44 protein-coding genes and 2 pseudogenes (2 of these 46 only partly in view) are annotated in these 57,671 nt (G+C 46.6%); 14 read left to right on the top strand and 32 right to left on the bottom strand.

The genetic code is table 11. The features are described from left to right. From H5647_RS20220 to dinB, 3 genes are all read right to left on the bottom strand, one after another. Positions 1-2,856, bottom strand: partial view of an EAL domain-containing protein gene (locus tag H5647_RS20220; protein WP_045860805.1) — the 5' portion only. Its footprint begins 1,101 nt before the window's first position; only the first 2,856 of its 3,957 coding nucleotides appear in the window; its start codon is at positions 2,854-2,856; its stop codon lies off the left edge, out of view. A 200-nt stretch (positions 2,857-3,056) separates the two neighbouring features. Further along, entirely contained in the window at positions 3,057-3,473 is a 417-nt protein-coding gene (locus H5647_RS20225; RefSeq protein ID WP_045860806.1) for an ExbD/TolR family protein, read from the bottom strand. Positions 3,474-3,728: 255 nt separating this feature from the next. Then, positions 3,729-4,802 (bottom strand): DNA polymerase IV, encoded by a 1,074-nt coding sequence (dinB, locus tag H5647_RS20230; RefSeq protein ID WP_045861585.1) that lies wholly within the window; start codon positions 4,800-4,802, stop codon positions 3,729-3,731. A 732-nt stretch (positions 4,803-5,534) separates the two neighbouring features. Here dinB and H5647_RS20235 point away from each other — a divergent pair. Continuing rightward, entirely contained in the window at positions 5,535-6,362 is an 828-nt protein-coding gene (locus H5647_RS20235; RefSeq protein ID WP_045860807.1) for a hypothetical protein, read from the top strand. A 52-nt stretch (positions 6,363-6,414) separates the two neighbouring features. Here H5647_RS20235 and H5647_RS20240 read toward each other — a convergent pair whose 3' ends face one another. The 3 genes from H5647_RS20240 to H5647_RS20250 all read right to left on the bottom strand — a co-directional run bounded on the left by H5647_RS20240 (position 6,415) and on the right by H5647_RS20250 (position 8,544). Beyond that, positions 6,415-7,023: a hypothetical protein gene (locus H5647_RS20240; protein ID WP_045860808.1), complete on the bottom strand. Its 609-nt coding sequence runs from the start codon at positions 7,021-7,023 to the stop codon at positions 6,415-6,417. Next, positions 7,001-7,675 (bottom strand): flagellar brake protein, encoded by a 675-nt coding sequence (locus H5647_RS20245; protein ID WP_045860809.1) that lies wholly within the window; start codon positions 7,673-7,675, stop codon positions 7,001-7,003. Before H5647_RS20245 ends, H5647_RS20240 begins: the two co-directional genes overlap by 23 nt. 173 nt (positions 7,676-7,848) lie before the next feature. Continuing rightward, positions 7,849-8,544, bottom strand: a complete 696-nt coding sequence (locus tag H5647_RS20250; RefSeq protein WP_045860810.1) for a cyclic nucleotide-binding domain-containing protein — start codon at positions 8,542-8,544, stop codon at positions 7,849-7,851. Positions 8,545-8,972: 428 nt separating this feature from the next. Between H5647_RS20250 and H5647_RS20255 the strand changes: the two genes are divergently transcribed. Further along, a complete protein-coding gene (locus tag H5647_RS20255) occupies positions 8,973-10,148 on the top strand; it encodes a TonB family protein (protein ID WP_082087130.1) in 1,176 nt (391 codons plus the stop codon). A 117-nt stretch (positions 10,149-10,265) separates the two neighbouring features. On the opposite strand, the gene H5647_RS20260 is transcribed toward H5647_RS20255, so the two are convergent. Continuing rightward, entirely contained in the window at positions 10,266-10,826 is a 561-nt protein-coding gene (locus H5647_RS20260; RefSeq protein WP_045860811.1) for a hypothetical protein, read from the bottom strand. A gap of 208 nt (positions 10,827-11,034) precedes the next feature. On the opposite strand from H5647_RS20260, the gene H5647_RS20265 reads away from it, so the two are divergent. Beyond that, on the top strand, positions 11,035-12,483 hold the full coding sequence (locus H5647_RS20265; RefSeq protein WP_045860812.1) for a protein adenylyltransferase SelO: 1,449 nt from the start codon (positions 11,035-11,037) through the stop codon (positions 12,481-12,483). Between the two features lie 4 nt (positions 12,484-12,487). Here H5647_RS20265 and H5647_RS20270 read toward each other — a convergent pair whose 3' ends face one another. Then, positions 12,488-13,696, bottom strand: a complete 1,209-nt coding sequence (locus tag H5647_RS20270; protein ID WP_045860813.1) for a PleD family two-component system response regulator — start codon at positions 13,694-13,696, stop codon at positions 12,488-12,490. A 280-nt stretch (positions 13,697-13,976) separates the two neighbouring features. Between H5647_RS20270 and H5647_RS20275 the strand changes: the two genes are divergently transcribed. After that, positions 13,977-14,849, top strand: a complete 873-nt coding sequence (locus H5647_RS20275) for an HDOD domain-containing protein (RefSeq protein WP_045860814.1) — start codon at positions 13,977-13,979, stop codon at positions 14,847-14,849. Next, complete coding sequence (sthA, locus tag H5647_RS20280; protein WP_045860815.1) at positions 14,846-16,237, top strand: Si-specific NAD(P)(+) transhydrogenase; 1,392 nt, start codon at positions 14,846-14,848, stop codon at positions 16,235-16,237. The genes H5647_RS20275 and sthA overlap by 4 nt, the downstream gene beginning before the upstream one ends. A gap of 40 nt (positions 16,238-16,277) precedes the next feature. Here the strand turns inward: sthA and H5647_RS20285 are convergent, their stop codons facing one another. The 8 genes from H5647_RS20285 to H5647_RS20320 all read right to left on the bottom strand — a co-directional run bounded on the left by H5647_RS20285 (position 16,278) and on the right by H5647_RS20320 (position 24,363). Then, the gene (locus H5647_RS20285; protein WP_045860816.1) at positions 16,278-17,342 is read right to left on the bottom strand and encodes an AI-2E family transporter; all 1,065 of its coding nucleotides are present in this window, start codon (positions 17,340-17,342) and stop codon (positions 16,278-16,280) included. A 17-nt stretch (positions 17,343-17,359) separates the two neighbouring features. Next, positions 17,360-17,974, bottom strand: coding sequence for a lysophospholipid acyltransferase family protein (locus H5647_RS20290; protein ID WP_045860817.1), 615 nt, complete (start codon positions 17,972-17,974; stop codon positions 17,360-17,362). A gap of 174 nt (positions 17,975-18,148) precedes the next feature. Next, entirely contained in the window at positions 18,149-19,732 is a 1,584-nt protein-coding gene (locus H5647_RS20295; RefSeq protein WP_045860818.1) for a peptide chain release factor 3, read from the bottom strand. A gap of 252 nt (positions 19,733-19,984) precedes the next feature. Further along, positions 19,985-21,190, bottom strand: coding sequence for a conjugal transfer protein TraG N-terminal domain-containing protein (locus H5647_RS20300; RefSeq protein ID WP_200911610.1), 1,206 nt, complete (start codon positions 21,188-21,190; stop codon positions 19,985-19,987). A 3-nt stretch (positions 21,191-21,193) separates the two neighbouring features. After that, complete coding sequence (locus H5647_RS20305) at positions 21,194-21,538, bottom strand: hypothetical protein (protein WP_045860819.1); 345 nt, start codon at positions 21,536-21,538, stop codon at positions 21,194-21,196. Then, the gene (locus tag H5647_RS20310) at positions 21,538-22,893 is read right to left on the bottom strand and encodes an integrating conjugative element protein (RefSeq protein WP_082087131.1); all 1,356 of its coding nucleotides are present in this window, start codon (positions 22,891-22,893) and stop codon (positions 21,538-21,540) included. Before H5647_RS20310 ends, H5647_RS20305 begins: the two co-directional genes overlap by 1 nt. Then, positions 22,890-23,915: a TIGR03756 family integrating conjugative element protein gene (locus tag H5647_RS20315; RefSeq protein ID WP_045860820.1), complete on the bottom strand. Its 1,026-nt coding sequence runs from the start codon at positions 23,913-23,915 to the stop codon at positions 22,890-22,892. Before H5647_RS20315 ends, H5647_RS20310 begins: the two co-directional genes overlap by 4 nt. After that, positions 23,908-24,363: a TIGR03757 family integrating conjugative element protein gene (locus tag H5647_RS20320; protein ID WP_045860821.1), complete on the bottom strand. Its 456-nt coding sequence runs from the start codon at positions 24,361-24,363 to the stop codon at positions 23,908-23,910. Before H5647_RS20320 ends, H5647_RS20315 begins: the two co-directional genes overlap by 8 nt. Before the next feature lie 200 nt (positions 24,364-24,563). On the opposite strand from H5647_RS20320, the gene H5647_RS20325 reads away from it, so the two are divergent. Continuing rightward, positions 24,564-26,105 (top strand): Fic family protein, encoded by a 1,542-nt coding sequence (locus H5647_RS20325; protein WP_045860822.1) that lies wholly within the window; start codon positions 24,564-24,566, stop codon positions 26,103-26,105. Between the two features lie 929 nt (positions 26,106-27,034). Here H5647_RS20325 and H5647_RS20330 read toward each other — a convergent pair. The 16 genes and pseudogenes from H5647_RS20330 to H5647_RS22275 form a co-directional block, all read right to left on the bottom strand. Further along, positions 27,035-27,838, bottom strand: a complete 804-nt coding sequence (locus tag H5647_RS20330) for a transglutaminase domain-containing protein (RefSeq protein ID WP_045860823.1) — start codon at positions 27,836-27,838, stop codon at positions 27,035-27,037. 55 nt (positions 27,839-27,893) lie between these two features. Beyond that, positions 27,894-28,781, bottom strand: coding sequence for a transglutaminase family protein (locus H5647_RS20335; protein WP_045860824.1), 888 nt, complete (start codon positions 28,779-28,781; stop codon positions 27,894-27,896). Next, positions 28,781-31,381: a circularly permuted type 2 ATP-grasp protein gene (locus tag H5647_RS20340; RefSeq protein ID WP_236074993.1), complete on the bottom strand. Its 2,601-nt coding sequence runs from the start codon at positions 31,379-31,381 to the stop codon at positions 28,781-28,783. Before H5647_RS20340 ends, H5647_RS20335 begins: the two co-directional genes overlap by 1 nt. 95 nt (positions 31,382-31,476) lie before the next feature. Next, positions 31,477-34,836, bottom strand: a complete 3,360-nt coding sequence (locus H5647_RS20345) for a transglutaminase family protein (protein WP_045860825.1) — start codon at positions 34,834-34,836, stop codon at positions 31,477-31,479. Positions 34,837-34,918: 82 nt separating this feature from the next. Continuing rightward, positions 34,919-35,857: an alpha-E domain-containing protein gene (locus tag H5647_RS20350; protein WP_052692238.1), complete on the bottom strand. Its 939-nt coding sequence runs from the start codon at positions 35,855-35,857 to the stop codon at positions 34,919-34,921. Next, complete coding sequence (locus H5647_RS20355; protein ID WP_045860826.1) at positions 35,854-37,302, bottom strand: circularly permuted type 2 ATP-grasp protein; 1,449 nt, start codon at positions 37,300-37,302, stop codon at positions 35,854-35,856. The genes H5647_RS20350 and H5647_RS20355 overlap by 4 nt, the downstream gene beginning before the upstream one ends. A 324-nt stretch (positions 37,303-37,626) precedes the next feature. Then, positions 37,627-38,072, bottom strand: a pseudogene (locus H5647_RS20360) (transposase zinc-binding domain-containing protein); the annotation flags it as partial. Positions 38,073-38,555: 483 nt separating this feature from the next. Further along, positions 38,556-39,256, bottom strand: a pseudogene (locus H5647_RS20365) (TIGR03747 family integrating conjugative element membrane protein). Positions 39,257-39,298: 42 nt separating this feature from the next. Then, positions 39,299-41,368, bottom strand: coding sequence for a type IV conjugative transfer system coupling protein TraD (gene traD / locus H5647_RS20370; protein WP_045860828.1), 2,070 nt, complete (start codon positions 41,366-41,368; stop codon positions 39,299-39,301). Further along, positions 41,365-41,895 (bottom strand): PFL_4695 family integrating conjugative element protein, encoded by a 531-nt coding sequence (locus tag H5647_RS20375; protein WP_200911612.1) that lies wholly within the window; start codon positions 41,893-41,895, stop codon positions 41,365-41,367. Before H5647_RS20375 ends, traD begins: the two co-directional genes overlap by 4 nt. Then, positions 41,895-42,431: a transglycosylase SLT domain-containing protein gene (locus tag H5647_RS20380; RefSeq protein WP_045860829.1), complete on the bottom strand. Its 537-nt coding sequence runs from the start codon at positions 42,429-42,431 to the stop codon at positions 41,895-41,897. The genes H5647_RS20375 and H5647_RS20380 overlap by 1 nt, the downstream gene beginning before the upstream one ends. Next, entirely contained in the window at positions 42,428-43,267 is an 840-nt protein-coding gene (locus tag H5647_RS20385) for a TIGR03759 family integrating conjugative element protein (RefSeq protein ID WP_045860830.1), read from the bottom strand. The genes H5647_RS20380 and H5647_RS20385 overlap by 4 nt, the downstream gene beginning before the upstream one ends. Continuing rightward, on the bottom strand, positions 43,264-44,016 hold the full coding sequence (pilL2, locus tag H5647_RS20390; protein ID WP_052692239.1) for a PFGI-1 class ICE element type IV pilus protein PilL2: 753 nt from the start codon (positions 44,014-44,016) through the stop codon (positions 43,264-43,266). Before pilL2 ends, H5647_RS20385 begins: the two co-directional genes overlap by 4 nt. A gap of 155 nt (positions 44,017-44,171) precedes the next feature. Next, complete coding sequence (locus H5647_RS20395; RefSeq protein WP_045860831.1) at positions 44,172-44,513, bottom strand: hypothetical protein; 342 nt, start codon at positions 44,511-44,513, stop codon at positions 44,172-44,174. A gap of 201 nt (positions 44,514-44,714) precedes the next feature. Then, positions 44,715-45,347, bottom strand: coding sequence for an integrase domain-containing protein (locus tag H5647_RS20400; protein ID WP_236074995.1), 633 nt, complete (start codon positions 45,345-45,347; stop codon positions 44,715-44,717). Continuing rightward, the gene (locus H5647_RS22275) at positions 45,331-45,582 is read right to left on the bottom strand and encodes a phage integrase N-terminal domain-containing protein (protein WP_236074997.1); all 252 of its coding nucleotides are present in this window, start codon (positions 45,580-45,582) and stop codon (positions 45,331-45,333) included. The genes H5647_RS20400 and H5647_RS22275 overlap by 17 nt, the downstream gene beginning before the upstream one ends. Before the next feature lie 1,530 nt (positions 45,583-47,112). On the opposite strand from H5647_RS22275, the gene H5647_RS20405 reads away from it, so the two are divergent. From H5647_RS20405 to H5647_RS20440, 8 genes are all read left to right on the top strand, one after another. After that, entirely contained in the window at positions 47,113-48,873 is a 1,761-nt protein-coding gene (locus H5647_RS20405) for an autotransporter assembly complex protein TamA (protein ID WP_052692240.1), read from the top strand. A gap of 113 nt (positions 48,874-48,986) precedes the next feature. Continuing rightward, entirely contained in the window at positions 48,987-52,418 is a 3,432-nt protein-coding gene (locus H5647_RS20410) for a translocation/assembly module TamB domain-containing protein (protein WP_162926447.1), read from the top strand. Between the two features lie 108 nt (positions 52,419-52,526). Continuing rightward, positions 52,527-54,806, top strand: coding sequence for a phosphoenolpyruvate--protein phosphotransferase (gene ptsP, locus H5647_RS20415; protein ID WP_052692241.1), 2,280 nt, complete (start codon positions 52,527-52,529; stop codon positions 54,804-54,806). After that, the gene (locus H5647_RS20420) at positions 54,796-55,935 is read left to right on the top strand and encodes a flavohemoglobin expression-modulating QEGLA motif protein (RefSeq protein ID WP_045860834.1); all 1,140 of its coding nucleotides are present in this window, start codon (positions 54,796-54,798) and stop codon (positions 55,933-55,935) included. The genes ptsP and H5647_RS20420 overlap by 11 nt, the downstream gene beginning before the upstream one ends. Positions 55,936-55,944: 9 nt before the next feature. Beyond that, positions 55,945-56,286: a hypothetical protein gene (locus H5647_RS20425; protein ID WP_045860835.1), complete on the top strand. Its 342-nt coding sequence runs from the start codon at positions 55,945-55,947 to the stop codon at positions 56,284-56,286. Next, positions 56,258-56,509: a hypothetical protein gene (locus tag H5647_RS20430; protein ID WP_045860836.1), complete on the top strand. Its 252-nt coding sequence runs from the start codon at positions 56,258-56,260 to the stop codon at positions 56,507-56,509. Before H5647_RS20425 ends, H5647_RS20430 begins: the two co-directional genes overlap by 29 nt. A gap of 36 nt (positions 56,510-56,545) precedes the next feature. Beyond that, entirely contained in the window at positions 56,546-57,202 is a 657-nt protein-coding gene (locus H5647_RS20435) for an OmpA family protein (protein WP_052692242.1), read from the top strand. 441 nt (positions 57,203-57,643) lie between these two features. Then, positions 57,644-57,671 carry the beginning of an ATP-dependent zinc protease family protein gene (locus H5647_RS20440; protein ID WP_045860838.1) on the top strand. It continues 458 nt past the right edge of the window, so the window shows 28 of its 486 coding nt (coding positions 1-28); its start codon is at positions 57,644-57,646; its stop codon lies off the right edge, out of view.

A 57,671-nucleotide genomic window follows, 5' to 3' on the forward strand; every position in this document is an offset into this window, starting at 1 on the left:
GTGATGGCCTTTGGGTAGTAATTCCTGTAATCGCGAAGAAGCCGCAACCAATAACAGGTCACCCAATAAGTGGCCGTGTGTATCATTCACTTTTTTAAATCGATCACCATCGAGAAAAAACAATGCGAATTTTTTGGTCTCGTCTTCACGCTCAATCAATTGCTCCAAGTGCTGCGTTAACCACTGTCTATTCGGAAGCCCCGTTAACGCATCATGGAAGGCCATGTGAAATAATTTTGCCTCAGCAATGCGCCGCTCTTCCACCTCTATCGACAATTCACCCGTTCGCTGATCGACGCGTTGCTCTAGCTCAGTATTCAATACTTTGACGTATTCACTCGCCTGTTCAAGTTCGTCTGTTTTCTCTTCTACGAGTAATTTCAGCTCTTTCTGCCGACGCGTATTGGCGCGTAATCGCCAATAACTAAAACCATACATCAACGATAATACGACAAAGAAAAATGTCGATCTCGCCCACCACGATTGCCACCATGGGGGCAATATAACAATATCAATCCCTTTTACTTCATCGCTCCACACACCGTCATTATTAGAGCCCTGAACTTGAAAAAAGTACTTACCCGGCGATAAATTAGTATACCTGGCCCTTCTTCGCTGACTGTCGGTCAACGCCCACTTATCATCTACACCAACCATCCTATAGCGGTATTGGTTTTTCATCGGCGAGATAAAGTTAAGCGCGCTAAATTCCAGCGTAAAATCCTGCTGGCCATAGGGAAGCTCGATCAAGCGAGTGAAGTTTATATGCTTTGGTAACTGCTCTATATCGCCCGGTAGCACCGGCTGCTGAAACAATTCAAAACGCGTTAAATGGACATTGGGCGGTACCTTATTTTTCGGTAAATGCTCTGGGTCGAAAACACTAACACCTTCCGCGCCGCCAAAATAAAGAATACCTTCCCGTGTTCTGAGGTGGCTGAACCGATTAAACAATCGCCCAGCTAGCCCGTCTCTATCATCAAACAGTTCAAACGTCTCCGTTTTTGGGTTAAATCGATTTAACCCATTTCGCGTGCCCAGCCATAGGTACCCCGAGGCATCTTCTTCAATCGAGGTGACAAAGTCATCAGCGAGGCCATCGGCCTTTTGGAAGGTTTTATACAATTTAGTGGCGGGCTCGTAACGAATAAAACCATTAGAGGTCGCGATCCATAAACGCTGTAATTTATCCTCATATAAATCGAAAATGCCTTCTACATAAGGGATGGCCATGGATTGAAATGTCTTTTTCTGTGGATCAAATATATCTAGGCCGCCGTGGCCCCCTATCCATACTCGCCCATCATGCGCAAACTCTATGTCATTAATTGAATAGGTACTGATGCCCGATTCCTTCCCTTCCCCTCCGGGGAAATACGGCGTAAATGTGCCGTTTACTGGGTCGAAAAGTTGCAGCCCTTTACGCCATAAGCTTAAAAACAATAAACCGTTCGAACTTCGTTCAATACGAAAAACATTATTATTGCCAATGGTCTGCGTACTATTTTTATTAGGTTCTCGACTGTATTGAGTAAATACGCCAGTATTAGGGTCCAGCCGGTTTAACCCTCCTGCCCACGTACCAATCCATAAAAACCCCTGATCGTCCTCCTCTATGGCAAGAACGGAGTTACTGCTAATACTGGTGCTATCGTTTGGGTCGTTACGAAAATGTGTAAATTCTCCTGTAATAGGGTTAAATTTATCTAACCCTCCGCCGTCAGTTGCTATCCAAATATAACCCCGACCATCTTCGTGTAGATCTAAAACATTATTCAATGCCAAACTATTGTCGGCCGTTTCGCTGTGCTGCAACGTTGCAAATTTCTCAAGGTGCTCGCTGATACGACGTATGCCAAAATGCGACACTGCAAACCACATTGATCCTTCGTCATCTTCATAGATATCCTGCACGGCACCAGGAGGGAAAGCGAACTCATCAACGGAGGAAACGGCCACTTGCGAAAAATTATCGTCGTCAGGGCGATAACGATGTACGCCCTGCTTATCGGTGCCCACCCATATTTGACCTTTTGAATCCTCAAAAATAGACCAAATGGTATTAGCCTTGAGCGATCCAGCATTTCCGTCGGCAAAATACCGTCTCACTGCCCGTGTAACAGGATCAAGCACCACAACGCCCTCCAGCGTTGCAACCCAAACTTTCCCGTCGTCAGCCTCAATTAAGTCGCGAATACTATCGATACCGGCGGCCAAGTCGGCGGGAATAATGTACTGTTCAATCGTTGTTGTTTGGGTGTTAAAGAGAAAAAGGCCAGCACTGGACGCAACCCATAAAGAATCGGGCTCCCTGCTCGGCGTTATCGCGTTAATAAATCGAGCATCTGGCGCACTGAAAAACTGATGGAGTAACACATTTGTCTCAAGGTCATAGCCGCGCAAACCAAACCCTTCGCCACCCACCCACATAATGCCTTTTTTGTCGAGATGTAACGCCCATATAGACGCTCCACCCGAAAAATCGTAATTCTCAAAAGACTCAGTTTCCGAATGGTAGCGGCTAAGCACATGGCCACCGACCCACAAATTATCAACGTCATCTACCAGTAACGTCGAAATAGAATTAGTGCCAATAGACGTTAAATCATCGTGCTGGTAGACAAAATTGCGTAATTGATAGCCATCATACCGTTTTAGGCCGTTATCCGTGCCTATCCATAAATAGCCGTCTGCGGTACGTACCACGGTGTTCGTATAATCACTGCCAAGGGTGTCATCGTCTAGGTAGAGAGGGTGTACATTGGTTTTACCTAGCGCAATACCGGCTGTCGCAGCGTTTGTGACTGCAACGAATACCAACATAATAAGAGTAGACAAAGAAATGGGATGCGGCATGTTGTGCAAATTAAGCTAGCAAGAACAGAATCTAAAGTGTAGCCCTCTATTACAGCCCTCACACGCTTATTAACCGCCACATGCACAAACGCTCCATAGCCGTCGAAGTAGGCCTCAGTGCCCTTTCACCCGGTTATGTCCGTGAATTGCAGGCATAAAAAAAGCCGCTTAAAAGCGGCTTTTTTCAACCACGCAAACACTTACTGTTTGCGTGGAATCAGGGATACATTATAAATTTTCGCTTCGCGAGCGGCATCTGCGATTGCGACATAAGAAGAGGTGGAAGCGTGCTCATGCGCCATAACAACAACACCGCCTTCGGGGTTCTCGGCACTCTTCTGTGCAATCAACGAACGAACAGAGCGAATATCAACACGACGCTGATCGATGAAAATCTCATCATTTGCGTTTATCTGTACTAATATACTCTTGCTTTCCGTCTCGGGGGGCGGCAAATTCTCAGTGTTCTCTGGTACGTTCAAGTCCAAGGATTTTTCCTTGATAAACGACGCTGTAACAATGAAGAAAATCAACATGATGAACACAACGTCCAGCATTGGGGTCAAATCGATCTCGGCTTTATCTTCTGCCGACTGTTTACGTTTTCTACGACTCACGGTTTATTCTCCAAATCGATAATGAAGATCGCGGCCTTTTTCCAAGGCGGGGATTCACTGTTATACAACAGCAAAAAGCGATTCAATGCCCAAAAGGGTGGTTTAAGCCGGTACTCGGCACAACACATGCTGCCTTGCAGCAGTCAATCCCTCTCAGCGAAGAAGCATTCTACACGAACTTTTAGCGATCTGCTCGCTCTTTGCATCCACTAACGAGGGCGCTCATTTTTTAAACGAACCCCCCAAAATAGCTATTTAGTCCGAAATGAAGGGCAGCACAAGCTGTTCAGCGCACTCTTGCAGGGGGGTTAAACGAAAACCGACTCCCATCAACCTAACACCCCGTTTTTGCCGGTGCCAACCGGACTGCATCAACCGTTGAAAGTCAGGCATTGAAAATAGATCTGCGTGCCGAGAAATAGTTGTTTCCATTGTCGTTTGCTCAAAATTATCAAACTTCAATTTTACAAATTTTTTACTCACATAATGTTTTGTTGATAGCTTGGAAAATCGCTCTTCTAAACCGGATATTAAGTCGCTTAAACATGTTGAAAGTTCGTCAACGTTACTCACGTCCTCGGGGTAGGTGCGTTCAATACTAATAGATTTACGCGTATTACTCGCATGGACGACGTTGTTATCAACACCTTTACTCAGTTCCATTAAGCGAACACCGAAACTCCCGAAGCGTTTTAATACGAACTCTGGATCCGAATGGATAATATCCTGACAATTATGCAGCCCATGCCGCGCGAGCTTCTCTGCTGTAACCTTCCCCACTCCGGGCAAAAGCGAAAGCGGTAACTGCGCCACAAAAGTTTCGACCGAATCCGGTACTACCGTAAATAGACCATCCGGCTTTCGCCAATCACTTGCAATTTTAGCCAAAAACTTCACGGGGGCAACGCCTGCAGATACCGTAATACCCAATTCTTTTGCAATACTTTTTCGTATATCTTCCGCGATGAGCGTTGCACTACCACCAAAATGATCGCTTTGCGATACGTCCAAATACGCTTCGTCTAAAGAAAGAGGCTCAACGACGTCTGAATAACGGTGAAAAACCTCTCGCATTTGGGCCGATACTTGTCGATACAGATCAAAATCTGGTTTCAGTATTTCCAAGGAGGGGCATAATCGTTTTGCGTAAGCAGAGGCCATTGCGGAACGAACGCCAAACTGTCGAGCCATGTAATTGCAGGTCGCAATGACGCCACGACGCCCTGGATCACCGCCTACCGCAATAGGAATATCCTTTAAGCGCGTATTTTTACGCATTTCTAACGCGGCAAAAAAACAATCTGCATCAATATGGATAATTTTTTTCATTGGCTTAACGTCATTCAGCAAGTTTTGCACCTAGGACTAACCGCTTGGAAGCAAACCATTACTTTGATCTGGCCGCAAAAGCCAATAAAACCCATTTAATGTGAATATTAAAAAAAACGAGCAGATTAAATTACGTCGAATGGCAAACGATCTTAATTGTTGATCAATCAACACAAACAACTGTACATAAATACACGCGTTTTTTCAATTTTTTAATTTGATTTGAGTACCCCTAAACGAGTTCGAGTTAAGCTTAATACCAACACCCCATGTTCAACGTATTTTAACGTAGATAGGAACGACTCTCGTATTCACCTAACACAGGCAATGTGAATCTCACTTACTGATGTAAAAGACATTGGTTTTGCGGCCATCAATTTCATGAATTCCAACTACCCCAGAAATATTCTTGTCATCTTCGCCGTATTATCTGACCTTTTTTGTCAGTTCCTTACAAAATAAATGCGCTATTAATCCTTTTAATTCATTCTTAAATTTATCTTTCTGACATTTTTTTATTTTTTTCGCGCCATCAAAACTGAATGTAGTCATTGATAAATTAAGTGCTGATTGTTGAATTTATTCAATATACGCAAATAAAATGCAATATTTAAAAAAAAACACTACAAAAACGCCGTAAATTGATGAAAAAACTTGAAATTTTCTTGTTATTTCGTAATGTAGTGCTACAACTTTCATAGGTACAATCAAATAAGGGTAAGGGTAATTACTATGGCCGCTAAAAAAGCAAAAAAAATTGTGGATCCAGTAGCAGCACTTGAAAAAGAACTTTCAGCTCTCAAGGCTAAATTGGAAAAAGCAAGAGAAGCAAAATTAAAGACTGTCGCAGCAGACGTTAAATCGACTACGACGAAAGCCTCAAGCTCCGCGAAGAAAGCAGCCGCTGCAAAAGCAAAAGTAGCCTCTATTCGAGGCAAAAAGAAGACCGCCGCTCAAGCTAAGCAGTTAGCCGCAGCACGAAAAGTTGCTTCGGCAGCATCCGCAACCGCGGCAACTGATAAAGCCGCCCTGTCTGCAGCAAAATCAGCGCTTTCTGAAGCTAAAACATCAGCCGCTCAGGCTAGCGCTCTCGCCAAGTCAGTAGCGAAAGAAGAAGCCGCTTATATTAAGAAAGTAACCACTGCGAACAAGGCCGCCGCCAAAAAGGCCGCTGCTGCCGATAAAATAGCGGCTAAAAAAGCGGCTGTTAAAGCAAAATCTGCCGCTAAGAAAGCCGCAATAAAAGAGAAGGCCGCAACCGCAAAAGCTGCCGCCAAATTGAAGGCCGCGACTAAAAAAGCGGCTACCGCCGAGAAAGCGAAGGCTAAGAAAGCCGCTGCAGCCGCAAAAGCAAAGGCTAAAAAAGCGGTTTCTGTAAAAAAGGCAAAAAAACCAGCAGCTAAAGCTAAGCCCGCTGCAGGAAAGCGAGGTCGCCCAGCGGTCGCTAAAAAAGCAGCACCAAAGGCAAAAGTTGCAGGTAAACGAGGTCGCCCAGCCGCGGCCAAGAAAGCAGCAACGAAAGCCGCTCCCAAGCGTCGTGGTCGTCCACCAAAAGCTTAATGGTGTGTACCTAAAAAAAGGCGCCCTATCGGCGCCTTTTTTATCTATAACGTTATTTTCGAGGCTTTATCGACAACCTTACGGGTTGCCCCTCTCCCACCTCACATTGTGACCGGTACTTCAACTTTTCGCCCGAAATCCCCTTTGCATCAAATTCAGTAATGAAAATTGCGGTTTTCTCATCGAAATACACAGGCTCGGTATCATGAGCTGTTTGCAGTGTGAGATTAATCATAAATTCTGTTTTCCTATTAAACTCCTCCTCACACGCTATCCTAAACCCTTGCTTTATTTGTTCAGATATTCGTCTTTTTTCCTCTAATTCTTGTTCTGTCGGCTCGGTATTTTCGCGAACAATGGTGGTTAGCGTTTTCTTTGTTAGGCCATCAACCATTTCGTTGTAACTCAATCCATCTGGCCTGCGGCACAATATGCGATAAATAGGGCGCTCTGGCTTACTTTGCTCTCTATCCAAGGTTCCTCGCAATACTTCCGTACAAACCTCCAGCTTTTCGGCCGCCAATGCCGACTCTTTTAAGTCGAGGTAGTAGGGGTGATATTTTACGGGCAACCATAAACGAGATTCATCTAAAGACGATGCGTTAATGCTTAGTGCGAACAAGAATAGTAGCGCATAGCTACTCAATATTTTTCGGGTCACCCATTGCCATCGCATTAAAGATATAACCAAACAAAACCAATAATTTATCTTCATCACTTTCATCAAACTGTACGCCAAATTGATACGTATCCGCCGTTTGGTCAACCTTACTCCGAATAACAGCTTGAATACCGAGTGTTCTCTTAATACCTGCAACATCAAACTTACCTTTTATTTCAATCATATCCCCCATAGTGCCAATATTTTCACTAACGCTAACCATGGCTCCTCCAATACTAATATCGGTGATTCGTCCAGGCTCGGAGCGAATGCTTTTTTGTGCGGGATTACTAATGAGTATAGGCAGCGCCACATCAACTCTCGAAGCATTACGGACCAACTTAAATTGTATTGCTCGAGGGAAATCAAGATAAACGAGATAAATTGGGATATCGGCAATATGCAATACAACCGTAGGAAACAAGGCAACGCCATTAGAGCTCATGACCCTTATCACTACTTTGTGGCCTTCCTTTAGTGGCGGAAAATGGCCCGAATCCGGTACCGTTACTATCACGGCTTCGCCAGGAAGGCACCCTACAAGTACGCAGTCAAAACGGTCGCTCGACTTACCCGGGTTGGGGTGTATCTGGATGACTTGACCCATTTTAAGGTTGAGCTGCTCAAACGAAAGTAATTGCTTGTCAGACATAGTATTCAGGGCACTTCTATCGATTATTCAACAGCCAGGACGGTGGGCGTCAATGGCAAGAGTTATTAGAATAGTTGATCCGATAGGAGCTTGCAGCGATCTGAGGTTGTGAGCGCTAAAGAGAGAGGAGTTGAAACCGCTGATAAAAAGTATCAGCGGTGAAATAAGGCCGCCTAGCTGCCCAGAGCAACTAGTGTTGTGTAATCAATATTTTCGCGGGGCGTTATAGATAAGCGATCAAATTCAAAATTCCAATCGACGAGTAATCGAGCTAGGGCGCGCGCCTGTTCATCAAGGCTTTTCAATTCATCGATGGTATCTTTTTTGCCTGAATAAAGTTTAACCTTCCGATGGTTCGATGCGAAAGAGTGGTCTGGGTAAGACATGCGATAGACCTCTAACTTCCAACGTAAGTTATGCACCATATTTCGATAGTATTCTAATTTGGTCGCGAGGGTAATTTTGTGGATATCGGCCAGATCACCAAACACTTGGAAATCCGTTCCAAAAACCAACACAGACTTGCAATGAGGGTCGGCCACTACTGTCGCAGTGCGCTCATGGTCGATCAATACGGCCAAGTCACCAAACACTTCGCCGGGAGTAATGTAATTAACGACCTTACGCTCCGTTTCTCCACTTCCAACAACGACCGCCAGTTGACCCCGCAAAAGAAAGTATAGCCACTGGTCATTTTGGCCTTGCTCAAGTAACACCTCCCCTGGTCGATACTCGATGATACGTGAATAACTCATCAACACGTCATATTGCCACTGGTCTCGCTGCTTTACGCCTTTATAGAAAGGAATAGAGGATAGAAGCTTATCCAATGAATCTTGTTGATAGTGATGTAGGGGGTGTACTTCCATAACAAAAAACGCCTTATTATCGGTTCAAACTGAGCGGGTGCGATTGTTGATAAAAAAGTAATGATTTTCCGTGTTACAAGTCCATTTATAGCAGAAATGTTTAATTGATTTCTCTGGCCACAACTCGCATCACACTCATACGAGACCCCATTGCTCCGAACCAACCGTCACTTGCTATTACGACTCCCATTGATCTAACTCGGAAGCATTGTCATTCCTAGGGTTGAGTTAGTCTGAAAATTGTGTAGAGTGGTACTTTAGTTACAGGGATAGAGGGGAGGCTATTCTCCAACTTCAGTGCATTCATTAGAGCCACTATTGCGCTACTAATAAGTATTCTGAGGCTGTGTATCTTCCGCCCCCCCTCCTGAAAACGGCACACTAAATACAATAATACGGTAAGTACCGCCTCATCTTACGGGACTCATATGTGCAATTTTAAACACTTGAAACAAACCGGCTACCTAATCGCTGCTCTTCTCTTACAGATATTGTGTAGCCATGCGATAGCCAACACCGCGCTAAATGGCCTTTCAATTCACTCTCAACTCGGAAAAGAGCAGTTTATCGCTGGGCTCTCCGTAACCACCCTTTCCTCAAGTTCTCGTGCCATATTGCTTTCAAGTGAAGAAAAGCAGATTCAGGTACGAGTATTAACCGATAGGATATCAGCGCGAAGCTTTAAACGCATGTGGATTGAAGGCATGGCTATTAATGCAAGCTCATCAGAATTGACGCAGCATGCACAGCAGATGGCCGACTTCAGTAACTTGCTTAAAATAAAGTTAATCGCTGGTGATATTTTCACCATCGAACGCAGCTCCGATAACGTTACAGTGCTATTAAATGGTATTAAACTAGGCGAAATTCCCGACGTTACTTTTTTCGATTTATTGTTGCGCACTTGGATAGGCCCCGTTCCACTTTCATCTGATTTTCGCGACAACCTGCTCGCTGAAGGTAGTATCGATGAAGGGCTCCGCTCTCGATTCGATAGCATCACTCCAACTGACGAACGTGTTGCCCTTGTTCAGCAAAGCCTACGTAATATTAAAAAGCGCATTCCCCTAATCGCCAGTACGGTACCAGCTGTTAGCGCCAGCACTGCTCCTGCTATTGCTGCTCCGCCCCAAATAGTTGCCCCCGCCCCAACGATTCCCGAAATTCCCGAGCCGGCGGCACCTGTAGACGTTGTTACGGCGGTAGAACCCACTGCGGCACCAGAGGAGGAGGCTCCACAATTGGCGCTTTTGGATGCAGACTTAATGGATGAAGAGGAAGAAGACCTGGACTTTACAGCCGAAAGCCTATTGTCACAGCAGCTTTACATTGCCAGCTTAAAAAGATGGTCTAATAACTATTTATCTTACCCAAAACGCGCGCTTGAACGCTCCTGGCAGGGTAACGTTCGCTTGAGTATTACCGTAGACCGAGGCGGAAAGGTTAATAGCGTTGAGATTATCGAAGAGGCAAAACATCCTACCTTGACCAAGGCGGCTGTAAAAGCAGCCAAAAAAGCAAGTCCATTTCCCCCCATGCCTGACTCAATATCGGGTAATGATTTCACCTTTACCTTGCCCGTCGTCTTTAGGCTCACAAATTAATCTGTAAGCCTTGCACACAAAAAAGCCGCTTAAGCGTATTAAGCGGCTTTTTTGTGTGCAAGGTAATTTTTTAACGCACAACGCTATAGAGTATTCTAATCTCTGCAATACTAAGCGTTATCGTCTAGCGGCTAATTTCTCAAGCCGTTCCAATACCACACGCTCTATATCCGCCACTTCTAATTCCGATAGCCTTGGCAAGTAACTTAAGTTAATCATATGCAGATGTAAACACGGTGTCTCGGCGTTTAGCTCCCTCAAATCGCCCTTAACCAAAACGGGCAAAAAAGGTTTCCCCGCAGGCCGTTTTTGATTTATTAGTTTCAAGCCAATCTCAAGAGGAACAGCCCTACCTTTTTTATTTGCCGTTTTTAACGGCAATATAATATTGAGGCGATTAGACTTACCATCAGTGTCAGCGGGAACAATAAATAGGCCTGTCGGCCGGACCGCGCCCTCGATAATACCTTGTAAAGTATCGTGATGCGCATAGGGGTTAGGAAGAATAACTAATTTACGATTCTCTTCTTTTGGGAAAAAAATATTATAGTTAGTATACAACTGTTCTACTGAACCAGAATAAACACACAGATGATTTTCAAAGCCCATAACAAACTCTTGAGCTATCTGACGCCGCTTAAAAACGTCTAAATCCCAAACAAGGTCTTTATTCTCCATACATACGTAGCTCTTCGTGGACCATACTTTCGAGCGTTAATTAACCACTTTAACTAACACTCTAGAATCTAAGTTTGTTGGTGGTCGATGTTATCACCGTTATAGGGTAGTCTTAAAGTCAGATTAGACGTTCTACAGACTCTATTGACGAGAATTGCGACCTGTTCGTAATCAAACATTATCGACCGGCCGAGCAATCCTATTAACTATGCAGTTTCTAACCAATTTTCATCAGCTGGGCGATAAATTCTCCTCTCCTGTAACGCCTCGAGGACTCACCAATCCGAGCTTTGTCATTACAAACCTTGAGTTATCAAGCACCCTTAGCCTCAAAAAAGAATGGCAACAACAAGCCGAGTATTTGCAACTTTTCAGTGGTAATCATCTCTCTACGAGCGCGTCACCTTTAGCAATGGTTTACGCCGGTCACCAGTTTGGCGGCTACTCTTCGCAGTTAGGCGATGGCAGAGGTGTTTTGCTAGGAGAAGTCAGTACACCTATAGGGCTTAGAGATATTCACCTAAAGGGCGCTGGAACAACACCATTCTCACGCTTTGGCGACGGCTACGCGGTACTACGATCGTGCATACGAGAGTACCTTGCCAGCGGCGCCATGAAATCACTTAATATTCCAACGACAGAAGCCTTATGTATTGTGCGTGGTGATAACCCCGTGCAACGGGAAATTATTGAGCCCGCGGCCATTCTTACGCGTGTGGCAAAGAGCCATATTCGTTTTGGCCACTTTGAATATTTTCATTACACGCAACAATTTGAACAGGTTAAAACGCTAGCCGATTATTGTGTTAATCACTACCTTCCTGAACACGCAAACAATTCGAACAAATACGAAATGCTACTACAAATGAGTACCCTCGCTACAGCCAAGACCATTGGCTTATGGCAGGCCGAAGGATTCTCTCACGGCGTACTCAACACCGATAACATGAGTATAGTGGGTGAAACGCTGGACTATGGACCTTTCGGTTTTATGGAAGCTTATGATCCAGGTTATATCTGCAATCACTCAGATACAGAAGGACGTTATGCTTTCGACCAACAACCTAGCGTCGGCCTTTGGAACTTAAATGCCCTTGCCTTTGCAATGAGCTCTCTTGTGGACCGTGACGTCGCTAGGGATATCCTTATGCAATATCAGCCCGCTTTACGTGATAGCTATAACCGTCGATTTGGTTTAAAGCTTGGCATAAAAAAGCTTACCGCCGAGCACGACTCACATTTACATGCGCTCTTTAAACTATTAGAAGAAAATGCCATTGATTACGCTCGGTTTTTCCGAGGGCTATCCCACCTTACGAACGATGACTGGCTAGCAACCTTGTTGTCGTTAAGCGACAATACTGCATGGAAAACTGAATTGCCTCTATGGCTAAACAACCATCAAGAAAACTGGAATAAAGAAGGCTGCTCGAGGCAAGAGATAGAAGCCTCAATGCTCTCGCGTAACCCAAAGTTCATGTTAAGGAATTATCTTGCAGAACAAGCCATTCGAGAAGCCTATAGCAACAACTATTCGGAACTAGAGCGCCTTATACTAGTACTGAGCGACCCTTATAATGAGCATTCTACGCTGGATCATTATGCAGATACGCCCCCAGATTGGGCAAAAAATATTCAGGTCAGCTGCTCGTCTTAATACGCTAGAACAACTCAACAGACGCATCGTCTTGCACACCCTTTTCGGGCGATTCTGAGGGCTTATCTTTTTTAAGGTCATGGCTGCTCTCATCAACCGTGGTCAAACTTTTTTCTACCGCGGCTTCTAGCTTCTCAAAAACTTCATCTACCGCTAGGCCATCATTGAATATTCGATTTGTCTGCACTATTGCTTGTAACGCAATATCCTCCAGAAACCGTTCGTTTTCGAGCGTTAACGCTAATGTTGGTACACGCCCCTGGATCAATTCAGCAACATTTTCAACTTCATCAACAATATCGCACATAACTTTCTGGTAAGAGTCCTTTATCGTTACCATCACTAACCCTACATCCTCAGATAATTTTCGCAGCGCTGTTTTTTCATCAATCAAACGCTGCTTATCTTCTAACACTGCAATTCTAGCGTTCAATCCTTGTAACAAGGAAAAAGTATTATCTTTTATTGCACCATATTTATCGGCGTCGTTAATGGGCATATTTTTTATTAGCAACGAAACACGATCAAAATTAACGATGGTGCGATTACCAAAATCGATATACCGACCATTTGCAGCAAGCTGTGTTAGTAATTGAGATTCTAGATCTTTGGCCATGCCGTGGGCTTCCATATCTTTATCTCCCATCAAGCTGCGCATTTGCAAGCTACAGTGAAGCCCGTAACGCCCCAGCGTCCTAAAAAGCAATTGACCGAGTTCATCTAAATTGTCACAGTCGTGAACAGCCAAAAGAAATTGAATATTAGCACCCAAGTCGCTGTTATCGGACATTGCCGTGTGTGCAGTTTGATTTGCGAGTTCCAGGCGAGATTTAAGCTGATGGTTAGCGATTTGATGGAAAATACTTTTTGTAATTCTTGCACACGCTTCCTCACCATTAATAGTGGTATCAAAAAAGTCATCGCAACCAATTTCAAATGCAGCCAATTTATCATCAAGTGTATATTTTTCGGTAATCACAACGAGCGGCGTATCCGTTAACACATCGCTGTCTAATAGCTCCTGACATACACCTAGATTTAAACTACCTTCATTAACACAGTCAAACACTACTGCTCTATAATTGTCTTCGGTTAGAAGCTGCAGAGTTTCCGATACACTTGTTACTTCTTTAGCGGCAAAATGTTCAACAATAGTTTGCCCTAAAGATGAGAGTTTATCCGTTTCTAACACTATAATTTTGTGTGAATTCATTGCTAATACCAGCTCCTTTTCTGTCTTGGAGTAGATTACGGCCTTAATTAAATGGCGCCTAAAATAGCGTGTAGTGCACCACTCCAACCACATAAACCTTTTAAATCTAGTTCAAGCCGCTCTTAATTTCCAATGGGTAATCGGCCTAAAAAAACCAAAATACCGCTCTCTAGACTATATGGATTAACACGACATTTATTTAAATATCGTCCTGCTATTGTGGCAACGTGCTAAATTTAATAGACCATTCATGGTTCTTCAATTTACGCAAGGCTAACCCATGTCCGCAGAAACCATTCCCACCAACACCTTGAGTCAAATAGAAAATACTATTACCGAACAGATAAACAGTGATCATATTGAGGTCCCCATGCTACCCGAGGTCGCGGGCCGCGTTGTACGCCTCACTCAAGATGTTGATTCCGATGCGGCAGAACTAGCCACGCTCATACAGAGCGATCAAACCCTCGCCGGACATGTTATGCGGGTCGCCAATTCCGCGCTTTACAGCCCCAACAATAGTTTAGTATCACTACAACAAGCCATAGCTCGCCTAGGAATGAAGCTCATTTCCGAGATAGCGTTGGCCGCCTCAATTAACTCGAGCCTATTTAACACCCCCGGCTACGAGGATCATATTCAGTACGAAATTCGCTATTCGTTAATGTCTGGATTGTGGGCGAAAGAGGTTGCGCGGGCGTCGCGAAGAAATGTCGAAGCTGCGTTTATTACGGGGTTACTCCACGATATCGGCCGCCCTGTTGCGGTACAAACGGCACTTGAAGCTGCTACAACCTGCGGGATTAAACTCGATACAACATCCGTGTACGCACTTGAGGAAAAATATCAACGCGACATAGGCGTAAAGGTAGTGGAACAATGGGAGATGCCGACTATCGTGAGGGATGTTGTACGCTATTTTGATGATTATAGCGCCGCTGGCGATGCGATGACTCAAACCATGATCGCCATCGCCGGCGCCGAATTTGCGAGCCACTCAATGTGCGAACAAGGTACGGAGGGCTGCCTTACCCGCGATCAACTTGTAGCTCATCCAGTGTTAGCCGAACTCAACTTATATCAAGACGAAGTTCTCGATTTACTCGAAAAAGAAGACCAGGTTAAATCTGCCATGGAGGCAATGCGATCGTGAATACCGCACTACCCTACGATATGCTCATAGTGGGTAGCGGCCCTGCCGGACAGAAAGCCGCTGTCCAAGCCGCTCAATCAGGGAAGACCGTAGCCCTCATCGAAAGAACGCGAGAACTGGGTGGGTCCTGCGTACATAGAGGTACTATTCCATCTAAAACCCTGAGAGAGAACGCGCTGCGCGTGCGTAACATGCGCCTGAATGCGGCCTTAGCCAATTTTGAATTGCCTGAAGATATAGAGCTTGCCACGCTTATTGATCGTTTAAACGAGGTGTTGCTCGCCCACGATAGTTACATGCGTCGCCAACTAGAACGCAATGACGTTGAACTTGTTCACGGCCGTGCAACGTTTTTATCTGCAACTGAGATAGAAGTAACATCAGTAACAGGCGACCATACAACGTATTGCAGCGAGAATATTTTAATTGCGACAGGCTCTCACCCGAGACACCCTAGCAACATACCTATCGATCACGAATATTTGTTCGACAGTGACTCAATTTTATCCATGATGTATCTCCCCAAGAGTTTATTGGTACTGGGCGGGGGGGTTATTGCCAGTGAGTACGCGTCTATATTTCAAGCTCTCGGCGTAGCCGTAACCATGATTGATAAATACCCTCGTCCACTAGGCTTTTTAGACAGCGACCTTACCGATACCTTTGTCAGTGGGTTCGAGCACATGGGCGGTACGTGGCTAGGCGAAACGAGGGTGGTTAGCGCTCAATGGAATGGTGTTGATGCGGTCGTTATAGAAACGGCTGAAGGCCAGAAAATTGAAGGAGAGAAACTACTCTGTGCGGCCGGTCGTGTAGCCAATGTAAAAGAATTAAAGATAGAGAATGCAGGGCTTGCGCTGAATGAGAGCGGCCTGATCACTGTAGATTCACAGTTAAACACGAGCGTACCCGGAATTTTCGCCGCAGGTGACGTTATTGGCCCGCCATCACTCGCATCGGCATCGATGGAACAAGGCCGACGCGCGGCCTGCCATGCCTTAGGTATCGACCCAGGTATTATGCACCACACTATTCCAGTAGGAATCTATTCAATTCCAGAATTATCATCGGTTGGTGTAAGCGAGAAACAAGCTCGCCAAGAACACGGCGACGTTTTAGTCGGGATCGCCAAGTTTGATGAAATAGCACGAGGTCAAATTTCGGGCATTCAAGACGGAATGCTAAAAATTGTCAGTGATCCGCAAGGTGAAAAACTACTAGGCGTAATGATTGTAGGAGAAGGCGCAACCGAACTCATTCATATAGGCCAAATGGCGTTGCTCAATAACGCCAACGTGGATGTTTTTGTAGAAAGTATTTTTAATTTCCCGACATTGGCAGAAGCCTACCGTGCTGCCGCCTTGGAAATTATTCGACAACGAAAATAGAGTCTCCCGTTTTGGACGGGCCTCACCGACAGACAAGCTATTAGTCTGCTTCGAGCTTATCTAAGACTAATCGCGTTTCGATAAGCCCTCTGCCGGAACTGAGTAATACGCCGATCCAGCGTGTTTCATCAAAACTCTCCAGTGCAATTTTGACCGTCATGGTGAGAGGAATGGATAACAGCATTCCGACTGGGCCCAACACCCACCCCCAAAAAACTAATGATAGAAAAACCACTAATGTTGATAAGTCCAACCCTCTGCCCATCACTCGTGGCTCGAGAATATTGCCCACACCAAAATTAACCGCCAAGAAACCGACTCCCACCAAGGCGGCTTCCCCAAAGCCCAGCTGTACTATTGCCAACAAAACGGCTGGCACTGCGGCAATAATAGACCCTAGTGTTGGAACAAAGTTAAGTAAAAAGGCAAGCATTCCCCATAAAACAAAGTAATCGACGCCTAGTATCCACAACCATATAAGCACCAAACTACCGGTCAAAAAGCTCATGAACGCTTTTATGGCCATGTAACGATTAACACCAGCGGAAAATTGTTTTATGGCAGCAATGGTTTTCTCTGAGTTTTGAGAGGTGCTTTTGAGCTTTTCTGAAAAACCGACTTCTTCTCCCAAAATGAATATAACGGTTAGCAGTATCATGAACGCGTTGGTCATCATATTACCTAACTGCGCTAACGTATTTCCTGCAACGGACAACGCTGCCGCAGGGTTAAAACTCGAGCGAATTTGTTGTGCATCGACATCAACGCCTAGGGCCGATAGTTTTTCAAATAAACCAGCAGTCAATTCGGTTAGCCGTTGCTGATATAAGGGGAGATCTTGGCGAAAATCCCCAATAGCGGAACCAACAACTACACCAATAACCAAACCAACAACGACTATATTGGCAACCACAATGAGCATCGCCAACCAGCCTGGCAAACCTCTCGATTTCATCCACAATAATGGAGGCGTACAAATAACGGCGATAAAAAGCGAAAGTAAAAACGGAACTAATAACGATTCAGCCGTACGCATTCCTGCAACGACTACAATAAAAGCCGCCAAGCCGATTAAAAATACCGTGATGGGAGAACGCTGTTCCATATGCGATGCCTTTAAAATTATTGATTATCGGGGATTCTACCCCGGTATTTATCTGTTAAATAATCCCGAATATTTTGCGCATCATTAACATGATCGCCGGTAGTTTGCCACTTTGGGCCAAAAATCATTGTTTTCGTAGGGTAATCCCACGCCACCACATGAACAGGAACCTCCGCCGCCGCGGCAATACGTAAAAAACCGGTTTTCCATTTATCAACTTTAGACCGAGTTCCTTCGGGTGTTATTACCACCCATACCTTTTCGTGACTTCTATACCAACCCGCTATTTGTTCAACCGTATCTTCCGCTGCGTGGCGGTCTAGAGGTATGCCACCTAAGTGTTTAAATAATGTTGCAAATGGCCAAATAAACGCTTCTTTTTTCATTAAATAAGAGACACGAACCCCCAAAGCCATAACCACTAACATGGCTAGGATAAAATCCCAATTCGAAGTATGTGGTGCCGCCGCTAAAATTAATTTTTTATTGTTGGGTATTTCGCCTATTAGACGCCAACCCGAAAGCCGTAATAATGTTCGCCCTAACCACCGACGAAAACGCCCCCCTGCTCGAGGCATATTTGCAGGGGTATCGGGGATTACCGAATGTGTGTGTTTCTTTTCCTGTGACATATGTTGTCTCGACCTTCACGGTTAGTTCTATTTTGTACCCCGGTTCCTGTAGACATTCCGTTTCCATGTGCATCCCTATTTATGGGCAAAAAAGATACCCTATCGATACTAACGCTCCGTATTACCTCTTTAAACTTACGTCACACCCTACTTTGCATCCCACGAACGCAAATGTTAGTGCTCTCTTGTTCCTCTAAACGTAACATCAGGGTATCGTTCCTGCGACAACGATAGATTTACCCTTGTAGGCGCCAGATAAGTGAGATGGCCTCCGCCATCAATGCTTAAATTATCACTACACTTACGCCTAAACTCAGAGAGCTTTTTTTCATCGTCGCAGTCAACCCAACGTGCGGTGGTAACATTTACCGGCTCATAAAGCGCTTCTACCTTGTACTCGTCGTTCAGCCGGTACGCGACCACTTCAAACTGAAGAACCCCTACGGCTCCCACAATAATATCGTTATTGTTGAGAGGGAAAAACACCTGTGTCGAGCCTTCCTCAGACAATTGCTGTAAACCTTTCTTCAATTGCTTGGTTTTTAAAGGGTCTTTTAAACGAATTCGCCTAAATAATTCTGGCGCAAAATGCGGTATCCCGCTGAATTTTAATGCCTCACCACTGGAAAATGTATCGCCAATCTGGATGGTGCCGTGATTGTGCAAGCCAATGATATCCCCAGCCATGGCTTCTTCGACATGGCTACGATCACCCGCTAAAAATGTAACGGCATCGGCGATTTTGACATCTTTTCCTAAACGCACGTGACGCATCTTCATGCCTTTAGTGTACTTACCTGAACATACACGCATAAACGCAATGCGATCGCGGTGTTTCGGGTCCATATTCGCTTGGATTTTGAAGATAAACCCACTAAATTTTTCTTCGTGAGGCTCAACCAAGCGCTCTTCGGTGACTCGGCCAAGAGGTTTGGGTGCCCATTCAACGAAGCCATCCAACATTTCGCGTACACCAAAATTACCCAAGGCGGTCCCAAAAAACACCGGCGTTAAGCGCCCAGCCAAATACTCCTCTAACTCAAATTGATGCGTCGCACCGCGCACCAATTCAATTTCATCCCTAATGTCCTCTGCGTATGGGCCTAACAATTCATCTGCTTCGGGGCTTCCTAACCCTTGAATGGTAAGGTCTTCAGGGATGGCGTGGCCACGCCCGCTTTTATACACATGGATAGTATCAGTGTAGAGGTTGTAGACGCCCTTAAACTCTTTGCCCATTCCCAAGGGCCAATTAATGGGTGCAGCAGCAATTTTTAATACTGACTCGACCTCATCCATCACCTCAATGGGGTCGCGCATATCTCGGTCCATTTTGTTGACAAATGTTAGGATTGGTGTGTCACGCAGCCGACAGACCTCCATTAGTTTGATGGTTCTGTCTTCGACACCTTTCGCTCCATCAATGACCATCAGTACTGAATCTACCGCCGTTAGCGTACGGTAGGTATCTTCCGAGAAGTCTTCGTGCCCTGGCGTGTCCAGCAAGTTAACAACACGCCCTTTGTAAGGAAACTGCATAACAGAAGAGGTAACGGAGATACCGCGCTCTTGCTCCATCGACATCCAGTCGGATTTTGCATGCGGACCCTTTTTTCCTTTTACAGAACCGGCCAACTGAATCGCATTACCGAACAATAGAAGCTTCTCGGTGATGGTTGTTTTACCCGCATCCGGGTGAGAGATGATTGCAAAAGTCCTTCTCTTATTGATTTCATTGACAAAATTACTATACGACAAACTTTTAACTCCGAATATGTACGCAATTATGTACGCAACTGTAAATCTACTTTGCCCCAATAATATAGAAGCTAAAAAATGACGGGTATTTTGCCCTGAAATGAGCTTGAAGTCAGGTAGTATCCAAAACTTAAACAATTATTTATCTACTGACATCCTATTATGGAGGCTGCCATACTAGCCGAGAGCTCTTTTATAATTTTGGTACGGAACAACTGGCTCCAAACGTAAGTGAAGTAGACCGCAGAGCCCTTATTGCGTCTTCTCTTCATGCATATCATTTAGCTTAAGCCCTTCTCTGAGTTTATAGCTATTTCTTTTCCCGTCTTCCAGCAACCCAATCGCATGAAGGTTTTTCAAAACTTGCTGAATAACACTGTGGTCAACACCATATTCAGCTGTTCTGAGCTTACGAAATACCGGCGGCACCTCCCCGCTCAATATAATGCCGGGGTCACCCACACTGAAATCCACCAAGTTGCCATAGGCAAAATCGTAACCCCGTGTTGTCCAACGCGGTGGCGAATTAATTAACGCCATTTGAATAATCGCGTCCCGGCGTGGTGCGGGGTCCCAACCCGGCTCCGCAGCAGCAGACAGTAGATCCAAATCGCCCAATTCACTGAGAATGGACTGTTCAATACCCTGCCACCACTGCGTACAAAACGGCTTGCCATAGATGGGGGCATTGCTGGCATCCCACTCTACGTCCCTGAGTGCTGACCACGGATAACCTTCTCGCACTGAATCAGCACGAATCACATTGTAATAACCTGGTATTTCCTGATAGACATGAGAACCGATCCAATCAGGATCAGTCACACCATAGCGGTTTAACAAATTAGTAATAGCCGCACTGGTAGGTCGTTCCGCCAAATATTTAGATCGAGCCTCAACAAAACAATCCCTGAAAAAATCATTAATTTCATGGCGTAGCGTGGGATCACTGATTTTGGCATCGATCAGTTCATCTACATAACCCCGGTAGTTTAAGGTGGGTGGCACCGACTCCATCACCGCACGGTTAAACCCTGAACTAAAGCTCATCACTGCGAACCAGAATACCGGCACCTTAACGGTCGCAGGCGCACCATTAAACGAAATACCCCCACCATAGGTAGTGCGGGAATTATTTACCGTTGCTACCGGTTGTGCAGACGATCCAATCAAAGCACGCGGCGTAAAAGACAAATCCACCGCATTCAACGGCGTAGCCGGTACAGCGGCAATAACGATGACAAAGAACGCCACAAAAAACTCGACTTCAATAATACGCAACGTGGTATTACCCGCTTCTTGCGCATCCTCCCCCGCATAAGAGCGAATAATCGTATCCAGCAAGATACCCAGGAACGGCAAAAAGACCATGCCAGTCGCCACCAACACATCCCAGGTGCTGTTGTAAAACAGCCAACCAAACAAGGTAGTGAATAACTCAAGCGTGCTATCAACGGCCATCGTCTACCCCACCCACCGAAATAATGCAGCCAATGGGTTTTGAACCAGTAGCAGTTCATACAGCACGATCAAGATGATGAGTGGCCGACGACTCACGGATTGCCCACGGCATGTGGACTGGCGGTAATTGATGACGAGTCTAACTAAACGAGGCCATGACAACAGCAATACGCCATAACCAAAACCTCGCCACAAGGCCCAAGGTAATTGATTAAATTTCTGCTGAACAGCTTGATGCTCTTCACCCATCCATAGTGCCACCATAAACCCGACGACCAGTAACACAACAAACCCCATCAGCGTCCAAAGCCACAACAGACATTGCTCCTTTAGGGTAGCGAGGTTCATTATTGCACCCCGCCATTTTTAAGGGGTCGAGAATCCGATGACACCGCTGCTGGTGTATTCACTGACGATTGACGGGTCGCATTGTCTCGCAGCAACAACTCAATCACGGTGGAAGTAACAAACTGACTGCGACTATCTTTTTCAAAAATAACATTGCGGATTTCACTGTCCAATTCATCCAATGCCAGCGTAATTTCATTTTGGGCAATTTTATTAGCGGCCACATAACCCTCTTTACGACCGGCCAGTAATAATCGGCGGATAATCATCGCCTCTTCCATCACTCGCGCTTCAGCGATTTCCTGTGAAAATTTATTAATCAAAATCGATTGTTCTTGTGGTGGCAGATTGCGAATAGCTAAAACAACTTGCAAGGTGATCGCAATACCGGGGGCTTCAACCTCCTCCAAGTTCTCACGAGTGGGTTGCGTTGCACCAGCGACTAAACTCACTAATAACGGGATAATATCTTCGGCGGTTTTTTCAATATGGGGCATTAAACCCTTGCCAGGGCGAGTACCCCGACTACAGGTTTCACACAAACCCACTTCAATTTCACCCAGCACTTCATTGATCCATTCATCCACCTCATTTGGGCCAGTAAAATGCCGATACAACGGCGCACTGCTAGGCAAATCACTTTGTGTTTCAGGTGAGCGCTGCGACAATATATTCAAGCCTGCACTGGCCACATCGGACAGCACATGAATAGGTGGTTGGTTAGCGCCGCCCTGACGTATACCCCCTACCCATTCAATACCGTCTTCTGGCGCGTCTTCGGCATCCTCTACCGCTTCGTGTATATTGGCACCACCCACACCCACTGACTGCTTCCATGAGTCACCCCAGCTCATCGTAATCCACTCATCATAGGGATTGACGTTTTGGCTAATTTCATACTGGATGCGCTCGCAACTTTTGGTCGCTAACGAAAACGCTTCATTGGCACGTAACAGTGCATTTTGGAATAAGTCGTATAAACCCGGATTGGCTTTTTGCAGGATATAGCCCGGTAAGTTGGCAATGGCAGCAGCCGCTGCTAGTTCAATAGCATTCACCGCATTGTCCACACCGTTACGAATATTTTCCATGGAGCTTTCAATCGCCACCATCGGGTCGAAGCCACTGCAACTGAGGGCAGAAGCCTGTCCATTCAGAGAAAAATCAAGGGTAGTAATGTTGAGGCTGGGAGGAATAGCAATATCTCGGCCACCGCCTATTTTGTAATAAAACAGACTGTCATCATTAGGTGCTTCTACGGCCCGTACTGACGTACCGATGGCACAAAGACAAAGACCAATAGTGATAAGATATGCACGGCAGCATTGAGTGGATACTCTGCTTATGCAGTTCATAAACACACCTCCACCGGCACCGTAAACAGATACGCGCCCTTGGCCTCACAGCACTCATAAGGCCGCCATAACGCAAAGGCATAGCGGTTGTCTTCCGATTGTCTACCCGTAGACCATGACTGTGAATACACATCGTTTTCACCAAAGGCATAACATTGCGTATCAACTTTGGGAGCCAGCATTTGCCAAACGCCGGTATCAGGATCGTTCTCGACCAGCTCGCCGGGCAGCCAAGTGCGGTTGTAGTTATTGCCATTCAGTGGGTTATAAACATGCGGCTGTTGGGTTTGCGTCACGATATTGCCCACACGCTGCGCAACAACAGCGGCAGCTTTCACATCGTCCTTTTGGTTGATAAAACCTGTGCGAGGCCACACCGGCCCCCATTGCTGCTGAATACCGGAGCCAACAACACGGCGGCCTGGCAGCAAGTTAAGCAGGTACAGCATTTCGGGTAGTCCCAAACGCCATACCAGCGCATCAAAGCCCGATGATAAATAGGGCTCCATCGATTCCGATTCTGAAGGACAGTAATAACCACTGTCCGCTATCGAATCCGTTAATGAACTAAACGGGTGACCAATTGCCGTGGCTTCTTTGAAGCGTAAACTGTGATCAGTATTGGGATTGCCGCCTTCAACTCGGTGTCCACCGCCCACAAAGGCATCGTGAAAAAGCCCCACAAAACTATCAGCTCCCTGACTTTCCAATGAACCGTATATTGATTGCGCTTCCTCCCACGGATTATCACCTGGCTCATCGTAAACACTGACAATAAGATCGGGGTTGTAATGACTCACCCGGATGCTGGTTTCAATGTCACACTCATAAATACTGCATCTCAGCCAAACACACACGCCGGTAATACAATAATTTAGGCATGTTTGATCCAATGTCATTGCGCCGGCAATGTTGCTTAGCGTTAATGTTGTTGGCTCTAATTCTACGGCTTGTAGCCTGTGACTCGACAACAAGAGAATTATCAATCCGGTGCTAAAGCCTTTCCACGCACACTTAGTCATCAGCAACCACCTCCTGCGTTTCTTTCAGCCAGTGGCGATACTGTTTTGTTGCCGCGTGCAGATCCGTCACCCCATAAACAATCACTTGCTGATCAAAAATAACAGCAGGGTAACGATCCAGGCCGTATTGCATCGAGAGAATTAATGCCTGATAGGCCTCACGTAATTCTTGGTTTAATTGTGATTGCCCAACGCCCGCAATACGCTGCTTCATAAGAGCCAAGGCCTTATCTTCATCAGCGGGTAAGTTTTTGCCTAAGCGCTGCTCAATACGATCAACAGCATCCAAATTAAACAGTTGATGAGGAACGGTGACACCCGAAAGGGGAAATTGGTCTGACGTAATGACAACAGTGGAATGAGGAACAGCAACCTCATCGGCATAAGAGACAAATCCTGTTATCGCACACGTTATTAGTAGCGCATAGCGCCCAGTCACTTGAAACACTGATATTTCTCCTGAAAATATTCAATGTCTCGATAATGGGCAATCTGAGGTTAAAAAATAACAATCAACGGTACGGGCAGAAAAGACCTATAAATATATCAATTTTCACGTATTCTATAATTTAAAACTGCTTTTCATAGACGATAATGGTTTTTCATGCCATGCTGTAAAAAATCACAACTAAATCACAATTCGCAAAAATGCCAATATATAATCAAAAATCACAAAGAATAAGGGTTTTTCATACTTTTCCCGCTCTGGGAAACAGTGAAAGCTATGCAGGGTATGCGGCGCTGATTGCGGGGCACGGGCTATCTGTACCCGCACCGGACTCCCTTTTCGCTATTGGCACCAAGCACAAAAAGATCAATAAAGGCCGCTGGCAACTTCTGACACCACGCCATAAGCCCGAAGACACGCTGCATGGCCATCTTACCTTTGCCCTCAAATATGAAGGCATTGATCTGGCCATTCTCAGCGCCCTATTTGATGATGTTGATCCTCAAGAAATAACTAATATTATTCGATCAGAACCTACCGGTTCCTATAGCCGACGCTTATGGTTCCTGTATGAGTGGCTGAGCAATACTACACTCGAATTAGAGGATGCCACTCAGGGAAACTTTGTTCCGCTAATCAACGACAAATTACAATATGCAGCAACTCCCCGTGATTCCAAACGCCACCGGGTACGTAACAATTTGCCGGGGACCCGTGAATTTTGCCCGCTGATTCGACGAACGGAAAAACTTGATCAGTTTATAGCGATGAATCTTTCGCATGCAGCAATCCATCATATCGGCAAAACGCATGCAGACTTATTGAGCCGTGCAGCCGCATTCCTGCTACTTAAAGATTCTAAGGCATCCTATACCATTGAAGGAGAAACCCCTCCGCATAATCGCATTGAACGCTGGGGGAAGATCATCGGGGAAGCCGGACAACGCTCATTAAGTGTGGATGAATTTGAATATCTGCAATCCGTTGTCATTGCTGATAATCGCTTCATTATTCCTGGATGTCGCGTTGAAGGAGGGTTTGTTGGTGATCATGACCGCACCACTGGCATGCCAATGCCCGTCCATATCTCAGCCCGCGCGGAGGACGTAGAAAGTCTTCTGACAGGATTAATAGAAACAGTCCAGCTGTTAAGTGATAGCGATTATGACGCTGTACTTACGGCAAGCCTTGTTGCCTTTGGTTTTGTCTTTATTCATCCATTTGAAGACGGCAACGGGCGTATTCATCGCTATTTATTTCATCATATTTTGGCTGAAAAACAGTTTGTCCCGAAGGGGCTTATCTTTCCCGTATCCGCTGTTATTCTAGATCGTATCGATGAATACAGACAAACATTGGAACATTATTCTAAGCCCAGACTTGAGTTAATCGAATGGAGACCAACTGATAAGGGAAATGTCGATGTCCTAAACGACACTATCAACCTATACCGTTTTTTTGATGCAACAAAACAGGCCGAATTTTTCTTTGAATGCGTCGAAGAAACCGTCAACAAAACACTACCGGAAGAAGTTGACTACCTCGCCAAATACGACCTCCTGAACAACTTCATCAAGAACTACATTGATATGCCCAATAAGCTAGTTGATTTACTTATCCGATTTCTAAACCAAAATAATGGCACGTTTTCAAAGCGTGCGCGCGAAAAAGAATTTTCAGCACTAACCGATAAAGAAATACAGATTATCGAAAATAAATACGATGAAATATTTAACCCATAACAGGTCGAATCAAAAACAGTATCACCCCTTACAACATAGAAACTTTAGACGGGTTTTAAGCGTAAGGGAAGAAAGAAATGTTTGTATCTGAGAAGGTTAATGCTCGCCTACAGAGAATGAAACGAGGCACTCCGTTTTCAATAAATGGCTTTTACTCGCTAAGCAGCCGCACATCGGTACAAAAAGCGATAAGCCGCTTGACCAGATACACAGAAGCAAAACATTTGGCTGAATCATAAACATTCATTGAAAAGCCACCGCTTTCTTCTAAATACAGGAATATTCGAGAACATACCCCTACTTTTATTCTATACCTCCCAAATTTTACCCCGACTTTTGTCATGGCTGCCTATTTTTGACATACAAAGGTAATTGGATGAACCATACCATTAGCCAATCACGTGTGGCCGAGCAATAAAGTGTCATACTGGTTATCGCCATATCGCCAATTTCACTTAAATATTAAGTAATAAAGATGCATACTCAATTTATGCTCCGATCGCAGGGTGCCGGTCATTTTCTTGTTCTGGCTGCTTTCACTCCATAAACGGACTAATAGACGACGTAAAAGGCTTGTTCGAAAAGCGTCGAAATGTGCCAATAAGAGACTAAAAAAGGTGTAAACGTCGGAAAAAGGCGAAACAAACGCCCTATTCGTGGATACTCTGCTTTATCCGAGAAGTACGGCAATGCCGCATAGCAGCTGAGGCGGCCGCGTTTTGTGAATGATCAGGTAAGTGCGACTTATGGATAAAGATGTGATGCGTGTGGCTTGGAGTAAACTCCAATTAAGGTGGGCCAGTGTGGCAAACCTTGAAGGAACGGCGCATATTTTAGATTTGTAGCTGCTTAATATATAGAGCGTTTTTTGAAATAGTATTGCGAGTAAAACGGGCGTTGAGTGCTGGTACAAAAATAAAAAAGTATGACTACCCGAACAGGCTGGGTTCATTTATTTGCGTGACATTGACATATTGCCCTGTCGGGTATGACGATGGGCCAAATTGATTATAGATAGCAACATCGGCCGCATCACGACCATAGCCGATGGCTACGTAAGCTCTTTGCTTAGTTGTTTGAGTAGCGTCGAAAGAATACCAGCGCCCACCCACATAGGCTTCAAACCAAGCGTGAAGATCCATGGGTTCAAGCCCGTTCAAATAACCGACAACCATGCGGGCAGGGATACTTAGGCTGCGGCATAACGCAATGCCCAAATGCGCTAAGTCACGGCACACGCCCCATTGACGGGCATTGACAGCAAGAGCTGATACTTGAACATCACTGTTACTTTGTTCAAAACTAATGTTGTTGCGTAGCCAGTTTTCAATGGCGGCTACTTGGTCGTAGCCTAGACGATGACCTTCAGTAATGGCATGTGCCTGATAGCTGAATTGATCGGACTCACAATAACGGCTGGGTAATAAAAAATTTAAAATGTTATCAGGCAGATTTTGTATGTCGACAAATTCAGCGCCGGGTGCTTCATCAATACTACCGGCAATCATGACTTCTGCCTGAGTAAATACTGAGAAGAGCCCAATGGGTGCTACTAGCCGTTGACAAAGGTTGCCATAGCCATCCGTAAATTCAATGACGGGCACGGTGGGCGATATTTTATACTGCTCACTGGCAATCCATTGCTGTGCGCCACTGCGCGGGCGCAACATCAATATAAAGGTTGTTGGTATTTCAATGTCAAAATGTAATTCACAGCTGGTACGTAGCCACATGTGAGACTCCCTATAAAGCTAAATAAAAAATAGCTAGCGGATGTTGTAATGACAATTAAATTTCAGGCAGGCGACTAACGTCAACCGAAACACTGAGTATTGGGCCTTTACCACCACCAAAAATAACGCCCTTGACTGGCGTAACATCGAAATAATCACGACCAAATGCCGTGACGATATGCTGGCTATGAGCAGCCGTATTATTGGTTGGATCAAATTCTGCCCAGCCTTCACTAGGTGAAAAATACGCCATCCAAGCGTGGGTAGCATCGGCTCCTACCAGTTTTTTCTCGCCGGGTTTGGGTAGCGTTTCAATATAACCTGAAACATATTTTGCTGGTATGCCCATGGCCCTTAAGCAGCCGATTTGCAGGTGAGCAAAATCCTGACAAACACCTCGCTTATGCTCCAATACATCCCCGAGTGGCGTTGCTATCGTGGTAAATTCGGGGTCGTAGGTAAAATCGTTGAATATGCGGGTGGTCAGTTCGCTGACACAGGCTTTCAGAGAACGTTTCAGATCAAATGATGGACGAGCATATTCCGCTAGGGCGGTACTCGCTTCTATCATTGGTGAATTGAGCAAAAACTCACGGGCGAGGATAGTATCATCGTTAAGGGTCATCCTTAGATAGTCTAATACTTCACCATAGGAAGCCCCTAAATCCAAATTCAATTTATGATCATTGTTTTGTATTTGAATATCACTTTCTGCAGTAATTGTTAATTCAGTATGCGGCTCTTGTATTTCAAAATGGTAGGCTTGATTGCCAAAGTAATCGGTGCGTTTACGCTTAGTTGCCGGTTGTGGCGAGACAGAAATGCGACTATTAAGACACTGCTGCCTATCCGTATTTCTTGGGATAACATTAGCGAGGTTGTAGCAGCGTGTTACCCGTTGAGCATATTGATAATGGGTGATGTGTTTAATCCTGAAGCGCATTACTGCTCCCCCAAAAAACTAGTGACTAACTGCTGAGGATCAGTGCGGTGGTCGAAATGTTTGTCGCTGATTAAACGGTTGAAGTCTTTTAATAGTTTTTCTAATTGTAGTAGCAGGCTCTTTAATTCTTCGCGCTGGTCTGTTTTGGTTTCTAAGAGTTGCGTTAGTCTAGATAACTTAAGGCTAGTCATGGCTTCCAATAAGGCCCGTTCTTCTTCTTGAAGCTCACCTTGTTTGGCATCTGAATTGGGTAATTGCTGCAAGTGTTGTTGCAACTGCTCCAATTGAAAAATTAAGGAGCGTGGGTTATTGCTGTCGAGTAACACTAGCTCCAGCCCTAATTCTACACCTCTGCGTTCACGCCCGCGTTGACGGTAGGTCATGAGTACTTCCATAGACCTCAATAGTGCCGTTAATAAGGTGGACTTATCTGCGCCGGCAGTCACGGGTGTTATCAGGCAACGGATGGTATTAATAGTTTGCAGCGCGCGCTCAATACGTTTGCCTAATTCCATAAACCGCCAGCCGACATTCCTGATCATGCTTTCTTGCATCAGCCCAGATAAAGCAGCTAACGCAGTAACTAAGGGGTCGAGCGCTTCGTCGGGAGCAGACGTCAAGCCATCTGCTAAGTCGACATCCATTTGCTCAAGCGCATCGCGTAAATCATTGATAACACGGATGGTGTCACTGGATAACAACGCCTTCGATTCATCGGCACTAGAGAGCATGGAGTTGATGGTTGATTTAATGCTGCCAACGCGGCCGCTATCTTTAATGATTAGCAATAACTCTTCATCGGGGTTTGCCAGTAATGGCTCAGCGGCACCGAAAAAACCCGGCGTGGTAGCAGTAATTTGAGTGGCAGTTTCTAGTAAAATTCGTCGTGCAATTTTACCAACAGGGTCTTCGCCGTTAAGCTGAAGGAATACGGTGCGCAAATAACGCAGAGAAACTTCTGCGCGCTCAGCATAGCGTCCCATCCAGTATAGGTTTTCAACCACTCGGCTGGGTAGGCTAATTAGTGATGAATCAATATGGGTACGTGTTGATTTTTGTGTTATTTCAACATCGGCGGTGCGTTCTGGTTCAGTGGCGGTGACCCAGGTATCTTTACTGGGGCTGCCGGACAGCATATTGATTACCGGGTCCTGACTATTAGCACTAAATCGAGTTAGGCCACCGGGGAGTACGGTATAAGAACTGTCAGCGGCTACAGAAAACGTGCGTAAAATGGCTGGCCGCGGCTCAAGACGTTCTGAGTAAAATACGGGGATGGTGGTTTTTTCTAATCGTTCCTGTGCAACATATTGGTAGCGGTTGTTGTGTACGGTGGCCAGTAGCTGGTTAAGTTGTTCGGGATTTAAATCGCCACCCCAAACACTCTTAATCCCAACCCCACGATACGCGGGTTTGATAATCAGCTGGCGAATATTGGCTGTTACAAAGTCTAAATCTTGATTATCGCCACACCAGTATGTTTTTACTGATGCCAGCCGTGGTTCGCGCCCGAGCAGACACTTACCTATTTGCGGTAGGTATTTAAGCAGTATTGGGTTTTCCAGTACGCCGGAACCTAGCGGGTTGACCACGACTAAGCGACCGCTGCGCACAACATCTAGCAGGCCGGGCACGCCCAGCTGTGAATTACTGCGTAATTCAACGGGGTCACAAAAGGCGTCGTCCACATAACGTAAAATAACGTCAACACGCTTGAGACCATCTAAAGACTTCATCCACAAAAAACCGTTGCGCACAATAAGGTCGCCGCTTTGGACCAAAGGAAAGCCCAAGTAATTTGCTAGATAAGCATGTTCAAAATACGTTTCATCACGGCTGCCTGGTGTTAATAGTGCAATCAGGGGTGCTTCATCGGAAGAGGATAGTGAGGACAGTTTAAGACGTAGGCGCTGGTAGAAACTGGCTAAGCGATGAACGTGACTATCACGATATAGGCTGGGAAAAACGCGAGACATAACTGTACGGTTTTCTAGTACGTAGCCGGCACCGCTGGGAACCTGTGTGCGGTCGGATAAGGCGCACATATTACCATCGCGCATGCGTAGCATATCTACGCTATGGGTAATGAGTTCGTGCTCTCCCGGTAGTTGGATATTCTGGCAAGCGCGAATAAATCCGCCGTGGCTGAATAGCGCTTCTGGTGGCAGCGCCCCGTGGCGCAACAAGGTACGTTCGCCATAGATATCACGTAGTATCAAGTTGAATAATTCTGAGCGCTCTAGCAGCCCAGCCTCAATCTGTCCCCAGTCTTCGCTGCCAATAATGTGGGGGACGGGATCAAGCTCCCAGCTGCTACTAGGGTTGCCGTCTTTGCTAAGGATATTATAGGTTGCGCCATCGTCCCGTAGGATACGGCGGGCTTTTAGTTGGCGTTCGCGTAATACACCAGGGCCTAGGTCGCGTAAGCTATTGAGCAGATATTGCCACTGCGGTTTAACCGTACCATTGTCAGCCCATGCTTCGTCTGACTGTCCATGAGGACGAAAATACTCAAGAGCCTCGACTGATTTGTTCTGGCTTTGAGTTTGGCTTTGAGTCGGCATTGGGCTCAATGGCGTTGGCATATCGGAGTTGGGCACGTAGCAACCTGTCAACAAGCGTAATAATTCTGAGACGTATTATATACGCATTCAGTGCTACATGACTAAGCTTAAAGCTGCCTCAGTCCTTTATTTTATCTGCGAGCAGGGCTGCGCATATCGAGTATGTAGGGGTACTCTCCTGAGGGTTCCTCTGGCGGTAGTTCCATGGGTCTCGGTGGCTCTTGATTAGGGAAGAACTCGCGCATCGCATCTACTTCAGGGGTCGGTATAAAGGGCCCTTGAGAGTGGCTTAGGGTTTCAAAACGATTGATACGACGGGATTCCGCCTCATAAGAATTAATGGGGAACGTCTCATAGCTACGCCCGCCTGGGTGGGTTACATGGTAGCTACAGCCACCAATGGAGCGGCCATTCCAGGTATCGATTAGGTCAAAATGCAGTGGTACATGCACGCCAATCATCGGATGTAACGCCGACGGTGGCTGCCAAGCACGATAACGCACGCCACCGACATACTCAGCATGACAACCAGTATTGCGAAGCGGGACTCGGCGGCCATTACAGGCCAATACATAGCGGCCTTCCGTTAAGCCGGTTGCTCTGATTTGCAGGCGTTCAACCGAGGAGTCTACGTAACGAGAGGTGCCAAAGCTACTGCTTTCCTCGCCAAGTACATGCCAAGGCTCTACGGCCCAGCGTAATTCCAGCTCGATATCATCGAGTTGCACGCGCCCATAGTGTGGGAAGCGGAACTCTTCAAAGGGGGCGAGCCATTCAAGTTGGAAGTCGTAGCCGTGCGCCTGTAGGTCTTCAACCACGAATTTCATATCCTGCCAAAGGTAATGCGGCAACATAAAGCGGTCGTGTAGCTCAGTACCCCAGCGAATTAGCGGCTTTTTATAGGGTTCATCCCAGAATCGCGCAACCAGACAGCGAATTAACAACGCTTGTACCAGAGCCATACGGCTGTGGGGGGGCATTTCAAAACCCCGGAATTCAAGGATACCCAGTCGACCACTGGCACTGTTGGGTGCATAAAGTTTGTCGATACAAAATTCCGAGCGGTGAGTATTACCAGTAATATCGATAAGTAAGTTACGTAATAGACGGTCTACTAACCAAGGTTGTGGCACTTCACCCTCGGTCATTTGAGAAAACGCTACTTCCAGTTCGTAGAGCATTTCATCGCGGCCTTCATCAACGCGTGGAGCCTGGCTGGTAGGGCCGATAAACATACCTGAGAATAGGTAAGACAGGCTGGGATGGTGTTGCCAAAAGGTGATTAAGCTACGCAATAAATCCGGCCGCCGTAATAAGGGGCTATCGGTTGGGGTGGCACCACCCAAGGTAATATGGTTGCCACCACCCGTGCCGGTATGACGGCCATCGAGCATAAACTTTTCGGTAGATAAGCGCGATAAGCGCGCTTCTTCGTAAAGTGATGTGGTGGTTGCGACCAGTTCTTCCCAGTTGTTTGACGGATGCACATTAACTTCGATCACCCCGGGGTCTGGAGTGACCAGCAGTTTTTGCATGCGTGGGTCGCGCGGTGGTTCATAGCCTTCAATAATAACGGCTAGCTCTAAGGTGCTCGCAGTTTTTTCAATAGCGGCCACTAACTCAACATAATCTTCGAGATAATCCAATGGCGGCATAAATATATGCAGGCGACCTTCGCGGGCCTCAATACACATGGCTGTGCGCACCACTAATTCAGCATCTTCGGGATCAGGAAGTTCTGTTACTTGCGTCTCTTTAGCGTCAGCAAAGCCGATTTCTGAGCGTTTTGGTAAATTGTCTCGGGGTTCAAAAGGGTCGCGCTGGGGTTTGATTTTGTCTGCCTTACTCCCTATTTCGGGCAATTGGCCCAATGGTAACCGCAGCCCCATGGGAGAATCTCCTGGAGTCAGGGTAATGCGCTCGCGCTTCATTGGCCAGACACTGCTATTCCAGCTTTTTTGGTCCTCTTCTAGCGGCCAGCCGGTACTGCGGTTCAGTGGAATAACGATACCTGAGGGCACATCAAAACCGCGTTCAATTAAACGGGCAAGGCGACGCCGGTCCAGTGCGCTATCAAGTTTATGCGCCAGAATATCAATATTCTTGGGTAGGTTTTGCTCTTGCATTAAGTAATACAGGCCGTCTTCGTAGGCAGGCTGGCAGCAGGGCCTGGGAATGACTAGCAAGTCGCACAGGTGGCGACCAAAACGGGTTGCGTCTTTGATGGTGTAGTCGTAATTTTTGTCGATTCTAGCCAGTAATCTATCATCTTCCCACAGCGGTTCGTTATCTTTACGCCAGAACACACCTAGTGCCCAACGCGGCACTTCCTCACCAGGATACCATTTGCCTTGCCCGTAATGCAGCAAGCCTTTTGGTGCGTAGCGATCGCGCAGGCGTAGTAATAGCGTTTTGGCTAAGCTGAGTTTGTCTTCACCGAGTGCCCCGGTATTCCATTGCTCTGACTCCATATCATCAATGGAGACAAAGGTTGGTTCGCCGCCCATGGTTAGGCGCACATCATTTTGGTCGAATTTAGTGTCAACGAACCTACCGAGCGCCTGTATATGTTGCCACTGTTCTTCACTATAGGGTTTGGTGACGCGCGGGTCTTCGAGTACGCGCTCTACGGTATTACTGAAATCAAATTCCACTTCGCATTTGTCGGTGGCACCAACAATAGGTGCGGCTGATACTGGGCTTGGTGTGCAGGCTAAAGGGATATGGCCTTCACTGGCAAATAAACCGGAGGTAGGGTCTAAGCCCACCCAGCCAGCACCGGGGATAAAGACTTCACACCATGCATGTAGGTCAGTGAAATCTTCAGCGGCACCAGAAGGTCCGTCTAAGGATTTTTCATCGGGTTTTAGTTGCACTAAGTAGCCCGAGGCAAATCGAGCGGCAAGCCCAAGGTGGCGTAATAACTGCACCAGTAGCCAGGCAGAGTCACGACAAGAGCCTTTTGCTTTTTGTAAGGTGGCATCAGGCGTTTGAATACCCGGCTCTAGCCGTACTAAGTATTCGATTTCTTTTTCTACGTACTGATTAATTTCTACTAAGAAATCATTAATCGTGCCTTTTTTGTTTTTTACGCCCATCAAAAACTTTTTAAACTTTGGCCCACATTTGAGTTTTTCTAAATAGGGACGCAGCTCTGCTTTAAGTTGCGTAGTATATTTAAAGGGGTAGTTTTCAGCGTATTCTTCAACAAAAAAATCGAAGGGGTTAATCGTTGTCATATCGGCGATGACTTCAACGTCCACTTCAAATTCGGTACATTTCTCGGGAAATACTAGCCGCGCAAGATAGTTACCAAAAGCATCCTGCTGCCAATTAATAAAATGTTGCTCCGGCTTTATTTTCAGGCTGTAGCTGTGAATAGGTGTGCGCGAATGCGGCGCTGGACGCAACCTCACGGTGTGGGCTGATAAGCTTACTGGGCGATCAAATTTATACGAGGTCCGATGATTAATTGCGACACGGATAGTCATATGCGCTTACCGCCTTTGGCTTGAAAAACGTAAGTGATATGCTCATTCGCAATAGCGATAGTGCTGAGTTTACAGGTTGAAATCATTCGGATTCCTTTAGAAACCAGGTGCTGCCAATTTCGGCACTGAGCTCTATTAGCCCTGCCTGAAATTGATCGATAAAAAGATGTAGCTCTTCTCGTGAGCTTGCCTGTGTGTCAAATCGCGAGAGCTTTCGGCGTGAACGGTCTAGTAGCTTGAGTGCGCTTTTGTGGTTATTTAAGGGCAGTAATTCTTCGCGCATACCGTTAAGACAAAACTTTACCGAGCGTGGTAATGAGGCCTCACGAAGAATAAAGTCCACCATAGAATTAGCTTCTACCTGCGGGCCAAATTGCTGGCGATAGGCGCCCATTGCTGACAGGGATTTTAGCAGGCTTGCCCAGATGAGTGGGTCCACTGTACTGTGGTGACGATCTTCCCCAAGTAAGGCTGCTGCGCCAACATCAATGATTCTTGTGGTCATGTCCGCGCGCTCAATCAGACAGCCTAGTTTGATAAAGCGATGGGCATGGTTGCGTGGTAATGTGGACATCATCATGCCATTGATGGTTTGGCAACGAGTGATAACATTTTCTAAAAATTTGTAACGGTTGCGCCGCCCTACGGATTTCTCGGCGAATTCTTGCGTGTAGAGATACAGCTCATTGACGTATTCCCATGTTTCTTGAGGCAGTGCATCACGCGTTGTGCGCACATTCTCTCTGGCAGCGCGGATGGCGTTGTAAATGCCTCCGGCGTTATCTTTATCCGCAATGATAAATTTTAAAACGTTTTGTTCGTTATAAACCCGGTAACGTTCGTTATAAATCGGCTCAGCATCTTGTATTCTGATTAATGTATCCCAACCAGGTTCAGAGCCATCGGGTATATCCAGAGTCATATGGGTGTAGGAATGAACCAGGCGTGCAGTGTCCTCCGCACGCTCAAGATAACGCGCCATCCAATATAGTCGTTCAGCAACTCGCGATAGCATTGTCATTTTTTTGTCTCCACGATCCAGGTATCTTTACTGCCACCGCCTTGGGAGGAGTTGACGACTAGCGAGCCTTTGACCAAAGCTACACGGGTTAAACCGCCGGGTGTCACCCAAGTATCTTTACCTTGGAGGATAAAGGGGCGCAAATCCAAATGCCTGGGTTCCACTTTGTCTTCGATATAAGTGGGGGCAGTGGACAGCGCCAGTGTGGGTTGCCCAATATAATTACGCGGGTTTTCTTCAATCAACTTAGCGAACTCCGCTCTTTTTTTCTCGCTAGCATGGGGACCGACCATTAGCCCGTAGCCGCCGGATTCGTTAGCGGGTTTAACCACGAGTTTATCTAGGTTGGCAAGTACGTAGTCGCGATCATTTTTGTTCATGCATAGGTAGGTTTTAACGCTGGCAAGCAGTGGCTTTTCGTTGAGATAGTAGCGAATCATTTCCGGCACATAGGCATAGACAACTTTGTCATCAGCAACACCTGCGCCGGGCGCATTGGCAATGGCGACATTACCTGCTTTCCATGCGCGCATGATACCGGGAACACCTAAGGTGCTGTCTTTTCGAAAAACTTCCGGGTCGAGAAAGTCGTCATCAATACGTCGATAAACGACATCAACGCGGATCGGCCCATCAACAGTACGCATATAGACACAGTCGTCATCGCTGACAAATAGGTCGCCGCCCTCTACTAATTCTACGCCCATACCTTGAGCAAGGTAGGCGTGTTCAAAATAGGCGGAGTTAAAAATACCGGGGGTCAGCACCACAATACAAGGGCGAGTTACGTCACGGGGTGATAACGAAGCGAGAGTACTGTGCAGGCGAGATGGATAATCATCTATCGGTAAAATACTGTAGTTTTCAAATAGCTCTGGTAGTACGCGCTTGGTTATTTCTCGGTTTTCCAGCATGTAGGAAACACCGGAAGGCACGCGTAGATTATCTTCTAGTACATAGAACTTTCCGTTCTTATCTCGCACCAAATCAGAGCCACAGATATGAGCCCATGCCCCATGAATGGGCGACACTCCTGTGCACTGAGCTCTATAGTTGCCCGACTCGAGGACAATATCCGCAGGCACAATACCATCGGCAAGGATTTTTTGCTCATTATAAATATCATCAATGAACCGATTAAGAGCACGGCTGCGTTGTATTAGGCCACGTTGCACTAGATCCCAATCCTTGGCTGGGATGACACGGGGAATAATATCGAAGGGCCAAGCTCGATCGATGTTTTGCCCCTCGCTATAGACGGTAAATGAAACCCCCATCTCCTTAATGGCCAGCTCGGCGGCGCCTCGGCGGGTATGCATTTCCTCTAGCGACAAACCCTGCAGCATATTGATTAGTTGTCGTGCTGCTACCCTAGGTTTGGCTGCAGGTGTAATTAGTTCGTCGAAAAAATCGCTTGTGGTGTAGGACTTCCAGCTTTTATTCATTGAGTCGTTTTTCCAGATAGAATATTTTTTATATTAGCAAGCCTTATGCCAGCTACTGGACTTAGATGGAATAAATACGCTACATCGTAATCTACTATAAATATCTGCTTGCTGGGTAGTTATATAAATATAGAAATATTTATATAACTAGTGCCCGTATATATGTGCGCTACGTAATAAGTTATGTAGGGAATTTTAAGGGCCGATTACAGTGTAAATCAGGGGCCGCTGGATATGTATGCTAATTTTATTATCAAGGTGATGAGTTAGGGTGGGATTACTTAGTACCGGGTTTTATCGCAAGTGGAACTTATCGAACAGTTAATGCAGGTTAAAATTGAGCGCTGATCCAAATCGGCTGTATTAGTGTGACGGCACTCGTGTGCGCTGTCGCCTTTTTGAAACCGGCTTTTTTGGTCAGCTATGTTGAGATTACCCGGTTTACAATAGCCAGCACTGTAGTGACAACCCGCGGGTTGCTTGCCAGTAAAAATCGTAAAGTATAGGGAAAACTGAGCACCCATTGACGAATGGTGCAGCGGTTTCCGCCATGCGCCCTGCCCCGCAACTTGGACAAAAACCTCGGCGCTTGCAACTGTACACCACCAAATGCTCATGGTGGTAACCTTCACAACGGTCACGAAGAAAGCCGTACTCCAATCGCCCGCATTCAAGTACTCATCAAACTCTCGCGTAACATGGCGAGGCAAAAATCTTCCCGCTTCGCTCAAGTGCAACTGAAAATCGGGCCAATGGCACTCGATAAATTGTTAGAGTAGTATTTGCTATGGCTTGTGGCGGACATAGGCAAACACCTTGCCGGCCAGACATCCTGTACCCAAAGCACTCGCTGAGCAACCTTTATTTTTCAGTGTATTTCCTAATGTGACCGTTATGGAGGAGGTAGTCTTGATGAGTATAAGGTCCGCTTAGGGTCAACTACCGAAGTAAACCCCATTTTAAGCTATTAGGCAGCACACCCCCCGATAGCAGACTCTGGACAAGTAAGGCTGTCGATCACATGCTGAGTGAGCAACCCCTTAAGGCGGCCTCTTTATGACACCGGGGGTTATTGAGTTCTCTAATGTATTAAGTATGTAACTTTAGTACATGGTATGGATCTTTATTACTCGATGACATCGACAACATTCACCAAAAAATTCCCATAGCAATCATCAGATACTCAATAAAATTGTCGATAAATTCTCTGAATCATTAAAAACTATTTGAGTAAAACATTAGATTGTAAACGGCTAAAAATATTTCTTTAAACGCTCAAAACTAATACGAACCGCCAATCCCAACAGAATGGCAAACGGAAAAATAACAATGACCGGATTCACGCTGTACGGCAAACTGATATAAACCACACAAGCAAGCACAAAGGCCGGTGTAATGGACTTTTTGGCAAGATTGAACACATTGCTGCTTTCCCGTCCTCCTCCCCAGCGCCGACGACGCCTGAAAATAAAAAAATAGGGAGCGAGAAAAATATCAACGCTAAACGAACCACAAAAGTTTGTGCCACGTAATTGGCAGCCTGCCAATAATCCTTATAGCGGTCAGACAATCCGTGAATCCACTTCTGAATAGCGTCCATGCTACCCATCGATACCTTGGATATGGGTGTTCCGGTACTTAGCGTAGTTAACCATGATTGTTGTGCTATCCAGTTTACCGCTGTCGCTGTCGCGCTAATGACTTGGCCTTTGATAACCAGTGATTCGTTCTTCAATGACTGATTCAGATAGCGCTGATCCATAGCGAGTACGGTTTTAGCGTGATTCGAACCTTGTTCTGCCCAAAACCGGTTGATGCCAATCCACTCGATGATAATTGAAAGCAATAAACTAATGATCAACCATGCAGCTAATTGCACTGTAGCCGATAATAATTTGCCGATTAAGCCCGGTTCTTTTCTTCTGGGTACGGGGGTTTGTTGCTGTTTTGGCATGGGCAGGCTTATCCCTTTCGATCATTAACTATCAGCCATTAACTACCGGCGATGATAGCTCGGCCAATCCATCACCGAGCTGTAGTTCTGCCGCATTTGACACAACATGCTGCCCAAATCATCGGGCAGTTCCTGATCATCAACTTTGGAGGGCATGGGGATACGGATTTTCCACAGCTCGCTGCCTCTGAGTAATACAAAGGCCTGGCCTTTGGGCAGTGCAACAATATCAGCCGGTGAGATCATCGGCACTCGGCTGACGCTGATACGATCTTCATTGTTCGAGGTAAAACCAAAGCTACCATTGGCCTCGGTGCCATCAATCACACCGGACACTGCCATAATTTCACTGACACTGACTTCGGGTAATTGCTTGGTAAACATTTCACAGGTCGAAATTTCTTTCACGCCCATAATAATCATGGTGCCGATATTGCCCGCGATCTGCCCCGCTTTCGCTTCACTGCCGAGTTCGGCAATGGGGTCACTCCAGGTTTGGGTATAAAGATTCAGTTCATATCCCGCACCACCGCTTTTATTAATCAGGGTTTTAAATTGCGGCCCAATTAAATCGGAAAATTCATCCCCGTGAATCACCACAGTGGGGGCTTTTTGTTTTTTGGACGGCTGACCATTCGCCCCTTCTTTGCCAATCCCGTGTTTGTAAATATGGCCTGCTAGGCTGGTTAAATCACTGAACATGGAGGCACCCACCGCACTGGCCACTTCCGCATCGGTCAACGCATCCAGGCCGACATAAACCACGGCTTCTGTACGAATAGCCTCCGCCCATTCCAGTTGTGGTCGGGAATCTTCCGTATCATGAACATCAGGGGCTAAAATTGCGTTGATTTTACCGGTGGTGAGTTTTTCTAAAAACGGCTTGGCGGCAATGGTGATCTTCTGAAAATATTCACGGTCGTAGCGAAACACCGAGACAAGCCCTTCCAATATTTGATCTAACTCGCCCAGAGTTTTCAGGTATCTCACCAAGGCAATGGCATCGGGGTCTTTGCCCTGTTCGGCGCGGGGCAGTGATTTAACATTCATGGCATCACGCACCGCCTCTAACTCACCCTCCCAGTCTTCACTGCCATGCTCGTTTAACCAGTGCCTTCCATACTGGATCAACAAGGGATCAATATCACTCAGATAGCGGCGAATTTTGGGGAAGTCAGGTTTAATGTCCAGTGCATCCAAGACGACAGAAATAATATTGACAAACAGCCAGATAAATTCCTTAAAAGCCGCTGCATCCCCCTCTGACGGTAATTGACTGGCAATACGGCTAGCGACCTCAGTAATACGGGAAAATGAACCAATAGCGTTGTAGCGGGCGCTTAGTTCTGGGTAGCCCAAGTGAAAGACAATCAGTTTGCGGCCTGCTCGTTGAGTTTCGATATAAATACGCTTTAAATAATCCGCATCGCCTTTAGGGTCGAGCACGATCACGCAGTTATTACCCCGTCGGATATCTTGGGTGGTTAGAATTTCCGCCAACCGTGTTTTACCGTGGCGGGTACGGGCAACCACCACCATATGCCCTACCCGATCACTCAGCGGCATTACCGCATTGGTTTCCGCCCCGATCCCGACACCGTGTATCACGGCATCGCCCCCCACCGCCGGTGGTGGACGAACGGGATTCAGGGCGGAATCTGTCGCCGTCCATTGCATTAACTTTTTTAGACCCAGAGTATGCTCCCAATCCAATTCCTTACGGCGTATCCACTGCGACAAGGCACTCACTTGCAGGTAACGCTCAGCCCGTTTATCACGCGCTGCATACAGCCGTTCCGTGTGGGTTTGATTCCATCGAAAACCACGACCTAAAAATAGTACCGATTGACTGATGGGTATTTTAGTCGCCGATAACACATAACGGGGCGTACGTTTAAGATGGCGCTGATAGCGTAATACTCGCCACGCCTGACAGCCTCGCCATAACCCCAAACCACTCAGACAAGCGGCGCTGAACAGCGCAACGGTGGGTGTCATCATCATGATGTGTGGTGCTTTCAATACCACTCCAGCAGAACACAGTGCCACCGCTGCCGAAGCCAGCTCGACCGGAGGCCGTAACAGCACCTCAACTTCGTAGCGATCCGTCATTGCTCCCACCCCTGATTGGACAACAGTATGGGGTAATGTGTTAAGCCCAACCCAGCCGCAAAACCCTCTGCCGAGGCAGGCACTAAACGTAAGCCTTGAGCGAGAATAAGCATTGCTTCAATATCCTTTTTGTCCTTAGCCTGAATCAATAAACCAACCGCACCTAATTCCATCAATTGCTCACGCCTTTCGATTAACCATTTTTTTGAGCGCGAATCAGAACCCACTAGAAAGAGTGGCTGTTGCAAATAACGTAATGCTTTGGGGCTGGCCGTTACTACCCCCGGCGACAGGGAAGGTGTTGTGATTGGCAAAACATAGGCCGATAATTTTTGTTTGTTTAAGAGGACGGATTGGCGCGATTGTTTAGTGTTTTCCTGCTCAAACCGTTGGGGTAAATACCCGCTGATGGGTTGGGTATTACCCGAATCATAAATAACGGTTAAGGCTTCGCTGACAGGAATAATCGTCAGTAACATGGCAATTATGAATAGTTGATTTAATAAACCCTGGCTTACGTTTTTCATCAAAACGCCACCGTCCAATTTTTCCTGACTTTGGCGCGATAGTACTTGGCGCTTTCAAGGGATTGTGGGTCTTGCCCCGGATCATGATAACGCCCGACTGCTTGCCACCAGTCTTGTGTGTTTTCAAATTGCTCTCGTAAAATGGCAGCTCCCGCTTTTAGATTTTGCAACGGTATCAGGGCTTGTTCTGCATCCGTGAACCGCTGCTGCTGCCAACGCCAACTGATTTGCATTAGTCCAATGTCAATAGAGCGTTGTTGTTGAATGGCTTGATGGATATGCCGTAACGCTTCGCTTTTCGACTGACAATAAACGCTACGCCCTTCAATATTTAATGCCCAGGGCCAAGGCAATGCTGATGCGTCATAACGCCGCCCACTTTCAGTTAAGGCAACTGCATAAAGAATATCAACCGGCACCCGATAGGCTTTCGCCACAACATGGTAGGCAACAGGTAGTGATTCCAATGCCGCTGCGTTAACGGGTTGCATGACAACTAATCCGGCCAGGCATTGATAAAGACAGTAAGATTTCATAAACCTAAATCCTCCGTTTTTAGTTGAAAAAACTGCTGATTGCGCTTTAAAAAAACAGGAACCGTTGCATGATTGACGTTTGAGGAGCGGCTATTCAAACGATGGTATAAACCTTCATCACGGTTTAGCGTCAGTGTTTGTTTATTTAGCCATTCGGTTTGTATGCCCTGTTCTTTTGCCCACCCGCTTACCGTTGCATCATCCTTGGCATCGCGTACATAAATGTCGACACCGCTGTTTTTTAATCCTGACAATAGGCTCATCAACCGGCGAATGGTGGCAAAACACTCCTTGCAAGAATCAGCGACAAACACCAGCAAACGATCACCCTCAACAAAGCGCCGTTGCGCTAAATTTTTAGCCTCCTTGAAAGCAGATTTTTGTTGTTGGTGTGCGTAGTAAGGAGCCAAAAGTCGTTGGTCCAATAGATCCGCATTGGGGTATAAACGATTAAAGGCCGCACGGTAGGCTGTTTGGAAACGCAGCACTCGCTCGGTGAGTTCAAATTCCTGCTGTGCGTAACGCTCGGCATAGCGTTGCGACTGTTGTTGGGTGTCAGCGAACATACCCAAGGCCATTAAAGGATCAATCGTAGGGTTCCACTTGCCCAATGGCCCACGGATTAAATCGAGGTATCGTTCGTACTCGCTAATATCCAATGACCACCGCGTCGCGTCGTGCTGAATAAGCTGTGTTTGCGATACTGGTGTTTCTCGAACAGGCGTTTGTGGGGATGATGCTTGGCCCTCAGCCGTTTCAGCCAGCCCTGTATTCGTTAGCACAACAGCCCCGATTAAGAGAACCATAACATTCACACATCGATTGATACGGTTCATGGCGTTACCTTTGTCTCACGCCATAAGCGGTGTTGTTCGTCCACTATTCGATTGGCCGCACTGATGGACAAAATGGCAGGGTTTTTAGGTGTTAGATTCAACATCACACCTTTTTTTAGGGCATTCATGTTGTTGAGAAAAGCATTGGGATTGGCCTGAAATACTTGCACCATGCGCTGATCCAATGTCATCCCCTTCAAGCCAGCTACCGTGACAATGCTACTGAGACTTTCCCCTTTATTTACCGGCCCATAGTGGCTCACTGTTTCTTTTTTCTGCGTCCAATTTTTTACAGCTTTTTTAATCTCTGCCTCGCTAACAAACTGCTTGTAGTCTTTTTTCAAGGCATAGGAAACCGTTCGAGTGACCGGATTAATCGTCACCTCAAAACTTTCGCCACCTAGCAGCTTAAGCGCATCAAGGAGTGTGATCGGATCAAGCGTTCGGTGAGGGTCAGGCAACGCCAACGACAATAAAAGCGCTTGCTCAGGCAGTGCCTCTTCCGTGTTGAGCAATCGTAAACCGTAGGGGTGGAGCAGATACGCCAGCGCCTCCCCTATGGTTTCTAGCTGTTTGGGGATATGAATTGAGATAATAGATTCAAGTAAATTGCGCTGTGCTGGCGTTGCGCCCACCTGCACCGACACATAGCGGCTCTCTGGTATCACCGAGCTGATTTCCTCTGCCAATGAGAGTGATGAGACACCCAACACCATCAGCGTGGTTAGGGTTAAAGGTTTTCGTTTCATGCTGTTCGCCCACCGAATCAATAATCAGAATCGACAGGCTAACGGAACCGAATTGGTTTATGAGGTAACAATGGTTCGGACGACAAAGACCGTTAAGTGATAGTTTTTTTAAAAAAATAACACTGACCTAACCAGAGTTAGATCAGTGTTGTGGGTTACTGGGCAAAAGCCAGTTGATTTAAAGGTTGTAGTCGAATAGCCGATAGTGGCTCCCAGTGCTTAAGTACCACGAGGGTTTCCCATCGTACACTTGTTACACCTATCATCGACGTGTCTGTCAACTGAGCTTGCAGCTTGAGTAATAATGCTCTGATGCTATAACTCTCCGAGATCGTGCCTTCGGCATGAACCCGGAGCGTTTGGCCTTCGAGCGAAATATCCATATAACCCGTATCAACAAACTCTGTTTCTTTTAGCATATTCAAAACAGAACCTAGTACGATTTTATCGGCATCCGCTTTCAGCTTGACTGCACCGCGCATTTCCAAGAACTCCATAGTCTTTCTCCTCATGATTAAAAAAGAGAAAGATGTCGCAGCGGGAAATCATTTCTCCCGTTGGGGTGGTAGCAACCAATAACACTCAGATGATGGTCTGGTGCGGTATAGGTCGTACCGTTCAAATGACAGGCTGTGACCTGTCGGGTGCTATTGAAACTGCAATAGCCACAGTGTATTTTTACACTCCGCGTGTGTTCATTACCGCCCTAAATACACCACAGTAATTTGTTCGCGCTCGTGGCCCAGCTCCTGCGATATGGCAAAGCGAGCCGCCCTGTCATTAAGGCGCTCGTTTTCTTCCAGCTCTTTATGGCTTGGCCCACCGCAGGCCGGTGCAGGCCAGCCGGTCAATTCTCGATAGCGTTCCTGAGCATAACGATGACGCAAGCCGTGTAATTTGGACAAACCCGCAGCATCGGTTAATTTTTCGTACAGCCGAAGTTGTTGCACATACATCAAGTGCGAGGGAATCAACGAACCTTTGCCTGCAAGGAGGTGCGCACGTTTCACAAGTTCACGTTGCTCATCCGTTCTAATCGGAATATCGCGCGCTTTGCCCCCTTTACACCAGCTTGATTTAAGATGGATATAACTGCCTTTATCCGCGTAGTCCGGTCTGAATTTAATCGCCTCTTCACGGCGAAGGCCAAACGATTTTTGTAATTCAAGGCTGGTTTTAATATGTGGATCAGTGATTTTTTCTAACAGCTCACTATGAAGATCACGGGCTTTTGAGGTGTTGGTCACAAACACTCGTTCGGCAATACCGTAGTAAGCGTTATCTTTAGCAACCACATTTTGTTTACCGATTTTTTCAGCCCACCAGCGCAATATAGATAGCCTGTTTTTTTATCGTACCCGATGACAGCCCTTCTTCCAGATAGTGCGCGACCAGCGCATCAATATGCTTGGGTTTTAGTGATTTGGCTTCCATACGACGATAGCCCAACTTAAATAATTGGTTAGCCATCGCTTTTAATAATAGTTGGCGGTCAGCCTGGGTGTTGTGGCTTCCATCGGGATTGCGTGTACACAAATTTTTAAACTGATAGTTAAGATCCTTCATTGCCGCGCCCTCTTATTGATAGGGCTTATTTCAGCAATGTGTCGGCCTTTCCGCTACGAAAAATGGTACAAGCATGGAGGAACATTATCGGGGGATATTTATAATAAACGCAGCATATTTTTTTACTTTTCCTCATATGAAAATCAGATTAGCTGGAAATCTAACGGCCAATATTAAGTCAATAAATAAACGCTTAGTCACTCGGTAGAAACGATAATACAAAAGGAGATTTCAGCCAACTTTGTCCGGCGTCTTATTTATCACCGACCGGTCTACACAGTCACCGGTATTTGGTGCGTCTGGTTATACCAGACAGGCGACCGGTCAGACCGGTCGTATTTACCTATCCGCATACTCCGCAACTTTATGTTTTTATAATGGTTTTATCGGAATAATGGAAATTCATTCCTCAAAAGCTGTTGGCCTCTGTTGTGGTGTCTCTCTCTGCATTAAGGTCAGGTTTCTTTAATGTTTCGGATGATTGAATGACCGTTTAGCACAGTCACTAGCTTTTTACTCACTGGTTTAACCGGTGGATTTACCGGTCAGAATAGTCGCATGAGCTGAGAAACATAATGGTGTTGATACGTTTGGTTAGTGTTAATGACTGTCTATTGGCTTTAACCAATAGAGAGATAAGCGATAGTGCTGCTTATCGAACGTCACGGGACACCACCCCCATAAAACCTGAGTAACGGCACAACCATCAAAACCCACCGAAAGGTGTAATCCTGATTCGTTTTAACGCCTCAGACGTGTTGCTGCTATTTGATTGCCAAGCAACCCTCCTCTGTTAATGAATGAACCTTATACCACTGTATAAGTGCGTTTATGGCTGTGAACCCGCCGGGGTGCTATTGAGTCTGCAATAGCTACAGTAGGTAGGGCGAGTATTTCATCATTCGTGTGAATAATCTTGTGTAACGGGTACATCACTGCAGGAAAGTTTATGTAGGCCAGTGTCGGCAAGGTTCGCGCCCCCTCGTCACTACCCTAGGGTGTAGTGACGAGGGGCTCTCATACTCATCAGAATCTTTCTCTGTATCACTGTTATTTTGCTTACCATCAGCAGTATTTAAAATCCATTTCCCAACAGACTTGCATTTTTTATCGTTCTATTCTTTATGTTTTATTCGTTCTTCTAATTTCCCCCGTTCCTGAACCAGCCTACGATACGCCTCAATGAAACCGAGGTAGTCATCTTCAAAACACAAAGCATTTATGACACACTTGGTCATTAGATAGATGCCCTGTCCCCCACCACCTGTTAGAAAAACTTCTTCGTTTGTTTCCAGATAAATCACCAAGGAGAGAAGCGCAGAGCAATTAGTGGTTGTATCTCCCCAGCTGGAGCCAATCAATGGGCTTTGATTAGGTTGTGGGTTATCGAAAAAATGGGTATAGAATGCTGGGGCTGTATATGTAGTAACTAGCCTGTGACCATTTGACAACACATGAAGTCTATATGATGTTCAACGATTTACACCAGACAGGGGTAATTGAGCTCCGTCTCACGACCACCAACGACTTATGAGCTACAAATTTCTGTGCTGTCTGGTAACTGCCTGGTTTTTTCACTCTGCCAGCTACGCACTGGACCTCCCAACGCTGCCGTTTTTGGGTAACAAAACCGATGTCAACATCGAGTTAGCCGGCGATAAAACACTGCTCACAGTGCTCAAGGAAGAGCTTGCCCGACAGCGGCAAAATAATCGCCAATTACAGCTGTATACGACACGGCGTAAAATCGCCCGTTACGAAAGCCAATTGTTAAATGAGCGTTTGCGTGCCCAGGGCTACTATGCCGCCGAGGTCAGAGTGGACCTGCGAGATGAGCGTATTGTCTACCAGGTCGATCCAGGCCCGATTTATCGTGTACGGAAACTGGTATTTCAAGCGCCTGACAGTGTCGGGGTACTGCACGATGTGGTTACGCTCAAACCCGGAGAACCATTGCGGGCTGAAGCGGTTCTGGCGGATAAAAAAGCGCTGACGACCTACGTCGCAGACAACTTTTGTCTGTATCGTATCGATGTTGATTATCGCGTAGTGATTGAACATCAAACCCAATTCGCCGATGTGACCTTTGTGGTCGAAGACAGTCCATCTGTGCGCTTTGGCGATATCACTATTACCGGGCTGGAGTCCATCGACGAGCAGTATCTTCGCGCGCGCCTACCGATTAAAAAGGGTGAATGCTTTAAACTTGGGCGTATCGACACAACTCGCCTCACACTGATACAAACCAATTTATTAGTGAGCGTCAATGCACAAGTCATGCAGCCTGACAGCGATAGCGTACCAATAACGCTGCATGTGGCTGAACGCCACCACCGCAGAGTCAGCGCCGGTGTGGGGTTTGAATCCGATGAAGGTTTCGGTGTCTCAGCTGGATGGGAGCATCGTAATTTAATGGGACGCGCACAACGGCTGACCATTGATAGTCATATTGCGCAAAATGCCCAAGTGTTATCGGCTGGCCTGACGCTGCCTCATTATCGCCGCAATGATCAATCCGTTACCTTTTATACGGATTTGGAACGCGAAAATACCGACGCTTTCCAATCGGATACCGGCGCACTGGGCGCAGAAATTTCTCGTCAGTTAACGCGCAATCTGCGCGCTTCGGTTGGTGGAGAATTAGCTTTTTCCCAAGTCGAAGAAGACGGCCTGGATGATAGTTTCGCACTGCTGTCACTGCCTCTGAGTCTGAAATACGACCGGCGCAACGATCCGCTGGACCCTCGTCGGGGCTGGGTAGCGGCCGGTAGCATACGTCCCTATTGGGATGCCTATGACACAGGAACAAAATTTGTAAAATCGACAATCGCTGCGAGCGCCTATTTCTCTTTCGATGAGTTTTTCTGGCGCCCTACCCTGGCAATACGTGCTGCAATGGGTGCGATTAGCGGTATAACGCGGGACCAGGTGCCGGCTAACGTGCGATTTTACACGGGCGGTGGCGGCTCCGTGCGTGGCTATCCTTTCCAAACCTTGGGACCACTCACCGACAACGAACCGGATGGCGGTCTTTCATTTACGGAGTTATCGGTCGAGACCCGACTGCGCTGGGGGGAGCACTGGGGCGGTGTCGTCTTTGTGGATGGTGGTTTTGCTTACGAAGAGAATGTGCCGCAATTCGGTCAGGACCTGCGCTGGGGTGCGGGTATAGGACTGCGCTATTACACCAGCTTTGCCCCCATCCGTTTCGATATTGCAGCCCCTCTGGGCAAGCGCGAAGGTATTGACGACAATTATCAGCTTTACATCAGTATCGGGCAGGCCTTCTGATGATGCGCCGGTTGTTTAGCCGATTCAACATACGACAAACGCGGACGATAGCAAAGTGGTTCGCGCTCACACTCGTTATCGCGTTCACCACAGTACTGCTGATGGGCGGTACAATGCTGGGCTCAGAGAGTGGACGGCTTTGGTTAACACATAGCGTCGTCAACACACTCAATCAATCCACACTACTGCATATCCGCATTAACGATCTTTCAGCCCCCCAACTAGGTCAATGGGAAGCGAAACGCATTAGCATAAACCGAGGTCAACAGACCTGGATAGTTGTCGATGAGTTAAGCCTCTACTGGCAACCCTTTGCGCTGTTTGATCGCAGCATTATCATCGATCAAATACAGGCAAGGGCTTTTTCGCTGCACAAATTACCGGCGAACCATGATGACATTATAGAAACAATAAAAAGCGGGGAAAAAGCCAGCAATGCCCTTTTGACTGTCGATAACGTCACATCAAAAATACCGAATGTTCAGCTTAAGAAACTGGCGATACAGTCGTTACACCTTTATGGTTTTCGTCCCGCCGAAACTGAAAAAGATAGCCTGAGCTATGCGATTAACGCTAACGCACATTGGCTAAAAAATTCGCCGTTACACATCGACATAGAAGCGCTGGGGCTTGATGCGATACCTGTAACAATGAATTTACAGGTTCAATCTAACGATTGGACTCATGCAACGCTAGCGGGATCGCTCAAGGAGGCGGCGGGCGGTTTTTTCGGAGCGCTTCTGCAATTACCGAAAGAACAGGCTATCGATGCCGGGTTTGATGTCACTGTAACCAAACTGGCAGACCGATACGGCATTGACATCAAACAGTTAAGTTTGCCCCTGGCGCAGAGAAATCTCATCGCGCAAGGGAGCATCACTGTCACTCCGAAAAAAAATACGGTGTCTATAGACCAGCTGACGCTCGCCATTGACGATACTCACCACATCATTAACGGTAGCTGGATCGATCAACAGCTGGATTTTGAATTGAGTTTAAATAAGTTTCCCTTAGACATCGTCAAACTCTGGCAAGCCTCCATCGATAACGGTGAACTCACCGCTCAACTGAACATTAACGGCAGCACTGTCCAGCCATACGCTAAGGGAAGCATTAGCGCGAACACGGTGTATAAAGATGTATCGATTGCTGTCGACTTTGTCGGTTCACTCAGTAAAAACCTAGTCAATATCGAAAACCTGAAAGCAACACTGAACCATTCAGAAATCCTGGCACGCGGTAAACTCGATATCGTGTCCGACACATCAAACATTGAAGTCTCCGCCAAAGCGCTAGATTTAACCCAGTTTGACCTATTGGGCATTCACCTCCCCCCTACCCTGAATGCAACAATCGTCTCTGCGCAAGCCACATTACATGGCTCTGCGCGTAACCTTAGCGGTAATCTGACCTTCATTGCAAAAGGTGACTATGAGCAACAGCCATTTTCACTGGCAAGCCATTTGATGAAAGATGACAGCACAGTCTTTATTAACCGTGCTGAGTTAACAGTCGCTGACGCAAGCGCTTCACTAGAAGGCAAGCTACAAACCCAAACACTTGAGACTAATCTCACTCTACAGGCCAAGTCTATGCCTCTGAGCTTGTTGCAATTGGCTGGGATTACGTTGCCGGACACATTAAACGCACAACTCAACACCCAGCTAAACCTTAGCGGCAATTTGCGCAATCCGAGGATAGCCGGCGACGCACAACTGCAAGGTGTTTATCAAGCGATTCCGTTTACTGTCAACGCAAGCGGCTATCACCACAACAACGATTCTCAACTAAAGACAGCGAGCGTGTCGGCATTTGACGAACAGGTCTTCACAGCATCCGGCTACTATCGACGGGGGCAATTCGATATTCGTGCGCAGGCTAAACAGTTGCCCTCACAACTTTTCTCAGCCATTGGCTGGGCTGTTCAACCGGGACATTTCAATGCGGATATTCACGCCCAAGGTTCATTAACTACCCCTACCCTAAACGGCAGCTTGAACTATGGATCTGTATTACATGGCTATGATGATGAAGGGGAAGAAAAGAATATCAACTTCGTATGGAATCTGGACATCACTACAAACGCTGACGCTGACGCTGACGCTATCAATTTTGCATCAACCTTTACACGGGACAATCACCTCCCAGGAGAACTAGTCGTCAGGATTCCGATACAACCCTATGTTCATCATGCGGCAAAACAACAGCGCTCTTCGGAATTCCGGGACCTTCCTCTGCAAGCGTCGCTAAAGGGACACTTTAATTTGCAAACCATTTCTTTTTTACTGGACCCGGACCTTCACCGGCTGACAGGAAACTTCGACACCGACATAAAGTTAAGCGGTACCCTCGCAAAACCCAAACTCAAAGGCACTTTACAGGTTGATGGCGCACGCTACGAAAACCCGATGACCGGCACCCTTATCGAGCATATTGATTGCGTTGTTAGTGCTGAGCAAATCATGCTGAATATCGACGCCTGCCAAGCAACGGATGGTGGCGCTGATGACAAGAACGGACAATACACATTGGCAGGCACCGTACATCTACCTGTCGATGGATCTTCTGGACGTGTTGCGCTAAAAGTAAAAACCCAAGGCGCTACTATTTTACGGCGACCTGATATTGACAGCGAGGCAACCGGCGAGATAACACTATCCGGCGATTTTACCACACTGCTCGCCTCCGGCAATTTAGAAGTAGCGCCTTTTACTGCCGTTTTTGACGCCAATTCTTCCAGTGGCATACCCAGTATTACCGTTGAAGAAGTGCAATCTCAGCAGGAACATGAGGGCACAAATAAAAAGACAACACCGGTATTACCGACCGTACAATTTGATCTTGTCATAACGGCCAGCCATCAAGCGTATTTGCGCGGCCATGGGCTTGAAGCGGAACTACAAGGGCAAATCGACATACACGGTGATAGTAACAAACCGCTCTACGAGGGCGAATTTAAAACAGTGCGCGGCGTCTTTGAACTATTTAACAAAAAATTCAAGCTGGAACACGGGCAAGTTAATTTTGCCAATAATGCTATCGGTTTGGCGATAACCGGTGTTTATGAAAAAAACGGGCAACGCATCCAAGCTGACCTGGCGGGTACTAATGACAACATTACACTTCACTTCTCGGCGATTCCGCAAATACCCGAGGATGAAATACTGGCTTTTATTATTTTTGGTAAATCACTACAAAAAATCACCCCGTTTGAAGCGATACAACTGGCCTCAGCAGTACAGACATTACGCAGCGGTGGCAGCGGTTTTTTTGATCCTATCGGCAGTGCTCGCGAACTATTGGGTATTGATACCCTATCCATCGAATCCGCAGCCACTGAAGACGGACAAAGCGGCGTTAATGTCGGCATCGGTAAATATCTCAATGAAAAAGTCTATCTGGAGCTGGAGCGCACACCGAATCCATCACAACCCTGGAAAGGTAATCTCGAAATTGAACTGACACCCAGTATCAATTTGGAAAGCTCGACCGGCGGTCAAACAGGTATTGAAGGCGCGAATCTCAAGTGGAAACGAGACTACTAACTCTTTTTTTTCTTAGGTGACTTCGATGCTTTAGAAGGATAGTGTAACCATGAATAGTCTAATCATAAAACGATCTATCCGATCAGTTGAGAAATGGCGCGTACTATTATGGCTAAAATTATGGCTAAAAATATGATTAAAAATTCCATGCTAGAACTCAATCGTATTATTCATGGGGCTGCCCAGGCAGCTAGTACGCAAGAGCAGGTACAGCTGATTGTGGATGCCATCAGCGATGTGATTACCACTGACGTCTGTAGCCTGTACCGACAAACCAGCGATAAAGCGATGGCGCTTATCGCCAGCCATGGTTTGGCAAAAGGACATCCTTTTATCATTCCGGCCAATCAGGGCCTGGTGGGGCGCGTGGCGCAATCGCGTCATAGTATCAACGTTATTCACCCGGAAGAACTCCCCGACTACTACTATGTCGCGGGCTCTAACGAAGAACAGTTCCACAGCTTTTGCGGTGTACCGCTGGTGCACCGCGGTGATGTCATCGGTGTGCTGGTGGTACAGAGCCGCCGCGCCGAATCCCTGGCAACTGAGCAGGAGGCATTTTTGACAACACTGGCAATGCATTTGGCGCTGTTGCTGGCATCGTTACCCACGCATTTGTCCCAACAACCGGGGCCGTTGCAGAATGATTACCGGCAAGGTATTAGTGGCGCACCGGGCATTGCGATCGGTAGAACAAGCGTTCGGCAAGCGGCAGGGCTTGCCATGGTGATGGAATCCAATGGCGAGAGTATCGACGATGAACTCGCCCATTGGTTACGCTTAAAAGCAATGGTTATTGACGAACTAAAGCGCGAACGGCGGGTCGTCGAACAAACCCTCGGTGATAATCTAGCGGCTGTTGTTGATGCCTACCAAATGTTGTTGGACGACCCCAGTTTTGGCACGCATATTACCGATGCCATTAAAACGGGGAAATCCTTGCCCTGGGCATTAAAACAAACGGTCAGTTATTTTTCTGAACTGTTTAAAGAAATGGACGATCCCTATCTTCGCGCCCGCCATGAAGATATCGAACAATTAGGCGACAAACTTTATCTGTCATGGTTAGGCAGTGATTCTACCGTTATTGGGATCGATGATGAGATCGATAATGAATCCGCCATTATACTGGTAGGCCATCAATTAAGTGTTTCGGACATTGTCAGCCTGCCTGCTGAGCGTCTTGCAGGTATTGTCTGTTTTGCGGGTGCCGCCCTCTCCCACATTTCAGTGTTCGCCAATGCCCTGGGTATTCCAGCCGTGATGGGCGTCGGAGAATTACCCCTTAATAGGGGCGAACAACTGATTCTCGACGGTGATAATGGTCTGGTCGTTATTGCCCCCAGCGATACCGTCACCGCCGAATACCAAAGTATTATTAAAAGCCAGCAAGCGTTTGCGCAAAGCCTGCAGGCGGACCATCACCTTCCTGCAATAACAACCGATGGTATAAGAGTAGCGCTATTGGCCAATTCAGGTCTACAGGCAGACCTGATGCCGGGCCTCAAGCAGGGTGCAGAAGGTATTGGCCTCTACCGCACCGAAATCCCTTTTATGGTACGCCAGAGTCTGCCCTCTGAGACAGACCAGGTAGCGGTATATCGCGAGGTTATCAATGCTTATCAGGACAAACCCGTGTATATCCGCACTCTGGATATTGGTGCCGATAAACCTCTGCCGTATTTACCCCTTGTAGAGGAAGAGAATCCCGCTCTGGGCTGGCGCGGCATCCGCTTTACTCTCGACAACCTACAACTACTAATGACGCAGTTTCGAGCAATAATGAGGGCGGCAGCCGGACAGGATAACGTGCACCTGCTGCTACCCATGATTGGCTCGACCAGTGAGCTGGATAAGTGCATTGAATTACTGGATGAATCGCTTCAGCAATTGCTAGCCGAAGGCGAAACGGTGTGCCGCCCTCCTCTGGGTATCATGGTGGAGGTACCGAGCAGTATTTCCCTGCTGCCGTTCTGGCGTAAAAAGCTGGATTTTATTTCCATTGGCAGTAACGACTTGAGCCAATACCTGCTGGCACTCGATCGCAACAGCCCCTTGGTTGGCAAGCTCTATGACCCACTGCACCCCGCCGTGATCCACGAATTACTGCGTATAGTACGCAGCGCCAGGGATTGCGAACTACCCGTGAGCCTGTGCGGGGAAATGGCTTCAGACCCCGTGGCTGTGCTGCTGTTATTGGGTATGGGAATCAGACAGCTAAGTATGAGCTCATCCAAATTACCCTTAATCAAATGGCTGGTGCGAGCCATTTGCATTAGCGATGCCGAAGCGTTTTTGGCACAGGCACTGACCATGGACAGCGCTCAGGGTATTCGAGCAGCATCAGAAACGTTAATGAAAAAAATCGGGGCCAACCATGACCACTAATAATCCTATACCACCCGTGATACATGACATCGATACCCGACTGCATAAACTGGTTAGCCCTATCGATATTTTGACTGCGGTCAGCCCACTCAATTATCGCGAACAAAAACAGCTTTTTTTGCAGCAGCAATATTCCAAGGAACCCGAGTTTGTCTATCGCAGTCACGACATAGATAGCTTTACCCTAAAACGCAATCTGTTTAATCTGCCGCTGGAAAAAATCGTCGATGATGATCTGCGTCAGCTTTACCTGGATATTGTGGATTCCTATATCGACAAAGTTGACCAGTACAAATCCATTGGCAATGATGAATTTCTCTATGATTCACTGCGCTACTACGGCGAACCGTCGGAGAAAGATATTCGTAATGCCAACTTCATCCTGCATCTACCTGAACAAGACGACAATGATGAGTCACTACTCAATGCCGAAGCGATCAAATCGGTGCTCACCGAATTCGCCGACCACGAAGGCTATCAATATCAACTGCAAATTGATGACAACATGATCGCCAAAGCGCTGGTTTCAGGAACCACCGTAAAAATAAACAGCACCGCAGAAATCAGTAAGATAGAGACCATGGCACTGGCGCATCACGAATTAGGCGTACACCTGGTAACTACGCTCAATGCGCGCAGCCAGCCTTTGCGCATCTTATCCCTCGGCAGCCCGGTCAATACCATGACCCAGGAAGGGCTGGCTATTTTGAGTGAATACCTGGCGGGCTATATGACGGTTAAGCGTTTAAAAATTCTCGCGCTAAGAGTGCTGGCGGTAGAATCTTTAATCAAGGACAAGAGCTTTCGCAGCACATTTATGCGGCTAAAAGAGGGTTATCAGCTAGACGATGACACGGCGTTTACCATTACCGCACGAGTTTATCGCGGCGGTGGCCTGACTAAAGACTACCTCTACCTGCAGGGCTTTCACCAGATGCTTAACGCTCACGAAACAGCAGCAGATTTCACCCACCTACTCACAGGAAAAATCTCGCTAGATCATTTGCCTATTATCACTCGCTTAATTAATAAAGGCATTTTATTAGCGCCAGAAAGAATTACGCCTGCCTTTGTCCGACCGGTAAAGAGTAATGACATCGATAGTTTTATTGTCCATGCCATCAAATAGTTTTCAACGGTGGATAAACCCACTCCTTCTCTAACAGATATTATCGGCTTTGTAGCCTTTCCAGGGTTTGGCACGCAAAGCAAACTGACCGATACAGAGATTGCCAGCCGCTACCCGGAATTAGGCCAATTGGCAAAGAGCCTGCGCCAGGCGGATGAGCAGGATGTGGAACTGTTATCCGCTGAGCTCTACTCTGATGCCCGAGAAAAATATAAAGATGCGTTAGCTTCTGCTAAAAATGGCAGTGAGAAGGCACGAATTGAGGCCAAGCAAAGCCGGGAATTATTGAATAAAGCCAATAGCAGTACCATAAGGGCGCGCGATGAAGGCCTTGGCCAAACGTTACGCTAAATTGGAAGTGGAAGCGCTAAAAAATTCTACCGTTAAAGGTGCCGAAGAACAAATTCGTAAAGCTGAATGCGCCAAAGCCGATGACTTTGCTCCGCTAACCTTAACCCAGTCAAAAAGTGAACTGAAGTTGGCAAAAAAAGTACTGGAGTCTGATGCGGATGCTCGCGAAAAAGCAGCTGACCATGCCAATAAGGCCTACAAGCTCGCCAATCGGGCGATCTAGATCACTGAAATTATCAAAGAGTTCAAGCAAAGCGGTATGACCGATGAACAGGTAGTGATCTGGTATCAGACCCAATTAGCCAGCGTGGTGGCACCGGTGGTTTCGGACCCTGATTTTGGCCAAGAGAATAAATTACTTATCAGCGATTTATCTTTGGATATTCAGGCGATAGTCAATAAAGCTCGGGAAGGCGAGCAATCCCTAGCTAAAATTAGCCAACAATATGCCACTGAAGTCGCAACTAATAAAACAGAACGTCAGCGCCAGGCAGAATTCGAAGCGCGTTTCCGCACGATTCAAACTATCTTTACCAGCAATGAAGCTGAGGTTTATCGGCAGGGCAACAACGTGCAGATTCGATCCTACGGATTTTACTTTCCCTCTGGAGGCAGTGAAATTCAGTCTGACAATTTTCCGTTGCTAAAGAAAATTATCAAGGCTACAGAGCAGTTTCCCAATTCAAAAATTCAGGTTTCAGGTCATACCGACAACCGCGGTTCGGATGAGCTGAACATGAGTTTGTCTTCTGAGCGCGCAGATAAAGTGGCGAAATTTTTGGTCGAGGTTGGTAATCTAACGGACTACAGGGTAAGTAGCATTGGATATGGCAAGACACGCCCGCTGGCATCCAATGAGACGGTGGAGGGCCGAACAGCCAACCGCCGGGTAGAGGTTCTTATTATCAACGATTAAAAAGCTAAGAGCCCGCATAGGGCTCTTTTTATTAGCAGGACTAGACAATAAAAGGGGATGTGGATGAGGTGGAACGTACAAATGGAAAGCAGGGATTTCACAACATCGTGGTCTCTGTATTACTCATCCCTTCGTAGGTTTATCACAGATCGTTACTTCGGTGCTTTACAGGCAGCAACGATTAATACCGGCGATAGCTGAGGCAACATCGCATAAGCTCAGTGTCAATACTGCAATCATTGTTTTGCCTAAACTAACAGTATTAGAGATATTTTTCTCCTGTGCCTGAATGGCACCCACAGACTTCGCGGTATTGAAGCGATAGACTTCCTTACAATCACCAAAATCGCACACAGTTTCTATTTATTACACGTTGGAAAACACCTATGATTGCCGGCACGAAATCCTTAAACCACTATGGGCCACCAGAGGTTTGAAACTATGTCTATCGAAGTAAACCATACACCGC

It is taken from the genome of Teredinibacter purpureus (genome assembly GCF_014217335.1).
Lineage (GTDB): Bacteria > Pseudomonadota > Gammaproteobacteria > Pseudomonadales > Cellvibrionaceae > Teredinibacter > Teredinibacter purpureus.

Bases quoted from the DNA above. Each gene is read 5' to 3' on its own strand.
- dinB (WP_045861585.1), bottom strand. From the start codon at position 4,802: ATGAAAAAAATTATCCATATTGATGCAGATTGTTTTTTTGCCGCGTTA.
- H5647_RS20235 (WP_045860807.1), top strand. From the start codon at position 5,535: ATGGCCGCTAAAAAAGCAAAAAAAATTGTGGATCCAGTAGCAGCACTT.
- H5647_RS20245 (WP_045860809.1), bottom strand. From the start codon at position 7,675: ATGTCTGACAAGCAATTACTTTCGTTTGAGCAGCTCAACCTTAAAATG.
- H5647_RS20250 (WP_045860810.1), bottom strand. From the start codon at position 8,544: ATGGAAGTACACCCCCTACATCACTATCAACAAGATTCATTGGATAAG.
- H5647_RS20255 (WP_082087130.1), top strand. From the start codon at position 8,973: ATGTGCAATTTTAAACACTTGAAACAAACCGGCTACCTAATCGCTGCT.
- H5647_RS20260 (WP_045860811.1), bottom strand. From the start codon at position 10,826: ATGGAGAATAAAGACCTTGTTTGGGATTTAGACGTTTTTAAGCGGCGT.
- H5647_RS20265 (WP_045860812.1), top strand. From the start codon at position 11,035: ATGCAGTTTCTAACCAATTTTCATCAGCTGGGCGATAAATTCTCCTCT.
- H5647_RS20270 (WP_045860813.1), bottom strand. From the start codon at position 13,696: ATGAATTCACACAAAATTATAGTGTTAGAAACGGATAAACTCTCATCT.
- H5647_RS20275 (WP_045860814.1), top strand. From the start codon at position 13,977: ATGTCCGCAGAAACCATTCCCACCAACACCTTGAGTCAAATAGAAAAT.
- H5647_RS20285 (WP_045860816.1), bottom strand. From the start codon at position 17,342: ATGGAACAGCGTTCTCCCATCACGGTATTTTTAATCGGCTTGGCGGCT.
- H5647_RS20290 (WP_045860817.1), bottom strand. From the start codon at position 17,974: ATGTCACAGGAAAAGAAACACACACATTCGGTAATCCCCGATACCCCT.
- H5647_RS20300 (WP_200911610.1), bottom strand. From the start codon at position 21,190: ATGGCCGTTGATAGCACGCTTGAGTTATTCACTACCTTGTTTGGTTGG.
- H5647_RS20305 (WP_045860819.1), bottom strand. From the start codon at position 21,538: ATGAACCTCGCTACCCTAAAGGAGCAATGTCTGTTGTGGCTTTGGACG.
- H5647_RS20310 (WP_082087131.1), bottom strand. From the start codon at position 22,893: ATGAACTGCATAAGCAGAGTATCCACTCAATGCTGCCGTGCATATCTT.
- H5647_RS20315 (WP_045860820.1), bottom strand. From the start codon at position 23,915: ATGACTAAGTGTGCGTGGAAAGGCTTTAGCACCGGATTGATAATTCTC.
- H5647_RS20325 (WP_045860822.1), top strand. From the start codon at position 24,564: ATGCCAATATATAATCAAAAATCACAAAGAATAAGGGTTTTTCATACT.
- H5647_RS20330 (WP_045860823.1), bottom strand. From the start codon at position 27,838: ATGTGGCTACGTACCAGCTGTGAATTACATTTTGACATTGAAATACCA.
- H5647_RS20335 (WP_045860824.1), bottom strand. From the start codon at position 28,781: ATGCGCTTCAGGATTAAACACATCACCCATTATCAATATGCTCAACGG.
- H5647_RS20345 (WP_045860825.1), bottom strand. From the start codon at position 34,836: ATGACTATCCGTGTCGCAATTAATCATCGGACCTCGTATAAATTTGAT.
- H5647_RS20350 (WP_052692238.1), bottom strand. From the start codon at position 35,857: ATGACAATGCTATCGCGAGTTGCTGAACGACTATATTGGATGGCGCGT.
- H5647_RS20355 (WP_045860826.1), bottom strand. From the start codon at position 37,302: ATGAATAAAAGCTGGAAGTCCTACACCACAAGCGATTTTTTCGACGAA.
- traD (WP_045860828.1), bottom strand. From the start codon at position 41,368: ATGACGGATCGCTACGAAGTTGAGGTGCTGTTACGGCCTCCGGTCGAG.
- H5647_RS20375 (WP_200911612.1), bottom strand. From the start codon at position 41,895: ATGAAAAACGTAAGCCAGGGTTTATTAAATCAACTATTCATAATTGCC.
- H5647_RS20380 (WP_045860829.1), bottom strand. From the start codon at position 42,431: ATGAAATCTTACTGTCTTTATCAATGCCTGGCCGGATTAGTTGTCATG.
- H5647_RS20385 (WP_045860830.1), bottom strand. From the start codon at position 43,267: ATGAACCGTATCAATCGATGTGTGAATGTTATGGTTCTCTTAATCGGG.
- pilL2 (WP_052692239.1), bottom strand. From the start codon at position 44,016: ATGAAACGAAAACCTTTAACCCTAACCACGCTGATGGTGTTGGGTGTC.
- H5647_RS20395 (WP_045860831.1), bottom strand. From the start codon at position 44,513: ATGGAGTTCTTGGAAATGCGCGGTGCAGTCAAGCTGAAAGCGGATGCC.
- H5647_RS22275 (WP_236074997.1), bottom strand. From the start codon at position 45,582: ATGAAGGATCTTAACTATCAGTTTAAAAATTTGTGTACACGCAATCCC.
- H5647_RS20405 (WP_052692240.1), top strand. From the start codon at position 47,113: ATGAGCTACAAATTTCTGTGCTGTCTGGTAACTGCCTGGTTTTTTCAC.
- H5647_RS20410 (WP_162926447.1), top strand. From the start codon at position 48,987: ATGCTGGGCTCAGAGAGTGGACGGCTTTGGTTAACACATAGCGTCGTC.
- ptsP (WP_052692241.1), top strand. From the start codon at position 52,527: ATGGCTAAAATTATGGCTAAAAATATGATTAAAAATTCCATGCTAGAA.
- H5647_RS20420 (WP_045860834.1), top strand. From the start codon at position 54,796: ATGACCACTAATAATCCTATACCACCCGTGATACATGACATCGATACC.
- H5647_RS20430 (WP_045860836.1), top strand. From the start codon at position 56,258: ATGAAGGCCTTGGCCAAACGTTACGCTAAATTGGAAGTGGAAGCGCTA.
- H5647_RS20435 (WP_052692242.1), top strand. From the start codon at position 56,546: ATGACCGATGAACAGGTAGTGATCTGGTATCAGACCCAATTAGCCAGC.